Origin of the sequence: Qipengyuania sp. (assembly GCF_965277845.1) — a bacterium.
In the GTDB taxonomy this organism is placed as follows: domain Bacteria; phylum Pseudomonadota; class Alphaproteobacteria; order Sphingomonadales; family Sphingomonadaceae; genus Qipengyuania.
The window spans coordinates 2,075,835-2,130,520 of record NZ_OZ255844.1 but is presented as its reverse complement, the minus strand read 5'-3'; the positions used below and the strand labels follow the sequence as shown (position 1 = coordinate 2,130,520).

Here is a 54,686-nt window from a genome sequence, read left to right as displayed (position 1 = left end):
TCGGCACTGGTGAGGACGAAGCCAGCCTGCGCGCGTTGGCCAGGGAAGTCGGCGTCGCCGACCGCGTGCATTTCCTCGGCAGTCTCGCGCCGTCGATGCTGCCGCCGATCCTCACCGCGGCGGATGCCATGGTGCTGCCTTCTGCCAGCGAGGGGCTGGCCAATGCCTGGATCGAGGCGCTCGCCTGCGGCACGCCGATCGTCATCACCGATGCGGGCGGCGCGCGCGAAGTCGTCACCTCGCCCGAAGCCGGAGTGATCGTGGCGCGCAATTGCCGCGCGATCCGCGAAGGGATCGAACTGGTAGCCGACCGTAGCCGCTCACCCGAAATGGTGGCGGCGACGGTCGAAAACTTCAGCTGGGCAGCGAATGGCCGCGCATTGGCGGACCATTACGACAGCCTTGTATCCTGATCGGTTCAGACTAGCCCGCGCGCCTTCTTTTCCTGCTGGTCGGCGACCGTTTCGGTCGGCACGAAGCTGTCGCTGGTGACGCCCAGCCATACGAGGATCGGAGCGGCCGAGTAGACCGAGCTGTAGGTGCCCACGAACAGGCCCAGCGTAATGGCAGCTACCATGCCGAAAAGACTGGCCGGGCCGTAGAGCAGCAGCGGGAGCAGCGCCACGAACAGCGTCAGCGAGGTCATCACAGTACGGGCCAGCGTCTCGTTGACCGACAGGTCGAGCAGCGCGGGAAGCTCCATCTTGCGATACTTCTTCAGGTTCTCGCGGATACGGTCGTAGATGACGATCGTGTCGTTGAGCGAATAACCGATAATCGCCAGGATCGCCGCGATGATCTGAAGGCTGAATTCGAGCTGGAGCAGCGCGAACATGCCGAGCGTCAGGCTCACGTCGTGGAACAATGCGAACAGCGCGCCCACGCCGAACTGCCATTCGAAGCGAATCCAGATGTAGAGCGCGATCGCAGCCATGGCCGCGAGCAATGCATAAAGCGCGGTCTGGCGGAATTCGCCAGAGACCTTGCCCGAAACGTTGTCGTTACCATCGAGACGGAAATCGTCATACTCCGCCTGCAGCGTGCTTACGATGGCGTTCGCCGCCTCCTGCGCGGCCTCCTTGTCGGCCGACACCTCATCGGGCAGCCGGACACGGATCGAGACCTGGTTGTCCTCACCGAAACGCTGGACCACCGGGCTGCCATAGCCGAGCGCTTCCACGTCGTTGCGCAGCTCGGCTATCGGCGCCTGGGTGCTTTCGGTAAAGGTCGCCCGCACTTCGAGACCGCCGGCGAAGTCGACGCCGTAATTGAGGCCCTTGGTGGCAACCAGCGCCCAGCTTGCCGCGATCAGCAGGATGCTGACGGCGAAGAAGGGCACGCGCCATTTAAGGAATCTGATGTTGGTGTCGTCGGGGACGAGCTTGAGCAGTTTCATATCGTCGCCCTCCTTATAGCACGATGTCTTTGGGCTTAGCCTTGCGCAGATAGCCGGCGACCCACATGCGGGTCAGCGTAAGCGCGGTGAAGACGCTGGTGAACAGGCCGATGATCAGCACCACCGCGAAGCCACGCACCGGACCCGATCCAAACAGGAACAGCAGCACGCCCGCGATGAAGTTGGTGATGTTGGCATCGTAGATCGCGCGGCTGGCTTCGTTATAACCGTTTTCGACGGCTGCGATCACCCGTCGCCCACGTTTGCGTTCCTCGCGGATACGTTCGTTGATCAGCACGTTGGCATCGACCGCGGCACCGATGGTCAGTACGAAACCGGCGATGCCCGGCAGCGTCAGCGTAGTGTTGAGCGCTGCCATGATGCCGAGCAGCATGGCTATGTTGATCCCCAACGCGGCGGTCGCATAGACGCCGAAGCGGCCATAGGTCGCAATCATCAGGATCACCACCATCACCGAACCCACTGCCATGGCGAGCATGCCGCGGCGGATCGAGTCGGCGCCAAGATCGGGGCCGACCGTGCGCTCCTCGATCACCGCCAGGTCGACCGGAAGCGCGCCCGAGCGCAGCGAGATCGCCAGCTGATTGGCGGTTTCGACCGAGAAGCCGCCCGAAATTTGCGCCGATCCGCCGCGGATCGGCTCGTTGATATTGGGCGCCGACAGAACCTGGCCGTCGAGAATGATCGCGAAGGGCTTGCCGACATTGTCGGTGGTCAGCTTGGCAAAGCGGCGACCGCCGTCACTGTCGAACTGAATGTTGACGACCGGTTCGTTGGTCTGCGGATCGAAGCTCTGCTGTGCACCGGTCAGATTGTCGCCGCGGATACCGCCCAGGCGGCGCACGGCGAGCGAGCTTCCCGCGAAATCCGACGTTTCGGCATAGGGAAAGATTTCCGATCCGGGAGGCGCGAGGCCCTGCTGGACATCGGATGGCAAGGCATTCTGGTCGACCAGCTTGAATTCGAGCTTGGCTGTCTGGCCGAGCAGCGCCTTGAGCTGATCCGGATCCTGCAGGCCGGGAACCTGAACCACGATGCGCGTATCGCCCTGACGGATGATCGTCGGTTCACGCGTGCCGAGTTCGTCGATCCGCTTGCGCACCACTTCGGTGGCGCTTTCCATCGCATCGCTGACCGCCTGGTCGAGCCCATCGGAGGTGGGTGTGAGGATCATCCGGCTGCCGTCCTCGACGGCGAGGTCCCACTCGCGCACAAGGCCGGTGCCGTTGATCGAAGGCAGCAGCAATTCGCGCGCGCGATCGACTTCGCTCGGGTCGTCGAGCATGAAGCTCAGCCGCCCGTCGCGCGTCGATACGTCGCCGATGCGGATGCGCGGTTCGGCGCGGCGCATGATGTTGCGCACGTTCTCTTCCATATTCTCGAGCCGCTGCGATTCGACCTGCGCGGCATCCGCCTCCAGCAGGATGTGGCTACCGCCGGCTAGGTCGAGGCCGAGATTGACCATCGGTTGCGGCAGCACGTCGGGCCAGCGCACGCTGGTCGCCGACAGCAGCGATGGCAGCGCGGCACCCACGCACAAGGCGGTGATCAGCCACAGCCAAATCTTACGCCAGGTAGGGAAATCGAGCATGGAAGGATGCGCCCTCAGTCTTTGTCGTTCGCGGCCGGCTTGCTGCGCGAGGACAGCACTTCGCCGATCGTATTACGCACCGCCTTGACCGTCATCCCTTTGGCGAGCTCGACATGGACGAACTGCTCTTCGACCTTGGTAATCTTGCCGACGAGGCCGCCAGCGGTGACAACTTCGTCACCCTTGTTCAGCCCGGCCACGCGTTCGCGGTGCTGCTTCTGCTGGCGCATCTGCGGACGCAGGATGAGGAACCACAGGATCAGGAGCATGCCCAGGGGCAGAACCCAACCCGTCCATGCGGGCGGTTCGGCTGCGGCACTACCGGCGGCGGCAAGAAGGTCGATCATCGAAGGAATACCTGTCGGAAATTTGCGTTGTGTCGGACCCGCAATTGGGAGGTGCCGGGCGCCTGTTCAAGCGGCCCGTGCGCTCCCTCCTGCGAAAGTGCCGGGCGGTTAGCAGCATTGCGGGGCCGGGGCAACGAAATGCCTGCGAACTGTGCTTGCCATGCACAAAGACGCGCCCTATAGGGCCGCCTCCACTGGTTTCGGGATGTAGCGCAGCCTGGTAGCGCACCATACTGGGGGTGTGGGGGTCGCTGGTTCGAATCCAGTCATCCCGACCAGTGGACTTCCATTAAAACCGACATTTCCTGCCGCCAGGCACGCTCTTGGGGACTTGCCCGATGGCGATTGCGGCATGGCGCAAGCGGCCGTCCAGCGACCCGCACCTGCTGCCAGCGCGCGGCTGGGCAAGCTTGGGCCAAAACGCTTGCCGTCGGCAAAATGCTCGTCCAGATATGCCAAGCATATGGCGCGCTTCCCCTTTTCCGCGATCGTTGCTCAGGACGAGATGAAGCAGGCGCTGTTGGTCAGTGCCGTCGATCCGGCCATCGGCGGGGTCATGGTGTTCGGCGATCGCGGCACCGGGAAATCGACCGCGGCCCGAGCGCTTGCCGGGTTGTTGCCCCCGATTTCGGCGATCAAGGACTGTCCCTACGGCTGTTCCAAGGACGACCAGGCGCGCTATCCCGAGGTGTGCGGCAGCGGCCCGCTCCGGAAACGCGCTGTTCCCTTCGTCGACCTGCCGCTGGGCGCGACCGAGGACCGGGTGCTGGGCGCGCTCGATCTCGAACGTGCGCTGCGCAGCGGCGAGAAGGCGTTCGAACCCGGTCTGCTCGCCAAGGCGCATCGCGGCTTCCTCTATATCGACGAGATCAACCTGCTCGAGGATCATCTGGTCGACCTGCTGCTCGATGTCGCGGCCTCGGGCGAGAACGTCGTCGAGCGCGAGGGACTTTCGGTTCGCCACCCGGCGCGTTTCGTGCTGATCGGCAGCGGCAATCCGGAGGAAGGCGAATTGCGCCCGCAATTGCTCGACCGCTTCGGCTTGTCGGTCGAGGTGCGCACGCCGGCCGATGTGGCCGACCGGGTCGAGATCATGCGCCGCTGCGCCGCGCAGGAGCGCGATCCGCAAGGCTTCGCCGATGAATGGGCCGAGGAAGACGCGAAAATCCTGCGCAAGGTGGCTCGCGGCCGGAAGAAGATCGCGACGATGAAAGTGTCCGAGGCGGTGCTGGCCGATTGCGCCGAACTGTGCATCGCGGTCGGCGCCGACGGGCTGCGCGGAGAACTGACGCTGATGCGCGGGGCCAAGGCATTGGCCGCGCTGAACGGCGCGCGGGCGGTGCGGCGCGAACATGTCGTCGCGATCGCGCCATCGGCACTGCGCCATCGCCTGCGCCGCGACGTGCTCGACGAGACCGGCTCGACCGCGCGGATCGAACGCGCGATCGACGAATTGTTCGGATGACCGCGGCGCCGCCAGTCGATCCACTGGCGGATGCGCTGCTGGCGCTGCGACTGTTTCTCATTGCACCCGACAAGCTGGGTGGCCTGTGCCTTCGCGGCGGCGGCCCGGCGCGCGACCTGGTTATCGAGCGACTGCATGAACAGCACGGCCAGCTACGCCGCCTACCGCCGCATGTCGACGATGAGCGGCTGCTCGGCGGCGTGGACATCGCCGCGAGCCTTGCCGCTGGAAGCACGGTCCGCCAGCGCGGTATCCTCGAAAAGGCCGGCGGCACGATACTGATCGCAGCGATGGCCGAGCGCATGACCGACGCGCTCGCCGGGAGGCTGGCGCAGCAGATCGACACTGCCGAAACCGGGAACCGCTTCGGCCTCATACTCCTCGACGACGAAATTGCGGAGGACGAGGCGCCGGCCGCCTCTCTGCTCGAACGCGTCGCCTTCATCTGCGACCTGACGCGGGCTGCGGCCCTCGATGCGCCCATGCCAGATGCAAGCGCGATCCCGATCGATGCGGTCGCTCCGCTCGAAGACGACGCTCTGGAGGGACTTGCGGCGACGGCTGCCGCATTGGGCGTCGGCTCGATCCGGCCGCTGATCTTTGCTGCCGAAGCCGCGCGCGCCCATGCCGCGCTGCAGGGCCGAAAGCATCCTTCCACCGCCGACCTGCAAGCCTCCGCCCGGCTGGTTCTCGCCCCGCGTGCGACGCAATTGCCGCCGCTGGAAGACGAGGAAACGCCAGAACCCGATCGCGAGACCGGCAGCGATGGCGAGCGCGACCAGTCCGATCCCGGCGACAGGCCGCTCGAGGATGTCGTGCTCGAAGCCGCTGCCGCAGCGATCCCGCCCGACCTTCTGGCGCAGCTTTCGTCCGGGAAGTCCAAGCGGCGGGCGCAGGGCAGCGGCGGCGGGAGACGGCGCAAGTCGACAGTGCGCGGCAAGCCGCTCGGCGCGCGCCCCGGCATGCCGCGCGGCGGAGCACGGCTGGCGCTGATCGATTCCCTACGGGCGGCGGTGCCCTGGCAACCACTTCGCCGGCGCGAGGCCGGCCTTTCGGAGAGAGCCCGGCTGATCCTGCACAAGCAGGATTTGCGCGTCCGCCGGTTCGAGGAGCGCGCGGCCAAGGTCACGATCTTCTGCGTCGATGCCTCGGGCTCGGCTGCGGCCGCACGGCTGGCCGAGGCCAAGGGTGCGGTCGAGCTGATGCTGGCGCAGGCCTACACCACCCGCAGCGAAGTCGCACTGGTCGCCTTTCGCGGCACGGGCGCCGAGCTGCTCTTGCCGCCTACCCGCTCGCTCACCCGCGCCCGGCGCGCACTTGCCGAGCTTCCGGGCGGAGGCGGCACACCGCTCGCCGCAGGGCTGCAGGCGGCACGCGAAGTGGCCGAAGCGGTCGAGCTGCGCGGAAGGACGCCTTCGCTCGTCATCCTGACCGACGGACGCGCCAATATCGCGGCCGATGGCAGCGCCAGCCGCAGCCGCGCGGCCGACGATGCCGACGCGGCGGCCAAGGCTATCGCGGTGCGCGGCATCGAGGCGCTGGTGGTCGATATCTCTCCTCGCAGCACGCCCGACGCGGCGCGCCTCGCGCAGGCGATGCAGGCGCGCTTCCTTGCCCTGCCCCTGGCCGATGCGCGGAGGCTGCATGCCGCGGTCGGCGCGAGCACGCAGGCACGCGCGGCATGAGCCGGGCGCTGAACTGGGAGAGCGAGGGCAGCATCTGGCCGCACCGCGCATCGAGCCGTTTCATCGATTGCGGCACCGTTCGCTGGCATGTCCAGACGATGGGTGAAGGCCCGCCGCTTCTGCTGCTGCACGGCACCGGCGCATCCTGCCATTCCTGGCGCGATGTCATGCCCGCGCTGGCCGAGCACTATACCTGCATCGCGCCCGACCTTCCCGGTCACGCTTTCTCGCGCGCGTCCGGTCGGGCGATGACGCTGCCGAGGATGGCCAGAGAGCTATGGGCGCTGCTCGATCGCCTGGAGCTGTCGCCCGCTGCGATAGTGGGCCATTCCGCAGGCGCAGCGATTGCGCTGCAGATGCTGCGTGAGCGCGATACGGCGATCCCGGTAGTCGGATTCAACCCGGCGCTTGCACCCTTCCCCGGTATCGGGTCGCAGCTCTTCCCGCTGATGGCCAAGCTGTTGTTCGTCAATCCACTGGTTCCCCGCGTGTTTGCCGGCATCGCCAGTCTGAGCGGCGAGACCGCGCGGTTTCTGCGTCGTTCGACCAATTCGCGGATCGATGCCGCCGGTCTGCATTGTTACGAGGTGCTGCTGGGCAACGCCGGACATTGCAGAGCGGCGCTGGCGATGATGGCGAATTGGGATCTCGAACCGCTTCAGCGATATCTCGTCGACCTGCACGGGCCGGTGCTGCTCGTCCATTCGGAGCGCGACGAAGCCATCCCGCTGGCGTCGGTACGCAAGGCGGTCGAGCGCCTGCCCGATGCGCAGCTGGAGGTGCTGCCCGGGCTCGGCCACCTTGCGCATGAGGAACGTCCCGCCGAGGCGGCGGAGCATATTCGACGCTTTCTCGATGCCCGTGCTAAGGTCGCCTAACGAGGAGACAAAATGGCATGGAAGCCCTCAGCGAGAACTTCGGCTGGATCGAGATCGTCTTCACTGCGCTCGTCGCCTTCGGTTTCGGCGGCTACCAATTGTGGTCGGTCAATCGCGAGATCGAGCGCGACAAGCAGAAGAAGCGCGAGGCGGATTCATCTGTTGGTTCGGGGCATGCGATAGGGGAGCATGAACTGGACGATCGGTGAGGTGAAGCGCCGCATGTCGAGGCTTTCCTGCACCGCCACGACCTGCTCGCCGTAAAGCCGCGAAGACAGCGTCGACCGCGCGTAGAATGGCGCATCCTCCCACGTCTTGATCACGCCGGCATGGCCGCGATCGGCGCGCGTCTTGCGTTCCATCTGCCACAGCGTGTTGGGCAGCGGCGCGGTCAGCGGCAGCTCGGAGCGCTGCGGCAAGCCGTGCCGGTCGAAGCGGATCGCGCTCGCGAAGCGTGAGCCATCTCTCCGCTTGCCCTCGTAACAGACAACCGCGCCTTCCTGCATATGCGCGCGCGACCAGTGCCACACATCGAAGCCCTCCTCGAGCGACTCGGTCCCGCGATTGGAATCGAGATAGGCGCGCCCGCTCCATTTGAGACCAGGCTGGTCCATCTCCACCTCGATCCGCGCGCGCGGGGCGAGGCAGTGCCAGATATGGCGCGCCGCCGGATCGAGCGCGTAGCCGACCGGGTTGAGCGCTTCGGGATGCACGCGCACCGTGCCGCGCACGCGCCGCTGCCATGGAATCCCGACACGCTTGTCGCGTTCCTCGATGCGGATCTCCAGCGCCTCGCCGGTCCAGCGCACGCTACTCGGGCCGATGGCCAGCGTGTCGCGCTCCTGCACCACCGCATTGTGCGGGCGTTCGGTCATCGCCCAGCGGCTGCGCGGCCCGTACAGCGCGACGTTGAGCGCGCAATGGTCCAGCGGATCGCCCCGCCCGCTCGCCTTGTAATAGGGTGAAAATACGCTGCCGATGAAGGCGATGATCGTCAGGCCGTGGCGTCCGTCGTCGCTGATCGCATCGACGTACCACCAGCCATAGCCACCGGGCGCGACCGCCGCGTCGAAGCGCGGTCGGCCATCAGCGTGTGCGCCGCGATCTGCCCGGACAAGGCGGCCATCGGCACGCCCGCGCCCGGATGGGTGCTCCCCCCGGCGCAATAGAGCCCAGGGATCCGAGTCCGCGCGCCCTGGCGCAGGAAGGATGCCGCCCATCCGTGCGAGTCCCGTCCATAAAGGGCCCCACCCGTCGAGGGGAACAGAGCCTCGAAATCCGCCGGGGTCACCAGCGAGTGCGGCATCGGCGCCTCCAGTTGCAGCCCGCAGCGGCTGAGGCTGCGCGTCATGGCGTGCGTGCATCGGTCGAGTTCCTCCTGGGTGGGGTGAGTGGTGTCGCCGGTGGCGGCGGCATTGACGATGATCTGCAGGCGTTCGCGACCGCTCGGGCCGGCACCGCCATCCGCATCGCGATCCTGCGCGCAGATGTAGACGCTGGGATCGGCAATCGGTTCGCCCGTCGAGAGCGCACGAAACTCTGCTGGATAATCGGGTGAAAAGAACACGTTGTGGCGCGAGAGCGGGAAACCGCGGGTCTCGGCATGGGCGAGCCAGACATAGGCGGACAGCGAACGGCGGCGGGGTTTCGTCGCCCCGACGGCACGCTGCGCGTGTGTCCCGAACCGCCCGCTCGCCAGCGCGGCGGGGTCGGCATTGCAGACCACGGCATCCGCCGCGATCCGCTCGCCATCGGCCAGGATCACGCCGGTGACGCCCGCGCGGTCCGCTTCGATTTCGGCCACGCCCTCGCCCAGCCTGAAGCGCGCGCCCTGTCGCTGCGCGAGCCCCTTCAGCGCTTCGGCCAGAGCGCTCATCCCGCCGTCGATCAGCCACACGCCCTGCGCTTCGACATGCGCGATCAGCATCAGCGTGGCGGGCGCATCGAAAGGAGACGAGCCGCAATAGGTCGCATAGCGGCCGTACAATTGGCGCAACCGCGGATCGGCGAAGTGTTCGCCCAACACCTTCCACAGGCTCTCGTAAGGCCGGATCGCGATCAGATCGCCGACCCGCCACAATCCGATCCGCCACATCAGCGGTAGCGGCCAGTGGACCTTGGATCGCCGCAGCAGGCTGGCGTCGAGAATATCGTAGATCCGCTGCGCCTCGGCACGGAAGCTGCGATAGCCGCGCGCCGCATCGGCCCCGGCTAAATCGCCGATCGCTTCCTCGCTGCGCTGCGGATCGGCGTAAAGGTCGAGCCTCTCCTCCTCGCTCCAGGCATGCCGGGCGACGATCTCGGCGGGGCGCGTTGCAACCCAATCGTCGAGTGTGCTGCCGCAGGCATTGAAGACCTGTTCGAAAACATCGCGCAATGTGAAGACGGTCGGTCCAGCATCGATCGGCCGGCCATCGACCATCACCCGGCGCGCCTTGCCCCCGACATTCGGTTCCTTTTCGATGACGGTCACATCGCGGCCTGCGGCTGCGAGCAGCGCGGCGGACACCAGCCCGCCGATACCCGCTCCGATGATCACGATCCTGTCGCCCATTGGGTCCGACCTCCGCGCAATATCATTGACCTTTACATGCTGCCTGTCCACTCCATTGGACATATGCGCGAAGATTTGCATCCCGACCCGATACCGCCGCAGACAATCAGGACGCGCCTGATCGCCTGGCGCAACCGGCTGTTCGCAAGTCGCAGCTTCCAGCGCCATGCCGCGCGCAATCCCTTGCTTCGGCCCATCGCGCGGCGCCGGGCGCGCGCAGTCTTCGACCTCGTAGCGGGGTTCACCTACACGCAGACGACGCTGGCGGCGGTCGAGTCCGGCCTGCTCGATCGACTCGAACATGGCCCCGCCTCGCTTGCCGACGTCGAGGCGACGACCGGGCTGAACGGTGACGCCGCCGCGCGCCTCGCGCGCGCCGCGGCTGCAATCGGCCTCGCCGAAGAAGCAGAACCTGGCTGGTGGCTGCTCGGCCGGCACGGCGCGGCGCTGCAGGGCAATCCGGGTGCGATTGCCATGATTCGCCACCACCGCCTGCTCTACGCCGATCTCGTCGATCCGCTGGCCTTGCTGAAGGACGACCGACGCGACCCGACAAACCTCTCGAGCTTCTGGACCTACTCGGCCGAGCCACATGACGCATCGCATCCGACCGGCGCGGCGGGGGAATATTCACGACTCATGGCCGATTCGCAGGCGGCGGTCGCAGACGAAGTCATCGCAGCTTTCCGGTTCGACAATCATCGATCGCTGTTGGATGTCGGCGGGGGAAGCGGCACCTTCCTGCGCCGCGTGTCTGCCGCGCATCCCGACCTGCGCCTGGGCCTGTTCGACCTGCCCGATGTCGTCGCCCTGGCGCGCAAGCGCTTCGAACAGGATCACCATGGCACCCAACCCGAATTCCACGCGGGAAACTTCCTCACCGACTCGATTCCCCGAGGCTACGACCTGGTCTCGCTGGTCAGGATCCTCCACGATCACGACGATGCTCCGGCGCAGAAACTCCTGCAAGATATCCACAGGGCCATGCGACCGGGCGCGCAGCTTCTTGTCGCCGAACCCATGGCCGCGACACCCGGGGCCGAGGCGATGGGGGATGCCTATTTCGGCCTCTATCTGTGGGCGATGGGCTCCGGAAGACCCCGGCGCGCCGAAGAAATCCATGCGATGCTCGCCGAGGCGGGCTTTGCGCGTTCGCGCGCGATCACCACACACCAGCCGCTGATAACCTCCCTGATCGTTGCCACAGCCTGACACTCGAACTGTCATTCATATTTGACACATTGGGGCGTTAGGCGTAGCTGACATATTGCACATCGCTTTCCCGAGAAGCGGGTGCAGAGGGAGAGAGCGCACGGCAATGGATGCGATGGCGGTCACACTCGAGGCTCCGCGGCGCTTGGCGCTGAAGCGTCTCGCCCTGCGCCCCCTCGGGCCGTCGGACGTCGCCGTCGCCATCCGCTTCAGCGGCATTAGCAGCGGGACCGAGAAACTGCTCTGGTCGGGCGAAATGCCCAATTTCCCCGGCATGGGCTATCCGCTGGTGCCCGGTTACGAATCCGTCGGCCGCATCGTCGAAGCGGGCGAGGAGGCGAAAGAGCGGATCGGCGAATGGGTCTTCGTGCCCGGTGCGGATTGCTATGCCGATGCGCGCGGCCTGTTCGGGGGCACGGCGCAGCGCGTAATCGTCCCCTCTGCCCGCGCTTTGCCCGTCGAGGAGGACCTGGCCGAAAAAGGCGTGCTCTATGCGCTTGCCGCTACCGCGCTGCATGCGCTCAAGGGCGGCGAACCGCCCGAACTAATCGTCGGCCACGGCGTCCTAGGGCGGTTGCTCGCACGCATGACGATCGCCTCGGGCGCGCCGGCTCCCACGGTGTGGGACAACAAGCCGCATCGCCGGACGGGCGCCGTCGGCTATGACGTGATCGCACCCAAGGATGACGAGCGCCAAGACTATCGCACCATCATCGATGCGAGCGGCAGCAGCGACGTCTTCGACATTCTGATCAACCGGCTCGGACGCGGCGGCGAGATCGTGCTGGCGGGCTTTTATACCAGTCGGATCAGCTTCGCCTTTCCGCCAGCCTTCCAGTGCGAAGCGCGGCTGCGCGTGGCCGCCGAATGGCAGGCGGACGACCTCGCCTCGACCCGCGCAATGATCGAATCCGGCGAACTCGACCTGTCGGGTCTGATTTCCGACATCGCACCCGCCGCACAGGCCCAAGAAGCCTATCCGGCGGCCTTTCACGACCGGGACTGCCTCAAGATGGTCCTCGACTGGAGCGAATACGCATGACGATGCTCGAAACCCAAGCCCAGGCACTGCGTGAGGAAGCCGCGATCGAACCCGATCCGGTGCCCTCGAACGAGGTGACCAAGGAAACGCAGATCATCGCGATCTACGGCAAGGGAGGATCGGGCAAGAGCTTCGCACTCTCCAACCTCAGCTACATGATGGCGCAGCAGGGCAAGCGCGTGCTGCTGATCGGCTGCGATCCCAAGTCCGATACGACCAGCCTGCTGTTCGGCGGCAAGAACTGCCCGACGATCATCGAGACGTCATCGAAGAAGAAGCTCGCGGGCGAGGAAGTCACCATCGAGGATGTGTGCTTCCAGCGCGACGGCGTGTTCGCGATGGAACTCGGCGGGCCCGAAGTCGGGCGTGGCTGCGGTGGGCGCGGCATCATCCACGGCTTCGAGCTGATGGAGAAGCTGGGCTTCCACGAATGGGGCTTCGACTACGTCCTGCTCGACTTCCTCGGTGATGTGGTGTGCGGCGGGTTCGGCCTGCCGATCGCGCGCGACATGTGTCAGAAGGTGATCGTCGTCGGCTCGAACGATTTGCAATCGCTCTACGTCGCCAACAATGTCTGCAAAGCGGTCGAATATTTCCGCAAGATGGGCGGCAATGTCGGCGTCGCCGGCATGATCGTGAACAAGGACGACGGTACGGGGGAGGCCAAGGCCTTCGCCGATGCGGTCGACATCCCGGTATTGACGGCGATTCCCGCCGACGAGGATATCCGCCGCAAATCGGCCAATTACCAGATCATCGGCAAGCCCGGCGGCGAATGGGCCGGACTGTTCGAGGAACTTGCCGAGAATGTCGCCAAGGCGCCCCCGCAACAGCCCAAGCCTCTGGAACAGGACGGACTGCTGGACCTGTTCAGCGCCGACGAGACCGGCGGTGACGTCAAGCTCGTGCCCGCCACCCAGGCGGATATGCGCGGCGGTTCCTACGAACCCAAGCCATCGCTCGAGGTGGTTTATGACGAGGTGTAGCGGATGACCGATTTCGCCTCCGACGTGGCCGACGCGCGCGAACCCGACCGTCTGGATCTCGATCCGGACGGCGCCGGTGACAGCGGCTGCCACGGGGGTGCGGAACGGATGCAGGAAGCGGCGCGCAAGGCCGGCCAGAGCGAGCTGCTCGACCGCTATGCCGCCGACTATCCGAAAGGGCCGCACGACCAGCCGCAGAGCATGTGCCCCGCCTTCGGCTCGCTGCGCGTGGGACTGAGGATGCGGCGCACCGCGACCGTCCTCTCGGGCAGCGCCTGCTGCGTCTACGGCCTCACCTTCACTTCCCACTTCTACGGGGCACGGCGCACGGTCGGCTACGTTCCCTTCAGTTCCGAAACGCTGGTCACCGGCAAGCTGTTCGAGGACATCAAGGAAGCGGTCGAACAGCTCGCCGATCCGGACCAATACGACACCATCGTGGTCACCAATCTGTGCGTGCCCACAGCCAGCGGCGTGCCGCTGCGGCTGCTGCCGGACCAGATCAACGGCGTGCGGATCGTCGGCATCGACGTGCCCGGTTTCGGCGTGCCGACCCATGCCGAGGCGAAGGATGTGCTTGCGGGCGCCATGCTCGAATATGCCCGCAAGGAAGCCGAACTTGGCCCCGTGGCGGCCCCGAAAGAGCGTTCGGATCGTCCCACGGTAACCTTGCTGGGCGAAATGTTTCCCGCCGATCCGGTGGGCATCGGGATGATGCTGGAGCCCCTGGGGCTCGCAGCAGGCCCGGTCGTTCCCACGCGCGAATGGCGCGAGCTCTACGCCGCGCTCGATTGCGCCACCGTCGCCGCGATCCATCCCTTCTATACCGCCAGCATCCGCGAATTCGACAAGGCCGGCCGCAGCGTCGTTGGTTCGGCCCCGGTGGGCGCGGACGGCACCGCCGCCTGGCTCGAGGCGATCGGCAGCGCGTGCAACGTCGAACGCGCGAAAATCGACGCCGCGAAAGACGCGATGGTCGGCGCCATTCGCGGGGCCCTGGCCGCCATGCCCGTAAAGGGCCGGATCACCGTCTCGGGCTACGAGGGCTCCGAACTGCTGGTCGCGCGGCTGCTGATCGAAAGCGGCGCGGAGGTGCCCTATGTCGGCACCGCCTGCCCCAAGACCCCATGGTCCGATCCCGACCGCGACTGGCTCGAGGCCAAGGACGTGCGCGTCAATTACCGCGCCAGCCTCGAAGAGGATATCGCGGCGGTCGAGGAATTCGGCCCCGACCTGGCGATCGGCACCACGCCGGTCGTCCAGCATGCCAAGCAGAACGCGGTTCCCGCGCTCTATTTCACCAATCTGATCTCCGCCCGCCCTCTGATGGGCCCGGCGGGAGCCGGCAGTCTCGCGCAGGTGGTCAATGCCGCGCTCGCCAACAAAGCGCGGTTCGACCGCATGTCGGAATTTTTCGGCGATGCGGGCACGGGCGATGCGGCCGGAATCTGGGAAGACACGCCGGTCGACCGGCCCAAGTTCAAGAAGAAATTCGCGGCGCAAACGGCAGCGGCCATCAAGGCGGCCGGGGCGGTGGGCACGTGACCCTCGTCCTCGATCATGACCGGGCGGGCGGATACTGGGGCGCCGTCTATGTCTTCACCGCGGTGAAGGGGCTGCAGGTGGTGATCGACGGCCCCGTGGGGTGCGAGAACCTGCCGGTTACCTCGGTCCTACATTACACCGACGGGCTTCCGCCGCACGAATTGCCGATCGTCGTGACAGGCCTTGGCGAGGAAGAGCTCGGCAAGACCGGTACCGAGGGCGCGATGAAGCGCGCCTGGGAAACGCTCGATCCCGAATTGCCTTCGGTGGTGGTGACCGGCTCGATCGCCGAAATGATCGGCGGCGGGGTGACGCCCGAAGGCACCACGATCAAGCGCTTCCTGCCGCGCACGATCGACGAGGACCAGTGGCAGAGCGCCGACCGCGCGCTGAGCTGGCTGTGGACCGAGTTCGGGCCGAAGAAGATGCCCGCGCTCAAGCCCGTCAAGGAGGGCGCGAAGCCCAAGGTCAACATCATCGGCCCCGCCTACGGCATGTTCAACATGGCCAGCGACCTCGCCGAGATCCGGCGGCTCGTCGAAGGTATCGGCGCGGAGGTCAACATGTCCTTCCCGCTGGGCAGCCATCTCGCCGACGTCCGCCGGCTCGCCGATGCGCAGGCCAATGTCTGCATGTATCGCGAATACGGGCGCAATCTGTGCGAACTGCTCGAGCGGCCCTATTTCCAGGCCCCGGTGGGCCTCACCAGCACCACCAAGTTCCTGCGCGCGCTGGGCGAGGAGCTCGGGCTCGATCCCGAACCCTTCATCGCCCGCGAGAAGCACACCACGATCAAGCCGCTGTGGGACCTGTGGCGCTCGGTCACGCAGGACTTCTTCGGCACCGCCAACTTCGGCATCTGCGCCAACGAGACCTATGCCCGCGGCATCCGCGTCTTCCTCGAGGAGGACATGGGACTGCCGTGCAGCTTCGCTTTCGCCCGTTCGGCCGGCGTGAAGCCGCGCAACGAGGACGTGCGCGCAGCCATCCAAGCCAATCCTCCGCTGGTGGTCTTCGGCTCCTACAACGAGCGGATGTATCTCGCCGAAACGGCCGGGACGGGCCACGGGCCGTCGGGTCAGTTCATCGCGGCGAGCTTCCCCGGCGCGGCGATCCGCCGCCATACCGGCACGCCTTTCATGGGCTATGCCGGCGCGACCTATCTCGTGCAGGAAGTGTGCAATGCGCTGTTCGACGCGCTGTTCCACATCCTGCCGCTCGGCTCCGACCTCGACAAGGTCGAGCCGACCCTCGCCAAGGACCACGAGGAACTGCCCTGGGATGCCGATGCCAAGGCCAAGCTCGACGCGCTCGTCGAAGCGCAGCCGGTGCTGGTCCGCATTTCCGCCGCCAAGCGCCTGCGCGACGCCGCCGAACGCGTGGCCCGTCGCCAGGGGCATACCAGCGTTTCCGCCGACTGCCTCGCCGATGTCCTGCTCGAAGGATCGCTCGCATGAGCGCCGTCGCACCCGATCGCCCGCCAGCGGGCCTCACCATCCCCGCGGGTCCGCCCGCGCGGATACCGTCGGGGGCACGTCGTCCCCACCACCTCGCAACTGATTGGGAGATAAACCAATGAACGATCCGACACTCGGTGACGATCGCTTTGGCTTGCGGACCTACCTGACGCCCGAAGAGGCCAAGGAATTCCACAAGATTTTCATGAGCAGCTTCCTCGGCTTCACTGCGATTGCCGTCGTCGCTCACGTCCTCGTCTGGGTCTGGAGGCCGTGGCTCTGACCGCGCAATCCGCCTGAGCGAAGCGCCACCGACGGCCCATCCCCAGGCACTGCCCGACACATTGAAGGAGAAAAACAATGTGGAGAATTTGGCTCATTTTCGATCCGCGCAGGGCGCTCGTCGCACTGTTCGTATTCCTGTTCGTCCTCGCGCTGCTGATTCACTTCATCCTGCTCAGCACCAACCGCTACAACTGGCTGGACGGCGCAAGCGCCGCACCGGCGACGACGGCGGCCACTGAAAGCGTGACGCGAACGGGCTGAACGCCGGGTCGATCGAGCGCAGGCGGGATTCGCCTGCCTGCCTCCGGCCATCGAGTAGGTACCCGATGAGCCTGCCCGCCAAGGTAGGAAGGATAGAGCTATGGCGCTGCTGAGTTTCGAGCGGAAATACCGCGTGCGGGGTGGTACGCTGATAGGCGGCGACCTGTTCGACTTCTGGGTCGGTCCCTTTTATGTCGGCTTCTTCGGCGTGACGACGGCGATCAGCGCCCTTCTGGGTACTCTGCTGATCTTCGCCTCCGCGTCGCAGGGGCCGACATGGAACCCCTGGCTCATCTCGATCGAACCACCGCCCATCGAAGCGGGGCTAGCCGCAGCTCCGCTCAACGAAGGCGGATACTGGCAGATCATCACGGTCTGCGCGCTGGTCGCCTTCATTTCGTGGGCACTGAGACAGGTGGAAATCAGTCGCAAGCTGGGCATCGGCTACCACGTGCCGATCGCCTTCAGCTTCGCGATACTCGCCTATGCGACGCTGGTGGTCGTGCGGCCGCTGTGGATGGGGGCCTGGGGCCACGGCTTTCCCTACGGCATCTTCACCCATCTCGATTGGGTGTCGAATACCGGCTATATGTATGTGAATTTCCACTATAATCCGCTGCATATGGTGGCGGTGTCCTTCTTTTTCGTCACCTGCTTCGCGCTGGCGCTGCACGGATCGCTGATCCTTTCTGCCGTCAACGTGCCCAAGGGCGAGAAAGTGAAGACGCCCGAACACGAAGATACCTATTTTCGCGATTTCATCGGCTATTCGATCGGCACGCTGGGCATCCACCGCCTCGGCCTGTTGCTGGCGCTCAACGCCGGCTTCTGGAGCGCGGCCTGCATGATCCTTGCCGGTCCGCTCTACCAGGGCAGTTTCCCCGAATGGTGGGACTGGTGGAAGAGCATCCCGATCTGGTCCTGAGGAGGCCCTGAGCAATGGCACGCTATTACAATATCTTCACCCAGGTGCAGCTTCAGACCGCTCCCGAAATGGGCGTCCCGCTGCCGCCGGGCGATGAAGAGCGCTATCGGCTGACCGGCTACAACTACTGGTTCGGCAAATTCGGCCAGGCCCAGCTCGGACCGATCTATCTCGGTTGGCTGGGGCTTGCCTCGCTGCTGTTCGGTTTCCTCGCGATCTCGATCATCGGGTGGAACATGGCGGCGCAGGTCGATTACAGCCCGATCGCCTTCATGCGCGAATTCTTCTGGCTTTCGCTCGATCCGCCCGGGCCCGAATGGGGCTTCAGCCCGTTCGTCCCGCTGGCCGAGGGCGGCTGGTTCATTCTGACCGGCTTCTTCCTTACCCTCTCGATCCTGCTGTGGTGGGTGCGTTCCTATCGCCGGGCCGTATCGCTGGGCATGGGGCTGCATGTCTGCTGGGCCTTCGCCAGTGCGATCTGGCTGTTCCTGGTGCTGGGTTTCCTTCGCCCGATGTTGATGGGCAGCTGGTCGGAAGCGGTGCCCTACGGCATCTTCCCGCACCTCGACTGGACCAACAATTTCTCGCTGATCTACGGCAACCTGTTCTACAACCCGTTCCACGCGCTCTCGATCACCTTCCTTTACGGTTCGGCGCTGCTGTTCGCGATGCACGGGGCGACGATCCTCGCGGTCAGCCGCTATGGCGGCGAGCGCGAGATCGAACAGATCACCGATCGCGGTACGGCCTCCGAGCGTGCCGGACTGTTCTGGCGCTGGACGATGGGCTTCAACGCATCGATGGAATCGATCCATCGCTGGGCTTGGTGGTTTGCGGTGCTGACCACGCTGACCGGCGGGATCGGCATCCTTTTGACGGGAACGGTGGTGGACAATTGGTACCTGTGGGCACAGCAGCATAATTACGCGCCCGGCTGACCCGTCCACCATTGCCAAGCTTGGAACCCGGCTCCCACGGCCGGGTTCTTTTTTGCCGTGATGTCGGTGAACCTAGGCGCCGCCTCCGCTTCGCCGGCGCAGGTCGAGCAGGTGCAGCGGGAAAGCGAGCGCGACCGGCACCGAGATCCAGTACCATGGCGCCCCGACCAGCGCGGCGCGCAGGCCCAGCACCAGCAGCGCCGCGGGACCGAGCAAACCTGCCAGATCGCGCCAGGCGAAGCCGCGCATCCGGAGCCAGATCGCCTCGACCAGCAGCACCGCCAGCACGATGTCCGCCGCATGGCCGCTGCGAAATAGCGCCTCCATCAACCGAAGGGGCCGTTGAGCTCGATCACCTGCCAGTTGAGCGCGCCGGCGATCGTCACCCAGATCAGATAAGGCACCAGCGCAAAGCCGGCGAGCCTCGAATAGCGCCCGCAGAACAGGATCAGCGCGCCCACCGAGAGCCACAGCAGCAGCAGTTCGGCAAAGGCCCAGTCGGGCCGCTGGATGCGGAAGAAGATCAGGCTCCACAGGATGTTGAGGAAGCCATTGAGCGCGAACAGGCCGATCACCGTATCCGCCACGCGCGTGGTCGGCGCTGCGCGCCAGGTGCTTACGGCGGCAACCGCGGCCAGGGCGAAGATCAGCGTCCAGGCAATTCCGAAGACGGGATCGGGCGGTGCCCAGGCGGGTTTTTCGAGCGCCTGGTACCAGGGACCCAGATCGGTGATCGTAGCGCCAAGCATCGCCACGCCCAGCGCCGCGACACCTGCCACTATGATCGGCAGCAACCAACTTCGATTCATCAGGCGGCGGCCCTCAATCCCAGCAGATGGGCACAATCCTTGAGGAAAATTCGCGCATGGGCAAGCGGTTTGGCGCGTACCAGCCGTTTGTTCATATAGGCCTGCCAGGTCAGTTGCTGCACGTCCTTGTCGGCGCACATGGTCACAAAACGCTCGCGCCGCTTGTCGCTCGAATACCAGAAATACTGCATGATCCCGAGCACCCAGAAGACCTTGCCATGCTCGCGCATGAAGTTCTTACGCGCCATGCGCAGCGCCTTGGGATTGGCGGTGCGCAGGAATTCCTGCGCGGCTTGCGCCACATGGCGCCCACCGGTCATCGCGTAATAGATGCCCTCGCCCGATGCCGGAGCGACCACGCCCGCCGCATCGCCGGCGACGATAACGTCGCTGCCATTGTCCCAGCGCTTGAGCGGCTTGAGCGGGATCGGCGCGCCTTCCTTGCGGATCGTTTCGCAGGCATCGAGCCCCAGCTCGCCGCGCATCGTCGCCACCGTTTCGCGCAAGGGGAAGCCCTTGTTCGCGCTGCCCAGCCCGATGCTGGCAGTGCCGCCATGCGGGAAGACCCAGGCATAGAAATCGGGCGACAGCTTGCCCTGGTAGAACACGTCGCAACGCGATCCGTCGAAGGCCTCGGTCGTTTCTTCGGGCGAGCGGATGATTTCGTGATAGGCGAACACGCAGGGCATCTGGTCCGCCTTGGGGATATTCTGCCGCGCGACGGCCGAGCGCGCGCCATCGGCGCCGATCACCAGCCGGGTCCGGACGCGCTCGATCTCGCTGCCGCGCGACCGGCGATAGCAGACGGTCGTGCCCTCGCTCTCGCTGCGCTCGATATGCTCGAACGTGCCGGTGCGACGCTCCGCTCCGGCTTGTGCAGCCCGCTCGCGCAGCCATTCGTCGAACACGTCGCGATCGACCATGCCGACATAGCCGATTTCGCCCACCGGCATGTCGACCTTGCGGTTCGAAGGCGCGATCATGCGCGCCGAGCGTGCGCGCGCCACCAGCAGGCTCTGCGGCACGTCGAAATCCTGCAGCAGCCGCGGGGGAACAGCCCCGCCGCAAGGCTTGATGCGCCCCGCGCGGTCGAGCAGCAGGACCTTGCGCCCGGCAGTTGCCAGATCGGCCGCGGCGGTGGCCCCTGCAGGTCCGCCTCCGACCACCACTGCGTCGTAGATCGTCTCGGTCATACCGTTGCCACCTCCCTTGTGTCTGCGCGCCGGCGCCGCGTCGCGTGGAGTGCCAGCCCCGCCGCGATTACGAACAGGCACGCCTCGATTGCGAATATCAGCTGGAAGGCAGTGCCATCCTGCCCCTGCGCGCGGCGGGCGATATCGACGCCCAGCGCGCCGGCGAGTCCGCCCAGACCGAAGGCAATGGCCTGCGCCGCGCCCCACACGCCCATACGCACGCCTTCGCGAGTTTTCCGGCCCGCCCCGGCAAGCCCCATCATCGCCCCGATCGCGGCGACCGCGAACAGGCCATTACAAAGGCCGAGCACGAAGACGTTCGCGGTCAACGGCCAGCCGGGTCCGTAAAGCGCGCCCGCAGCGAGGCCGGCCAGCGCAAGTGCGGAACCGCTGCAGCCGGCGACGATCCAGAAGCGCAGATCGACCGGCAGGCGTCCGGCAAAGGCGCTGCCGCCGATCCCCGCGCAGATCATGCCAATCAGCACGCCGCCATGCTGGATCCCGGCGAGCTGGGTCGATTGGCCCGGTGTCATGCCGAAGACGAGGCCGGCAAAGGGCTCGAGAATGAGGTCCTGCATGCTGTAGGCGAGCATCGATACGAAGATGAATACGGTAAAGCGGCGCGCGGCGTTTTCATGGAGGATTTCGCGCAGCGCCTCGGGAAATCCGGGCACCTCGCCGCGTGGTTGCGTGTCGAAGCCGAAGGGAACCTCCGGCTCGAGCTTGCGCACGGCCAGCACGCTCACCACCAGCGCGGCGACTGCAACCCCGCTGGCTACCAGCGCGAGCCGTTGCGGCGAAAAGGGGTCGAGCAGCGCGCCGGCCACTCCTGCCGAGGCCACGATCCCGGCGACCATCATGATCCAGGTCGTCGCAGCAGCAGCCGCGCGGCGTTCGGGGGCGACACCCGAGGCGAGCAGAGCGAGCATCGATGTCCCGCTCGCCCCCACGCCCATGCCGATCAGAGTGAAGGCGGCGATTGCCAGGATCGCACCGACCACGGGGTTTGCGGCCATCAGGACGGTCGCGTTCACCGCCATGAGTGCGCCCAGCGCCAGCGCCGCCATGCCGCCCAGGATCCACGGCGTGCGTTTCCTTCCCCGGTCGGAACCATGGCCCCATAGCGGGCGGGTGAGCTGAACCGCGTAATGCCAGGCGACCAACCCCGCGGGGATCGCCGCGGCGAGCGCATATTCGACCACCATCACGCGGTTGAGCAGCGAGGTCGCCAGCATGACGATCGCGCCGATCGAGGCCTGCACGCAACCGAGACGGACAATCGCGAGCCAGCCGAATCCCCGGGTCGATCGCGTCGTCACAGATATCCTCCCAGACCAAGCGCGGACGCCAGCATGCCGAGGACGTAAAGTGTTACTCCGGTCGCATTGTACCAGGGAGCGAAACGCGCCGGGTCCTTCAGCAGGCGAGCCATCAGCAGCACTTGCCCGAGCAACAGGGCGCTCACGATCAGCGCGGACAGCGCGTGGCCCCAAATGGCGAGCAAGGCAATCACGATGACCTGTGCGGCGGCCATCACGAAGCAGGCGAGCAGGGCTGCGCGGCGGACGCCCAGCGTCACCGGCAGCGAGCGCAGGCCGGTGATCCGGTCGCCTTCGACCGCCTTGAAATCGTTGAGCACCATGATCCCGAACGCGCCCGCGCTGTAGAGCAGCAGGATCGCGATTACCGGCAGGCTCGGCAGCCCGCCCGCCATCACGCTGGCGCCGGTGAACCAGCTGAGCCCCTCATAGGTGAGCCCGACGGTCGCCGGCCCTGCCCAACCGCTCGCCTTGAGGCGGAAGGGCGGCGCGCTGTAGGCCCAGGCGAGCGCCAGACCCAATATGGCAGCGACGAAGACCCAAAACCCGAGCATTGCCGCAAGCCCCAGCGACAGCAGCGTCCCGGCTACCGCGATGCCGAGGCCCCAGCGCCCTGCGACCCTGCCGGATGGAATCGGCCGGTGGGGTTCGTTGATCGCATCGACATGCCGGTCGAACCAGTCGTTGACCGCCTGGCTGGTGCCGCAGACGAAGGGCCCGGCCAGCAGAATCCCGCCGACGACGAACAGCCAGCGTTCGTCGAATGCCGCGCCGGCGGATACCACGCCGCAGCCAAAGGCCCACATCGGGGGGAACCATGTTATCGGCTTGAGAAGTTCGACGACCGAAGATGCCGCCGGAATCGGCGCCGTCCGAGTCGAGGCCGCCGAACGAAGCATGGGGCAACGCTATGCCTGACGGGTGTGGGCGTCAATTCATTTTGACACTCATTGTGCAGGAAAACCCTATTCGGAGTCGGCGGGCAGGTTTCCGAGGCCGTAGCGGTGCAGCTTGGAGTAAAGGCTCTGACGGCTCAGGCCGAGAATTTCGGCGGCCGAAGCGCGGTTGTCCGAGGTATAAAGCAGTGCCGCTTCGATACACAGGCGCTCGATCAGGTCGGTGCTTTGGCGAACGATATCCTTGAGCGGCATGCGCCCGACCAGCTCGGTAAGCTGTTCGACCGAGCGTGGCATGTCGTCGGACCCGGGTGGCAGGTCGCGCAGGCGCCGCGCGATCGGCCGGATGACGAAACCGTAATGGCGCTCGTCCGCGCCGGTCGCGATCGCCGAGACTTCTATCGGCTCGTCGTCGCCGCCATTCACCGCGCGTAGAATGGTGGCGACGTTGCGCGCCTCGCCATCCTTGTCGACCTGGCTGGCGATGAGATCGAGATCGATCCCCGGCCTGCCGATGAAGGTCGACAGATGGGAGCCGCGTAGCTGGTCAATCCCGGCCGCCCGGGCAAGCTCGACGAAAGCCATATTGGTGGCAACGATGCCCATGCGCGCATCGGTAAGCACGAAAGCGTCGGGCATGTGTTCTATGACGTCGAGCACGGGTGCCACGTCGGGCTCGATCGATCGCTGTGCATCTTCGAAACGGACGAGCAGGTATTGCCGCCGGTCCTGGCTGAAGCCTGAGGCGGACAGCGTCACTTCTCGCCCGCCCTTGTCGAGCGTGACCGCCACGGGTGAGACTGCATTCGTAACCAGCGCCGAGCCCAGATGCGCGGTGACAGTCGAACCGCTCTTGCGCGAGAACAGGCCGAGCAGTTTCTTGTCGGCCAGCGAACCCGCCTTGGCACCGACCAGTGCATGGGCCGCGGGATTGGCTTCACGGATACGATAATCGGACGCCTCGACGATCATCACCGGCTCGCGCGAGCTTTCGAACAGCAGGCGATAGCGTGCCTCGACATGGCGCATGCGGATGTAATCGCGCTCAAGCGATTGCTGGACCTTGAGCAGGCGCTGCTGGACCTTGCCGATTTCGCGCAGATCGCGCCCGAAGGCGATCGCCCGTTCGCCGCCATTGATGCTGACGACAACATATTTGATCGGGACGTCGCCCTCGCGCGAAGGATGATTGACCTGGCGCCAGTGCTGCACCTCGCCCTTGCGTGCCGCGGCCAGCATTTCCATGATCTTGGGCCGACTCTCGGCGGTCACCGTGTCGAGCCAATTGTCGCCGATCCATTGTTCGAATTCGGGGAATGCGTTGGGGTCGAAAGAGCCGTCGAGAATGTTGCCGGTCTTGTCCAACACGAGCACGACATCGCCCGCCACCATCGCCAGCGTCTTGGCCGCGTCGCGATCGATGGCGTCGAACACCTCCCCGGAATCGGCGAAGGGCCGTTTCTCGTCCAAGCTGTGCTTCCTGGTCAGCATCCGGTTCTCGTGCCTACGATGCGTGCTAAGCGCTAAGTTTCACGTCCTCCACCAGGCGTGCGGCGAGTCTGAGCGCCGCTTCGGCATCGACGGCTGTTCCGTCGGCACCGACCTCGCCGACGAGGTCGGGATTGGAATTGACCGCTCGCCCTCCGATGAGGATCTGCGTTCGGGGGTTTACGGAAACACTGCGAATTGCACTAATCAATTGGGAGACGGGGCCGCTAGGACAATCGCATGAAATGGTCAATCCTACGAGGTCGAACGACTTTTCCGATATCAGCCGCAGCAATTCGCGCCGTTCGGGGTCGATGAGAGCCTCGCTGTCCCACCCGGCCCGCGCGAAGATTTCGTCTATGATCAGCGAACCGAACCCATGCTGGTCGCCCGGCATCGGTGAGAACAGAGCGGTACGCCCCGGACCCATCGCATGAACTGCCGGAGGCGAACGCGCGGCAATCTCGCGCATGACTTCCTGCAGGCGCCACAACCCCATAGTCACATCGACGAAGTCGCATTCGTCGGCCTCCCAAAGCTGGCCGAGCCACCGCGCAGAGGGCGCGAGGAGGTCGAGAAAAACGGCCTCAACGCTAACTCCGCGGTCCAGGAAGGATTCCACTTCCGCAAGCAACTGGTCCGCCTCGAGAGTCAGCGGAAGGGAAGCGAACTGCTCTGCCGCATCGGCTCCGATCACCGGCTTGTCGTCCGCCGGCGGATACGAAGCCCGCGCGGAAAACTTGAAAAGCAGGCGAGGGATGAAATCCCCCTCGATGATCGTCCCGAGCGTTTCGCCGGACGGATTGGTCGAAGTACCTGGCCGGGTTTCCTGCTGCCGTTTCAGACCGCTCAGCGGGTTTGAAATCGCCTTGAGCAGGGCAGCAGAGCCCGTACCGATTACCGATGCCATTTCAGACTCTCCCAGTCTGGTAGCGGCGCGGATCGCGTCAGTCCCGGCGTGTCAATGTTCGTATGCCGACTCCGTCCGAGAATCGGGAGCGTAGGCGTATTTGCCCAAGCTGGCAAATCCCTGAGTGTCTATTTTTATTGTCGTCCACTTTGATTGACACATGAGGGTGTCGAGGCGTAGTCTCCCGCTGGAGAGTGGAGGCAGTGCGAAGAAATGGAGAGGCTGGATCGCTCATTACCCACCGCAAACCCACGGGTAAGCGGGCGCGACCGAGACCGGATGCTCTACTCGCCGGAAGAGCGGCTACGCCGCGACGAGTCGCCCTGGACAGTGGTGCAGGGCATTCTCGCCCCCCTCCAGTTCCTTATCTTTCTCGTCAGTCTGGCGTTGGTCTTCCGCTATTTTTCCACCGGTGCGGGTGCGCTCGCGGCGGATATCTCGATCATCGCCAAGACGCTCGCGCTTTACGCAATCATGGTGACCGGCTCGATCTGGGAAAAGCAGGTCTTCGGCAAATGGCTGTTTGCCCGCCCGTTCTTCTGGGAAGATGTTTTCTCGATGGTCGTGATCGCGCTGCACACGGCCTATCTCGTGATGCTCGTGGGCGGTATCGGCACGCTCGATCAGCGGCTGTTCGTCGCGCTGGCAGCCTATGCCACCTATGTCGTGAATGCCGGGCAGTTCCTGCTCAAGCTGCGCGCCGCGCGGCTCGAAATGCCTGCGCGAACGGCGGTGGCGGGATGACCGGCGCGCTGCCCCTCCCCGAAGCAGGCGCCGATTGCGCCCCGGTGCTACGCGAACGAGGCCAGCGCGAGGTTTTCTGCGGCTTGACCGGCATCGTCTGGCTGCACCGCAAGATGCAGGACGCCTTTTTCCTCGTCGTCGGCTCACGCACCTGTGCGCACCTGCTGCAATCGGCAGCGGGGGTGATGATCTTCGCCGAGCCGCGTTTCGCCACGGCGATCATCGAGGAGCGCGACCTTGCAGGCATGGCCGACTGCCACGAGGAACTCGACCGCGTAGTCGACCGCCTGCTCGAGCGGCGGCCCGAGATCGCGACACTGTTCCTCGTCGGTTCCTGCCCTTCCGAAGTCATCAAGTTGGACCTTGCCAAAGCCGCCGAACGGTTGGGGGCGAAACACGCCGGCAGCACGCGCATCCTCAACTATTCGGGTAGCGGGATCGAGACCACCTTCACCGAGGGCGAGGATGCCTGCCTCGCCTCCTTGGTCCCCGCAATGCCTGCCGAGCCCGCCGATGCTGCGCCGTCGCTGCTGCTGGTCGGATCGCTGCCCGACATCGTCGAGGACCAGTTCTTGCGGCTGTTCGCGCAGCTCGGGATCGAAAGCGTCGGCTGCCTCCCCGCACGCGCCGCGACCGATCTGCCCGCGGTGGGACCCAACACGAGGGTGCTGCTCGCCCAGCCCTTCCTCGGCGAGACATTGCGCGCATTGCAGGATCGCGGCGCCACCCATTGCCGTGCCCCCTTCCCCTTCGGTGCGGAAGGCACCACTGCCTGGCTCAAGGCCGCAGCCGATGCCTTCGGTGTCGACGAGATGCATTTCAACCGCACCGTCGCGCCGGGCCGCGAACGCGCCAAGCGCGCGCTCGAGCATCAGCGCGAACGGCTCGCGGGCAAGCGCATTTCCTTCCTTCCCGATTCGCAGCTGGAAGTTCCCCTGGCGCGCTTCCTTGCCGCCGAATGCGGCATGGCGCCGGTGGAAGTGGGCACCCCCTACCTCCATCGCGCGATCCTCGCCGACGAACTGCCCCAACTGCCCACCAATACCCGGCTGAGCGAAGGCCAGGACGTCGACCGTCAGCTCGACCGGGTACGCGCCGACCGGCCCGACCTCACCGTGTGCGGCCTCGGCCTAGCAAATCCGCTCGAAGCCGAAGGTCTCTCGACCAAATGGGCGATCGAACTCGTCTTCTCGCCGATTCACGGCTTCGACCAGGCGGGCGACCTCGCCGAACTCTTTGCGCGACCGCTGCGGCGGCGCGATGTGCTGGAGGTGTAGCGGTGCAGCTGGCGGTCTGGACATATGAAGGCCCCCCGCATGTCGGCGCAATGCGCGTCGCGACCGCGATGGAAGGCGTCCACTACCTGCTCCACGCGCCGCAGGGCGATACCTATGCCGACCTGCTCTTCACCATGATCGAGCGCCGGAACAAGCGCCCGCCGGTCACCTACACGACCTTCCAGGCGCGCGATCTGGGCAAGGATACTGCGCAGCTGTTTCAGGATGCCGCGCGCGATGCGCTCGAGCGTTTCCGGCCGCAGGCGATGCTGGTCGGCGCCTCGTGTACCGCCGAGCTGATCCAGGACGATCCGGCGGGCCTGGCCGAGAACATGCAGCTGCCCTGCCCGGTCGTCCCGCTCGAACTGCCCAGTTACCAGCGCAAGGAGAACTGGGGCGCGGCCGAAACCTTTTACCAGATCGTGCGCCATCTTGCCGATAGCGAGGTGGAACCGCGCCAGGGCGATGTCGCTCTCGTAAACATTCTCGGCCCGACAGCGCTCGGCTTTCGCCATCGCGACGATGTGCGTGAAATCCGGGCGCTGCTCGACACGCTCGGTATCGAGGTCAATCTGGTTGCCCCGCTCGATGCATCCCCGGCGGATATCGCACGGATCGGCGCGGCGGATTTCAACATCGTGCTCTATCCCGAAACCGGCGAAGAGGCGGCGCGCTGGCTCGAGCGGACCTTCGGCCAGCCTGCTATCCGCACCGTGCCGATCGGCGTTGGGGCGACCCGCCAGTTCATCCACGAGGTCGCCGAACTGGCTGGGGTCGATCCCCAGCCGGCACTGGACAACGACACCTCGCGCATGCCGTGGTGGAGCCGCTCGGTCGATTCGACCTACCTCACCGGGAAACGCGTCTTCATCTTCGGCGACGCGACCCATGCGGTGGCCGCCGCGCGCGTCGCCAGCGAGGAGTTGGGCTTCGAAGTCTGCGGCCTCGGCTGCTACAACCGCGAATTCGCACGCGAGGTGCGCGCCGCAGCCACGGTCTACGGCGTCGAACCGCTCATCACCGACGACCATCTCGCAGTCGAGGAGGCGATCGCCGCAGCGCAGCCCGAATTGGTGCTGGGCACGCAAATGGAGCGCCATATCGCCAAGCGCCTCGGCCTGCCCTGCGCGGTAATCTCCTCCCCCGTGCATGTGCAGGACTTCCCCGCGCGCCACTCGCCGCAAATGGGGTTCGAGGGTGCGAACGTAATCTTCGATACCTGGGTGCATCCGCTGGTGATGGGCCTCGAAGAGCACCTGCTGACGATGTTCCGCGAAGATTTCGAATTCGCCGACGAGGCGGGGGCTTCGCATCTTCACGCGCATGCGCCGCAACATCGCGCCCCGGTCGTGTCGAGCGAAGTCGAGACCGGCGAGGATGCGTCAGGGCAAGGTCTCTCGACTACGCTCGAAACGAACGGCGGTGCGGGGTTGTGGACCGACGAGGCCGAGCGCGAGTTGAAGAAGATTCCCTTCTTCGTACGCGGCAAGGCGCGGCGGAACACCGAATTGTTCGCCGCCAACGAAGGTCGCGCGCGGATCGATCTCGACACGCTCTACGATGCGAAGGCGCATTATGCTCGGTAGCGCGCTCCCTCCGGTCCGCGTCGTCATCGTGACGCTGGACAACCACCTCCAGGGGGCGGTCGAACGCGCCGGAGAGAGCCTGGCGCACGAAAAGATCGACCTCGTGCTCCACGCCGCGTCCGACTGGGATCGCGATCCCGGTGCGCTGGCGCGGGCCGAGGCGGACGTCGCGCGCGCCGACATCGTCGTCGCCTCCATGCTGTTCCTCGACGATCACGTCCGCGCGATCCGTCCCGCACTGGAGGCGCGCCGCGAGCAGTGCGACGCGATGCTCGGGCTGATGTCGGCGGGCGAGATCGTCAAGCTGACGCGGATGGGCGGCTATCGCATGGATGCGCCCGCGAAGGGCCCGATGGCGCTGCTCAAGAAGCTGCGCGGCTCGAAGAAGCCGGGCACCAGTTCGGGCGCGAAGCAGATGCGCATGCTGCGCCGCCTGCCCAAGATCCTGCGTTTCATCCCCGGCACCGCACAGGATGTGCGCGCCTATTTCCTCACCCTGCAATACTGGCTGGCCGGATCGGACGAGAATGTCGTCCAGATGGTCCGCGCGCTGGTCGACCGCTATGCCGCGGGCGAGCGCGCCGAGCGGCGCGGTTCGACCCCGGCCGAGCCGCCGCAGGACTATCCCGAACTGGGCGTCTATCACCCCCGCGCGCGCCAGCGCATGTCGGAGAGCCTGCGCCTGTTGCCGCGCCGCGGCGGCGCCAATGGCACCGTGGGACTGATCCTGCTGCGATCCTACGTGCTGGGCCGCGATGCCGCGCATTACGATGGCGTGATCGCGGCGATGGAAGCGGCTGGCCTCAAGGTGATCCCCGCCTTTGCCAGCGGCCTCGATGCACGGCCGGCGATCGAGAAATTCTTCATGCGCGACGGCAAGCCGACGGTCGATGCGGTGGTCAACCTCACCGGCTTCTCGTTGGTCGGCGGCCCGGCCTACAACGACACCGAGGCGGCCGTGGAGGTGCTCGGCCAGCTCGACCTGCCCTATATCGCCGCGCATCCAATCGAGTTCCAGCCGCTCGAGCAGTGGCACGATGGCAAGCTCGGCCTGCTGCCGATCGAAGCGACGATGATGGTCGCCATCCCCGAACTCGACGGCGCGATCTGCCCGAGCGTCTTCGGCGGACGCAGCGAGAACGCGGAGGACGGCATCCGGGCGATGCGCTGCCATCCCGAACGCGCGCAGGCGCTGGCGACGAAGACCTCACGGCTGATCGCGCTGCGCAAGGCCCAGCGCGCGCAGCGTAAGCTCGCGATCGTACTGTTCAATTTCCCGCCCAATGCGGGTGCGACCGGCACCGCCGCGCATCTCGCGGTTTACGAGTCGCTCCACGCGACGCTCGCCCGGCTTGCTGCCGAAGGCTACGAGGTCGAAGTCCCCGACAGCGTCGAAGCGCTGCGCGAGGCGATCCTCGCCGGCAATGCCGAGCGTTTCGGCGCCGACGCCAATGTTGCCGCGCGGATACCGGCGGATGCGCATGTCCGCGCCGAACCGCACCTGGCGCAGATCGAAGCGCAATGGGGCCCCGCCCCCGGCCGCCAGCAATCCGACGGCAGCACGATCCACGTCTACGGCGCCCGGTTCGGCAATGTCTTCGTCGGCGTGCAACCCGCCTTCGGATACGAGGGCGATCCGATGCGGCTGCTGTTCGAGGGCGACTTCGCCCCGACCCACGCCTTTGCCGCCTTCTATCGCTGGATTCGGCAGGACTTCGGCGCCGATGCGGTGGTGCATTTCGGCACGCATGGCGCGCTCGAATTCATGCCCGGAAAGCAAGCCGGCCTGTCGGGCGAATGCTGGCCCGAGCGGCTGCTGGGCGACCTGCCCAATTTCAACCTCTATGCTGCCAACAACCCGTCCGAAGGCATCCTCGCCAAACGCCGGGCAAGCGCGACGCTGATCAGCTACCTCACCCCGACGCTCGCCGAAGCCGGGCTCTACAAGGGTTTCGCCGACCTGAAGGCACTGGTCGAGCGATGGCGCGGTACCCGCGGCGACGAAGGCGAGGCCGATGAACGCACCGCGCTAGAGACGATGATCGCCGAGCAATGCGACACGCTCGACATCGACATGGGCGACATCGGCGATCTTGCCGGGCGGCTCTACGAGCTCGAACGCGCACTTATCCCGCATGGCCTGCACGTGTTTGGCGCCGCGCCCGAAGGCGAGGAGCGCGAGGCCTTCCTCGATGCAATGGTCGAAGCCGATCCCGAGACAGACCGCGACAAGGTCGATGCCCTGCTCGCCGCCAATGACGAGCTGGGCGCGTTGATCCACGCGCTCGACGGACGTTACGTGAAACCCGCCCCCGGTGGCGACGTCCTGCGGAATCCGAAAGTCCTGCCGACGGGGCGCAATATCCACGGCTTCGACCCGTTCCGCATCCCGAGTGCGTTTGCTGTCGCAGAAGGCGCGCGGCAGGCGGAACAATTGCTCGCGCGCCACCGTGCGGGCGAGGAGGCGGATTATCCCGAAAGCCTCGCCATGGTGCTGTGGGGCACCGACAACATGAAGAGCGAAGGCGTCCAGCTCGCGCAGGCGCTGGCGCTGATCGGCGCGCGCCCGCGGCTCGACGGATACGGCCGTCTTGCCGGGGCCGAACTGATCCCGCTCGAGGAACTGGGCCGCCCGCGGATCGACGTGGTCGCCACATTGTCGGGCATATTCCGCGACCTGCTTCCGCTGCAGACGCGCATGCTGGCCGAAGCCGCCTGGCTCGCCACCAGCGCCGACGAGCCGGTGGAACAAAACTTCGTGCGCAAGCACAGCCTCGCGCATGCGCAGGCGCAGGGCTTCGATCTGGAAACCGCGTCCCTGCGCGTCTTCTCCAATGCGGAAGGGGCCTATGGCGCAAACGTCAACCAGCTGATCGATGGTGGCGTGTGGACCGACCCGGACGAGCTGGCCAATGCCTTCGAGACGCACAAGGGCTTCGCCTATGGCGTCAAGGGCGCGCCGGTGCAGCGCCGCGAACTGCTCGAAAGCGCGCTGGCGGGCGTCGATTTCGCCTATCAGAACCTCGAAAGCGTCGAGGTCGGGATTACCGATCTCGATCAGTATGTCGACGGGCTTGGCGGGATCAGCCGCTCGATCGCCCGGGCCAAGGGTGGCAAGGACGCCCCTGTCTATATCCTCGATGCGACGCAGGGTGCCGCCAAGGTCCGCACACTGGCCGAGCAGATCGATCTGGAGACGCGTACCCGCACGCTCAACCCCAAGTGGTTCGAGGGCATGCTCAAGCACGGTTTCGAAGGCGTGCGGCATATCGAAGGGCACGTGACCAACACGATGGGCTGGTCGGCCACCACCGGCCAGGTCGCCCCCTGGGTCTACCAGCAGATCAGCGAGACCTTCGTGCTCGACCCCGCAATGCGCGAGCGGCTTTCGCGCCTCAACCCCAAGAGTTCCGCCCGCGTCGCCAGCCGCCTGCTCGAAGCCTGCGACCGCGAGCTGTGGCAACCCGACGAAGACACACTGGCCGCGCTGCATGCCGCGAGCAACGATCTGGAAGATCGGCTCGAAGGCGTGGTGGCAGCCGAATGAGGAAGTGACATGAACCTGATCGACCCCAAGGCCAAATTCACTCCCCCCGACGGCGAGGGCAGCGTGCAGGTGCAACTCGACCCGCGCGACGCGATCAAGGGGGCCAAGGTCTTCGCCGTCTACGGCAAGGGTGGGATCGGCAAGTCGACCACATCCTCCAACCTTTCGGCGGCCTTCTCCAAGCTCGGCCACCGCGTGCTGCAGATCGGCTGCGATCCCAAGCACGACAGCACCTTCACCCTCACCAAGAAGCTGATGCCGACCGTCATCGACGTGCTCGAAACGGTCGAATTCCATTCGGAAGAACTGAGGCCCGAGGACTATATGTTCGAAGGCTTCAACGGCGTCATGTGCGTAGAGGCAGGCGGCCCGCCGGCGGGTACCGGCTGCGGCGGCTATGTCGTCGGCCAGACGGTGAAACTGCTCAAGCAGCACCATTTGCTCGAAGATACCGATGTGGTGATCTTCGACGTGCTGGGCGACGTAGTGTGCGGCGGGTTCGCCGCGCCACTCCAGCATGCCGAGCGCGCGCTGGTGGTCGCAGCCAACGATTTCGACAGCATTTTCGCAATGAATCGCATCGCCGCCGCCATCAATGCCAAGGCCAAGAATTACGACGTTCGGTTGGCGGGTGTGATCGCCAACCGCAGCCGCGAGACCGACGAAATCGACCGCTTCGCCAAGGCGACCGGCCTCGAACGGCTGGCCCATTTCCGCGATGTCGACGCGATTCGGCGCAGTCGGCTGAAGAAATGCACCCTCTTCGAAATGAATGCGGCCGAAGAGGGCGTGGCAGAGGCGCAGGCTGAATACCTGCGGTTGGCGCAGATGCTGTGGGACGGGGTCGATCCGCTGGAGGCCAGTCCGATGAAAGACCGCGATATCTTCGATTTCCTGGGGTTCGAATGATGGCTACCCATGCACCCACCCGTTACGACGCACAGCGCGAAAAGCTCGCCGCCTATTTCGACGGCACCGCACGCAAGGCGTGGATCGACCTCACCTCCGACGCCAAGGTCAGCGGTATCCGCGCCACGGTTCGTGCAGGACGCGACGCCATGCGCGCGCAATTGCTCGACTGGCTGCCCGACGACTTGCGGCGCCAGCGCGTGCTGGACGCGGGCTGCGGCACCGGCGCGCTGAGCGTGGAGACGGCCTGTCGCGGAGCGAAAGTGGTCGCGGTCGATATCGCTGGCGGCCTGGTCGACATCGCACGTGAGCGGGCTCCGAGTTTCCTCGGTCATGGCACGATCGACTGGCATGTCGGCGACATGCTCGATCCTGGCCTGGGCGAATTCGATCACATCGCCGCGATGGATTCGCTGATCCACTACCGCGCCGGCGACATTGTCGAAACGCTAGATGCGCTCGGGCGCCGCTGCCACGGATCGATGGTCTTCACCTTCGCGCCGCACTCGCCATTGCTCGGCGCGATGCATCTTGTCGGCAAGCTGTTCCCACGCGGCAATCGTTCGCCCGCGATTGTGCCGGTCAGGGAAGCGCAGCTGCGCCGCCGGCTAAGTGAGCTACGCGACTGGCGCATCGGCCGATGCGAGCGGATTTCGAGCGGATTTTACACTTCGCAAGCCATGGAGCTGGTGCGCCGATGACCGAACCGGTCCGCCTTGCCTCTCGCTGGACGAAGGTAGCCACGGCCTGGCTGCCCTTCGCCGACGCGGCGAGCGCGGATTTGCCGCTGGGCCGCCTGCTGCGGCTTGCGCTGTTCCAGGTCAGTGTGGGCATGGCGGCAGTGCTGCTCAACGGCACGCTCAACCGGGTGATGATCGTCGAACTTTCGATCCCCGCCTGGCTGGTTGCCCTGATGATTGCGATCCCGCTGCTGGTCGCGCCCTTCCGTGCCTTGATCGGCCATCGCTCGGACACACACCGCTCGGTGCTCGGCTGGCGCCGCGTGCCCTTCATCTGGTTCGGCACGCTGATGCAGTTCGGCGGTCTGGCGATCATGCCCTTCGCGCTGCTGCTGCTGGGGCGGCCCGAGGATGTCTCGCTCGGCGTGGTCGCAAGCATGCTCGCCTTCCTCCTGACCGGTGCAGGCATGCACATGACGCAGACCGCGGGCCTTGCGCTGGCGACCGACCTCGCGCCCGAGGACAAGCGCCCGCGCGCGGTCGCGCTGCTCTATGTGATGCTGCTCCTCGGTACGATGGTGGCCGCGCTCGCCATGGGCGCGCTGCTGGCCGATTTCTCGCCCACCCGGCTGGTGCAGGTGATCCAGGGCGCCGCCGTGCTGACCTTCGCGCTCAACCTCGTTGCGCTGTGGAAGCAGGAAGCGCGCGGGGCGGCGCTTCCCCCACCCTCCGACACTACCCCGCGCTTCGCCGAATTGTGGCGCGGCTTCGTGGCGCAGGGACGCACCGCACGGCTGCTCGCGGCGATCGGAATCGGCGCGGCGGGCTTTGCCATGCAGGATGCGCTGCTCGAGCCCTATGGCGGCGAGATCCTCGCGCTGTCGGTCGGTGCGACCACGGCGCTTACGGGTGCCTGGGCGGCGGGTGCGCTGGCCGGTTTCGCGCTGTCCGGACGTTCGCTCGCCCGCGGCGGCGATCCGCTTCGCCTTGCCGGGAACGGGCTGGTCGTGGGCGTTTCCGCCTTCCTCATGATCCTCTTTGCCGCGCCGTTCCAGTCGGTCGCGCTGCTCTTCGCGGGGGCCTGCGCCATCGGCCTCGGCCTCGGCCTGTTCTCGGTCGGCACGCTGATCGAGGCGATGGGCCTCGCCCGGGACGAAGGCGCTGGACTGGCGCTCGGCGCATGGGGCGCGGTCCAGGCGAGCTGCGCCGGGCTCGCCATCGCGCTAGGCGGCGCGCTGCGCGATCTGGTCTCCAGCCTCGCTGCCGGCGGCCTCTTCGGTGGCGCGCTGGGCAGCCCGGCGACCGGATATGCCGCAGTCTACGGCATCGAAATTCTCTTACTTCTCGCGGGCCTCGTCGCGCTCGGCCCGCTGGTGAACCAGAACCGCGAGCGCGCCTTTGTCGCCACCGGGCCCTTCGGCCTGCGCGAGTTCCCGACATGATTGCCTGCCAAGGAGAGTGTGATGGATGACGTCAAAATCGTAGGCACGCTGGACGTGACGCAGCTGGTTTTCTACGCGTTCGTCCTCTTCTTTATCGCCCTGGTGTTCTATCTGCGCCGCGAGGATCGGCGCGAGGGCTATCCCACCGAAACCGAAGACACCGGCATGCCCGACACGATGGGCGGGCCGCTGAGCCGCGCGGCCCCCAAGACCTTCGACCTGCCGCACGGCCAGGGCACGGTTTCGCCCGATGGCGAGCGGCGCGAACGGGTCGACCTGCCCGCGAAGCGCGCCTTCGGATCGAACGGGGCACCCTATGTGCCCACCGGCGATCCCTTCGCCGACGGGCTCGGCCCGGCCGCCTGGGCGGAGCGGATGCACACGCCCGACCTTACCGCCAGCGGCAAGCCGCGCATCGTGCCGCTGAGCAGCACGGATCACGTCAGCGTTTCGCCGCGCGATCCCAATCCGGTCGGCATGACGGTGATCGGCGCCGACGGCGAGACCGCCGGCACGGTGACCGAGGCGTGGGTCGACATGTCCGAGCACCACATCCGCTATCTCGAGATCGCGACCGATGGCGCCGGCCAGGTGCTTGCGCCGATGGCAATGGCGAAGATCCGCAGGGGCAAGGGCCTGATCGAAATCGATGCAATTACCGCGGCGCAGTTCGCCAACGTGCCCAAGCCGATCACCCCGGGGCAGATCACGCTGAACGAGGAGGAGCGCATCGTCGCCTATTTCGGCGGCGGCTACCTCTATGCCGATCCCCGGCGACAGGAGCCGATCATATGAGCAACCAGCATTCGATGTCGCAGATCCCCACGCTGGGGACACCGCAGAGCGACGAGAAAATCCTCTGGCAGGGCAAGCCCGACCTCGGGACGCTTGCACGCACAGCCTTTCACACGCGCGCCGTGGGGGCCTACTTCCTCGTCCTCATTGCCATCGCACTGGCCTTGGGCAGCATCGGCGGGGCGTTGCTCACCGGTCTCGCGGGCCTGGTGACCATGGGCCTGCTCTATAGCTTTACCTGGCTGGCCAGGCGCACTACGACCTACATCCTCACCGATCGCCGGTTGATCCTCAACATCGGCATGGCGATCGAGAAATCGGTCAACCTGCCTCTCAAGCGGATCGGGGCCGCGCACCTGACCGACCGCGGCGCGGGCTTCGGCGATATCGCGCTCGAGCCGACCGAGGGCCGGAGCCTGGGCTACGCCATGCTGTGGCCGCACGCGCGGCCGCTGCGTTTCGCACGCCCGCAGCCGATGCTGCGTGCGCTGCCCGAGGTCGCCGATGTCGCGCGCAAGCTCGCCGAAGCGACCGCCGCCCATCGCGACATCGCCCTTGCCGAACCGCGTGATCGCAAGTCTTCCGCACCGGCACCGACCGGCGGCAAGGAGGCGCTGGCATGAGCGGGCACGCCCATCTCGACGCGATCCCCAGGGAACCGCTGGTGATGATCGCCTTGCTCGTCCTGTTCACGGTCGCCCTCGCCTCGGCGGCCAGTTTCGGCTTCATCGCCAAGGACGCGGTGCCCAGCGAAGCGCGCGCGGCCGCCGGGGTCGAGGCGGTTGCCGAACGCAAACTGTATTTCCACGACGAACGCGACGGCGGTGTACGGATCGAGGATGCGGAAACCGGCGCACTCGTCTCGTCGATCGCACCCGGAACGGGCGGCTTCATCCGGACGACCTTGCGTAGCCTGGTGCATGTCCGGCGCAGCAAGGGCATCGGTGCGGAGACGCCCTTCGTACTCACCCAATGGGACAACGGGACGCTGTCTCTCAGCGACAGCGAAACCGGCAATAGCGTCGAACTGGGATCCTTCGGGCCCGACAATCGCGCGTCTTTTGCCGTCCTGCTCGAAAGGAACAGCGCATGATCGGCCGCACCAGATTCGATACCCCCTGCCACATCGCGATCGAGCAAAGCGACGAGCATTTCCATGCTCATGTCGAGCTCGAGGGCGACGTCGCGATCTATCCGGGAGACAGCGTGCATGTGCACGGCGCACCGATCCAGATCGCGTTCGGCGAGCGGGCCAGTTTCGACCGCATGGCCACTGTCACCCGCGCCGGCCCGCTGACACGCGCCTGGACCAGGATCGCCGCCTATTTCGATTTCGCCGAACTCTACGAAGTGAGTTTCAACCCCGGGAGCCTGAAATGAACGCCCATACTGCAATCGCAGCGAAGCCCGACACCATGGCGATGGCGCAGGAAGACACGGTGCTCAGCCCGCGTTTCTACACCACCGATTTCGCCAAGCTCGACGCGATCGACGTATCGCCGGTGCGCAGCGAATGGGACGCGCTGATCGCCGAGATGGTCAGCGACCCGAACAAGAAGCATTTCAAGCGCGATGCGAGCTTCGATGGGATCATCAATTCGCTCGAACCCGAACTGCGCGCCGAGTTCATCGATTTTCTCGTCAGCTCGCTGACGGCCGAATTCTCCGGCTGCGTGCTCTATGCCGAAATCGCCAAGCGTTCGAAGAATCCCGATGTAAAACAGCTGTTCAAGCTGCTCGCACGCGACGAGAGCCGCCATGCCGGCTTCATCAACGATACGCTGAAGGATGCGGGCATCGGGATCGATCTGGGTTTCCTCACGCGGACCAAGAAATACACGTTCTTCAAGCCGAAATTCATCTTTTACGCGGTCTACCTGTCGGAGAAGATCGGCTATTCGCGCTACATCACGATCTACCGCCAGCTCGAGCGGCGGCCCGACTTACGCTTCCACCCGATCTTCCAGTGGTTCAAGGAATGGTGCAACGACGAGTTCCGCCATGGCGAAGCCTTCGCCATGCTGATGCGGTCCGATCCCAAGCTGCTGACCGGCCTCAACAAGCTGTGGGTGCGGTTCTTCATCCTTTCCGTCTACGCGACCATGTATGTCCGCGATCATGCGCGACCCGCATTCCACAAGGCACTCGGGCTCGATCCGACCGAATACGACTACCAGGTGTTCTCGATCTGCTCGCAGATCAGCCGCCAGGTCTTTCCGGTCGAAATCGATACCGACGATCCGGCCTTCCGCGCCAAGATGGATCGCCTGCTCGCCGCCAGCCGCCGGATGGAAGCGGGCAAGCGGCGCGGCGGCGTTGCGGGGCTCGCGCAGCGCGTGAGCGGCGCGCTGGGCTGCGCCCGCGCCTTTGCCGGCATGTACTTCCACCGCGCGCGGAGCAACGACCTGCCCCAGAGTGTCAGGCTGCAACCCGCATGGTAAGCTGGTCCGGCCATGTCCTCCCGGTGATCGTCACCGTCGCGATCTGGTTCTTCGCCACCGGCCTCATCGCCTGGCTCGACAATCGCGACCGGGCGACCTTCCCGCGCAGCCTCGCGCTGGGCGGGCTGGCCGGGGTTGCCGGCCTCGTCGCCATTCTTGCCGCGGCGCAGTCGGTATCGGTCGGAGCGGTCTATCTGTCCTTCGTCGGAGCGCTGCTGGTCTGGTCGTGGCACGAACTGGCCTTCCTGACCGGCGCTGTCGCCGGGCCGCGCCGGACGCCCTGCCCTCCCGATGCTTCGGGACTGGGACGGTTCGCGCATGCCAGCGCCGCAGTGCTGCATCACGAGATCGCGCTGGCGCTCACCGCGCTGCTGCTGATCGCATTGACGTGGAGCGCGCCCAATCAGATCGGCGCTATCGTATTCGTGCTTCTGTTCGCGCTGAGGCTCAGCGCCAAGCTGAACATGTTCGTCGGCGTACCCAATGCCAGCACCGATATCCTGCCGCCCCACCTCGGCTATCTGACCAGCTATTTCGGTCCCAATCGCTTTACCCTGCTGCTGGCGGCGACGCTGGCGGCAAGCGTCGCGCTTGCGGCCTGGCTCGGCTGGCAGGCGATGGCGGCAGAAGCAGGCAGCGCGCAGATGGTGGGCGCAAGCCTGCTGTTCGCGCTCGCCGCCCTGGGCGTGATCGAACATCTGTTCTTCGCGCTTCCCCTGCGCGACGGCGCCCTGTGGGGCTGGGCGCTGCCGACCCGCAAATCTGCCGCCACCAGCGTGAACACCGCTATTGAAAACGGAGTGACCTGACCATGGATTTCGATGCCTTTTTCGAGCAGCAACTCGACGGCGTTCGCGAGGAAGGTCGCTACCGCGTCTTTACCGACATCAAGCGCCATCGCGGCTCTTTTCCCAAAGCCACCCGCTTTATCGGCCAGGAAACGCAGGCCGTCACAGTGTGGTGCTCGAACGACTATCTCGGCATGGGCCAGCACCCGGTGGTGCTCCAGGCGATGCACGAAACGCTCGACGAATGCGGCGCCGGGGCGGGCGGCACGCGCAATATCTCGGGCACCAACCACCACCACGTTCTGCTCGAACGCGAACTGGCCGATCTGCACGGCAAGGAAGCCGCGCTGCTGTTTACCTCGGGCTATGTCTCGAACTGGGCGGGTCTCGGCACTCTGGCGAACAAGATCCCCGGCTGCGTGGTGTTTTCCGATGCGCTCAACCATGCCTCGATGATCGAGGGCATTCGGCATTCACGCTGCGACTACAAGATCTGGACGCACAACGATCCCGAGGACCTCGACCGCAAGCTGTCCGATTTCGGACCCGATGTGCCCAAGCTGGTGGCGTTCGAAAGCGTCTATTCGATGGATGGCGACATCGCCCCGATCGCCGAGATCCTCGACGTGTGCGAGAAGCATGGCGCGATGAGCTATATCGACGAGGTCCACGCGGTCGGTCTTTACGGCCCGCGGGGCGGCGGTGTGGCCGAACGCGAAGGGCTGATGGACCGGATCACCGTAATCGAAGGCACGCTGGGCAAGGCGTTCGGCGTGATGGGCGGCTATATCGCCGCTTCGGCCGACCTGGTCGATTTCGTGCGGACCTTTGCCAGCGGGTTCATCTTCAGCACCGCCCTGCCCCCCGCAGTGGCGGCGGGTGCCTGCGCCAGTATCAGACACCTCAAGCACAGCGACGCCGAGCGCATGATGCAGCGCGACCGGGTAGCCACGGTGCGCCGGCGCCTGGATGCGATCGGCATCCCGCATCTCGACAATCCGAGCCACATCATCCCGGTGATGGTGGGCGATGCGCACAAGTGCAAACGGATCAGCGACTGGCTGATGGACAATCACGGCATCTATGTGCAGCCGATCAACTATCCGACTGTCCCGGTGGGCACCGAGCGACTGAGGCTGACCCCCTCACCCGTCCACGACGATGGCGACATCGACAGGCTGATAACCGCGCTCAGCGAAATCTGGTCGCAGTGCGAACTTGCCCGGATGGCAACCGCCGCCTGAGCACGCTTCGCGCCAGACCCGGGAACGGCATCCTTCGGCCGCCCGTTGTAAAAGCAGGCCGCAAGAGAATCTGCGACCGAAAGGAAAGATAGACCATGGATACAGGGGAACTGCTTCCCGGCCTCTCGCTGATGACTTTGATCATCGGCGCGGCAATATTGGCCATTCTCTTCGCGCTGTTCATGCGCAAGCGAAAGAACCGCCATCCGATGGACACACCCGAAGGCGAGGCGGCCGAAGAAATGCGGCGCCGGCAAGCCGAAGAAAAGCGCGGCGAGGACGATCGCAGCAAGCTTTGAAGGCCGCTTTCGCTCCCCTTACCGTGGGGGCAGGTCCGGCGGAAACGAGAAAGGCCCGGAGATGCCGATTGCGGCAAGTCCGGGCCCTTATCCATAAAATGGCGTTTGCGCGTTACTGCGAGAGCATTCCCTGCGCTTCCGCCTCGTCGAAAATCTCGCCGAATTCGCGGCCCGCAAGGCCGGGATGCGACACGGCACGCGCCGCTTCGAGATTATCGAGCTTGCCGTCACCCTCGACGATGATGAGGCCGATCATGCCCGCCGAATAATGCGGCACGCACTGATAGCCGTAGATGCCGGGCTTGGGCACAACATATTCGACCGGTTGGTTGATTTCGCCTTCCCAGCCACGCGTGCCTTCGGGGATCATCCCGGCAATCGATGACGACTGGTGCGTCGGGTCGGTGGGAACGAAGCGGATCGTGTCGCCGACCTGCGCCGTGATCAGGCGCGGCTTGAACACCTGCATGCCGCTACCGTCCGGATCGCGGGTCAGCATCTGGATTTCGATGACGTTACCGTTCGGCTCGACTTCCGGCTCCTGAGCGGGAGGAGGCGCGGCTTCGGTTTCGGCCGCGGCAGGTTCCGGAGCGGCAACCGGCTCGGCCGGTTCTTCGTCGGCGCGGCTACCGCAGCCAGCAGTTGCGACGAGACACGCAAGCGCGAAACCACCAGTAAGAACACGAGATTTTCTCATCCATTCCTCTCCTAAACCCAATTCCCCATTCGTCGACCGGAACATAGACGCATTGTCGGGCAAATCCCAGCCTAATCCTTGGAAGAACTCTTTGCGGCACCTTCGGTTTCCCCGATGACCCGTTTTCTGATCTGCCCGACCAGAAGATACATCGCCAGGACGACGATCGGCGTGGCGATCGCAAGCGCAAGATCGATCCTGTCACCGTCCGGGAATGCCGAAGCACCCTTGAGAACATAGGCTACGAGCCCAATGAAATAATAGCTTGCGGCGATGACCGACAGGGCCTCTACCAGGTTCTGCAAACGAAGCTGGAGGTTGAAGCTGCTTTCCATCGAACGCAGCAGATCCAGGTTCTGCGCTTTGATCCGCGTATCGATCCTGGTGTTGAGCAGGGCGATCGCATCCCCGCTGCGTTCTGACAGCCGCCGCAGCCTTTCGACAAAGCTCTCGCAAGTGCGCATGCCCGGAACGAGCCGTCTTTCGGTGAATTCGGTCAGGTCCTGATAGCCCTCGTGCGGGCGAACGCAGAGGCTTTCGAGCCGGTCCATCGCGATTTGGGCATAGGCTCCGCTGGCACTCAACCGATATCCGCTGGCCACGCGGATGCGCGCCAGCTCGGCGGAAAGCAACGACAGGTCGCTAAGCAGCTGGTCATCGCCCCTGTGATTGTCCTCGCCCAATTGCGCCGATTCCTCGGCAAGGCGCGCCTCCAGTTCGCTGAGTTCGGGCATCAGCCGTCGTACCTCGGGCAGTCCCAGCAAGGCGAGGTTCCGGTAATTGCCGAGTTCCTGCAAGCGCTGGATGATCCGCCCCAGTTCACCCGGCCTCGCATCTCCGGCAGTCAGTAGCAGCCGGCCAAAGCCGTCATCGCGAATCCGGAAATCCGACCAGATGGTGACCCCCGCATTGACTTCGCAGCACACCAGATCTTCGGATTCGAATTCCATTTCGGGCAGTAGTTTGCGGGCCCGCTTCGCGTCGCGCTCGACGAAAATCTTCGTCGCCCGCACGACCACACCGGGCCAGTCGAGTAGCCATTTCGAAGCTTCCTCGAAGGCGCTGCTTTGCCCTTCGTGCGAAATGACCGTCAGCGTGGTCGCCTCGGTATGCCGCTCCCACAGAAAGGTGAGATTTTCGTTCAGCGCGATCATGGCGTGTCGCGCTTCCGGATCGAACGTGCCACCATGGGTCCGGGCGAGCTCGGTGAGCCGGGTGGTTTCGGCTTCGCGGAGTTCCTCCTCGACGAGCGAAACCATCTGGACCAGACTGGCGGGCGCCGCGACCGGCGCGAACCGGCGCAGGTGCATTTCGCGCACCAGCTCGCGGCGCAGGGGATGCTCGAGGAACTCCACGGACCGTAGCGTTACATCATCGCGGGCCGCGGGGAAACACATAGGGATTCTGCCCACAGGCGATACGTGGCAACGATCCCGGGAACGGTCCTTGCGCCTAACTTTCTGTTTCGGGCCGGGGTTCACCTTCATCTGCGAATGGGCGGTAGGGCGGAACCATCCCGTGCCGCCTGCCGTTTAGGTTCTTCGGTCGCGTCGCATGCTCAGGGCAACCAGATGAACTCTATGCGCAAGCTAATCCAGCGGCGGCAGCCATCACGGCAGTCTAGGCTCCCGGTTTCGGCCTCCGCCCAATTCATCGACGCGCTGTCCTGAACGTGGCGCAGGCGCATCGCGTAACGGTGTGGTTCGATGGCGCCTGCCCGCTGTGCCGGCGCGAGATCGCAATCATGCGCCGCCTCGACCGCCGCGACAACATCGCCTTCGTCGATATTGCCGAAGGCGAGAATGCGATCTGCCCCGTCGACCGCGCAGAACTGCTTGCGCGGTTCCACGCCCGGGAGAACGGAAAGCTGCTCTCCGGAGCCGCCGCCTTCGCTGCGATGTGGCGCGCGATCCCAATGCTGCGACCGCTTGGCCTCGTAGCGAAGAACCGTATCGTCCTGCGCATGCTCGAGCGCATATACGGTGCATTCCTGCGCTACCGGCCGCGATTGCAGCGCTGGCTTGTACGAAGGTCCGCCTGACTACGCGAATACCTCTCGCTCTCAGCGGCACGCTAAAAATTTTCGTCACCGTCGGATTAAAGCCGGCGCATGGTCCGTTTCCCCTTCAAGCAGGCGATGGATACCGCCTGCGCCATGAAGGAGAAAAGCCATGAAGACGAAGACCATCCTCCCGCTGATCGCCCTCGGCATGGCCGGCGCCGCAAGCGCTGCAATCCCCATGCTCTACGAAGAGCAGGTCGCGCGGGCAGAGGAAGAGCTGATCCTCACCAGCCCCATAGCGGGTATCGAGAACAGCCTGTGGTTCGATTATCGCATCGACGTGGTCGAGGCCCAGAAAGAGCTGACCAGCGACCTGCGCCGCGCCAGCGATATCGAAGACCAGCGCGATGCCTGGTCGGAATATGCGCACGAACTCAAGCACGAGCGCGAGGACTATGTCCACGACATGGCCAAGCGCGGCTATCGCCAGGGCACCGTTCATATCGTGAACTGATTGCCCCAGTCCTCCCGGCGACCCGTCCCGTCCCTCCCCGGATGGTCGCCAAACGCGAAGGATCGGCGCTCCCTGGCGTCGGTCCTTCTTCTTGTCGGGTATGGCAGGGATTGCCGCACGAGGCAGCGCGGATCAGCGCCAGCCGCTGGCTCGCGCTTGTGCCTCGCCATCGGCATCGAGCGCCGGACCATCGGCCATCTGCTGGGCGCGCTCGAGAATGTCGCCCTCGCTCGCGCCGGCCATGCGATAGTCGGTTGCGGCACCTTCGGAGCCTTCGCCCAGCGCTTCGAGCTTCCAGCCCGTTGCATCCCGGCACGCAATCCCACTGCCCTCGCTGCCGCTGAAGGCGCGACAGAAATCGCCGTCGCCGTCGCGGAAGCTGAGCAGGATGCGCGTTTCGGCACCCGGCTGCTGTTCGGCCACGAGCTGGCTGTCGAGCACGCCTGCAAGCTGCGCATCGGCATAGCCTTCGGGTGCACCGCCGCGCGGCAGGAACACTGCCAGCGCCAGCGTGGCGGCGATCGCCGGTCCGGCAATCCAGCTCCAGCGCGGCAGCGTGCGCCGCGTCTGGCGCTTCTCGCGCGCCACCGCGAAATCGACGACCTCGGCCGGCTTGGGCGCCAGCTGTGCTGCCAGCGCCTCGGGTACCGGCTCTTCGGCAATCGGTGCGAAGTGCCCCGACAGCCTGGCCTTAAGCGCCCGATGGGCGTCGACCTGGCGCTGCAGTTCGGGATCGGCAGCGACCGCGGCGGCCACTTTGGCCTCCCGCTCGCTCGAAAGCTCGCCATCGACATAGGCGGCTATATCTTCGCGCGAGATGGTCATGCCTTCTCTCCCAGCATTTCGAGCAGCGCGTCGCGCCCGCGCACGAGCCGCGAATTGAGCGTGCCGACGGGGCAGCCGACGATCTCGGCCGCCTCCTTGTAGGCATAGCCCTCGACCATCACCAGCAGCACGGCTTCGCGCTGGTCGGGTGGCAATTGCTGCATTGCGCGGTCGACCATCGACAGTTCGACAGCCGATTCCTGCGCACCTTCGCCGCCGACGGACAAGCCTGCCTCCTCGGCCACGAATGTTTCGCGGCGGCGGGTGGTCGCCCGGCCTTCGTCGATCCAGAGATTGCGCATGATCCGATACATCCAACTGTCGAGCCGCGTGCCATCCTGCCACTTGTCGCGATTGGCGAGCGCGCGCTCGATACTCATCTGGCAGAGATCGTCACCGTCGGCCGGATTGCCGCACAGGCCGACTGCGAAACGTCGCAGCCGGGGCAGCATTGCCAGCAAGTCCTGCTCGAACGATGGGTTCAGCGTCTTCTGCCTTCCGTGGATTAAACGGATGACCCCACCCGTTTCATCCATGCTTAATGCGAATTGGGACAAAGAACGCAACCGATGCTCAGAATTTCCCTGATTTCCTTGGTTTTGGCGGCACTGGCCGCTCCGCTTGCCGCGCAAGTCGCACTCCCCAGCGTGCAGGCTCCGCGCGTGGGCGACGTGTTGGGACAGGTCGGCGAGTTCGCCGACGAGACGCTCGACCGCACCAGCCGGACCGCACGCGAACTGGCACGCGACCGCTTGCGCAACATCGACCGGCTGGTTCGCCGCCATCGCGATTCGATCGCGCTCGATGCCCGCGGCGAGCCCGCGCGACGCGGCGAACTGCTGTTGCTCGATGCCGAAGCGGGCCAATTGGCGCAAGCCGGTGCGGCTGGATTCGCCGTGCTGGAAACCGTTTCGGTGCCCGAGCTCGGCATGTCCGTCACGCGGCTGCGTGTACCCTCGGGACTGAACCTGGGCGAGGCCGAGCGGGCCCTATCACTGGCGCTGCCTTCGGCGACGATCGCGCCGGACAATCTCCACTTCCAGTCAGGTGACACGGGCTCCGTACCGCTTGCCTTTGCAGCCGCGGGCAGTGGCACACGCGGTGCGGCAGTGGGCATGATCGATGGCGCACCGGGCAGAGCGGTGCCGGTCGCCGCCACGCGCGGTTTTGCGCAAGGTGCACCCTATCCAAGCAATCACGGCAGCGCGGTCGCCTCGCTGCTCGCCTCGCAGCATTCGGGGCCGATCCGCGTGGCCGATGTCTATGGCACCGACAAGGCGGGCGGCAACGCGCTCGCAATTGCTCGCGGGCTCGGCTGGCTGGTGGGCGAAGGCAGCCGCGTCGTGACGATCAGCCTCGTGGGCCCGAAAAACCCGGTGCTCGAGCGCGCGATTGCAGGGGCGCGCAAGCGCGGCGTTGTGGTGGTCGCGGCGGTCGGCAACGATGGTCCCGCCGCCCCGCCAGCCTATCCGGCGAGCTATAACGGCGTGGTGGCAGTGACCGCGGTCGACGGCAAGCGCCGGGCGCTGCTCGAGGCGGGTCGCGCGCTGCATCTCGACTATGCCGCGCCCGGGGCCGACATTCGTGGGCTCAACGCGAAGGGCAAGCGGATCAAGCTGCGCGGAACGTCCTTCGCGACCCCGCTGGTCGCCGCGCGGCTGGCGCGGGCGATCGGCGCGGGGCGGAATTGGCGCACGGCTCTCGATGGCGAAGCCGAGGATCTGGGCAAGAAAGGCGCGGATCCCGTTTATGGGCGCGGACTTGTCTGTGGCTTCTGCAAGGGTCGCTGAAAAAATTCACCGAATTGCGGATTAAGCCGCGCAGCCCATCCGTTTTCCTTTCGAAGCAGGCACAACACTTCCGTCCAGGTGCCTGCAAGAGGAAAGGAAAACGCCATGAACAAGCTTCTTCTCTCTGCCGCAGCCATTACGGCCATCGCCGCAGCACCTGCCGCCCATGCCCAGCTGCTTTCGGGCTCGGGCTTCGGCCAGGTTACCGGCAGTATCGGCCCGATCACGCAGAGCGCGACCGGAACGCTGCGCTCGACCACCCGCGGTACGCTGCGCGGCGAAGCCAGCACGCGTGGCAGCCAGAATGTCGATCGCCGCTCGGGCGAGGTATCGCTCGATCGTTCGCTCGACACGGGCGTCACGGCGACCGCCGACCAGGTGCTCGGCACCCCGCTCGGCTCTGCCAACGGCTCTGCATCGGGTAGCGGAAATGCCTCGGGCTCGGGCAGTGCCAATGCGCAGCTGGTCGGCACCGATGCCGTACGCGACCTCGCGGGACAGGGTGTCGGCCGGGCGCGTGACGGCGTCTCGACCGTTCGCAACCTCGCGACGCCCGCCGTCGGCGCTGCGCGAGAGCGTGCCGGTAATGTCGTGTCACAAGCCGGTCGCCTCTCAGCCTCGGGCAATGGCAGCGGATCGGCCGAGGGGAATGGTTCAGCCGGCCTGGCCAACGGCATGCTCGCTGCCGCCGGAAGCGGTGCCGCTTCGGGCGATGGCGCCTTCGCCGTTACCCCGGGCATGCCGGTGATCTCGCCGCAAGGCGCGCCTGTGGGCAAGGTCCGGCAGCTCGTCAGCGACTCGCGCGGCCGTGTCGAACAGGTGATTGTCGAAGCCAAGGGTCGGCAGTTTGCAGTCCCGGCGGCGAACCTCGCCGCCAGCGGCAACGCCCTCGTTATGGGCGAAGGCTCGGCCACGGGCTCGACCTCGCAACCGCCTGCGGATTCTACCACCGAGTAAGCGAGAAAGCACCGGGTGACCGGTGCGACGGGGCGGTCGGGAACGCAGGCCCGGCCGCCCTTTTTCATGCGTGGCGGCAGGGGAGAAACGGATTTCCTACATGAACCATTTTGGTTACCTGATTCGCGCCTTCCAACCGGAGACGCCCCATGCCTCTACTCGAATCGCTTATCGGCCCAATCGCCTCGATCATCGACAAGGTGATCCCAGACAAGGAAGCGCGCGCCAAGGCCAAGCTCGAACTGCTCGCGCTCGAGGGCACGCAGGAGCTCAAGCAGATCGAGGCGCGGCTGTCGGCCATAGTCGCCGAGGCGCAGAGCCGCGACCCGTGGACCAGCCGTGCACGGCCGAGCTTCCTCTACGTCATGTATGCGCTGATCCTTTTCAGCGTGCCGATGGGCGTGATCGCCGCCTTCGATCCCGGCGCCGCCCGCGCCATAGGCGAAGGCATGACCGGCTATCTGGCCGCCCTGCCCGAAGCGCTCTACGCTCTCTTCGGCACCGGCTACCTCGGCTACACCGCGGCGCGCCAATGGGGCAAGGTGAAAGGCGTGGATCAGTAGGCGAGATACAGGCTCGCGCTTTCCGTGACGGCAGCCCTGTCTATTTCTTGCGAAACACCATGATCGCCCAGTTCAAATGGCCCGAGGCCGCACCTTCCACCCAGTGTCCCAATCCTATTCTCATCCGGTCCACGAACGCATCGGTAAGCCCGGCCTCGTCCTGTCGTTCGAGCATGACTTCGCGAACCCTGGCGTAATGTCGACCGAGGTCGTGCGGCAATTCTTCCACTTCGACTTCTTCGAAATCGCGCTCGCGCAGCTTGGCACGATAGAAGGCAACCGACGCGAGATCGGGAAGATGGATACGGTCGTAAATCGGCTGGAGAAGCCGGGCATCGTCGAGCCCATCGGCCTGCATCGGATCGGTGAATGCGAACAGGCCTCCCGGCTTCAGAACGCGCGCTACCTCGTCGAGGACCTTTTCCCGGTCGGGGGCATGCAGGATCGCATCCTGACTCCATGCCACGTCGAAAATCCCCTCTTCGAACGGCATGTCGTCGAAGGAACCGTCGAGAATAGAAATTCGGTCGGACAAGCCCGCCGCTTCGGTCAACTCGCGATTGCGCGCATTCTCCTTGGTCGACAGGTTTATGCATGTCACCCGGGCGCCGTATTCCGACGCGAGCACTCTGGCTGCGCCGCCATAGCCGGACCCGAGGTCGACGATGTGCTTGCCGTCCAATGGGCCGAGCTTTTGGGCAATCCGCTCGATCGTCTTCCGGCTTGCGGTTCTGATGTCCGACGTCGTTTCGTAAAGTCCGACATGGATATCCTCGCCGCCCCAAATCTGGCGGTAGAAATCATCGGCGTCGGGGCTGTCATAGTAATCGCGCGCGATCGCAATGCCATCGTCCACTGTCTGCTCACTCATTGCAGAACTCCTTCTCGACGACATGGATGAAGAAGTCCGGATCCTTCTCCTCGCCTTCCTCCTGAAAGTCGCCGTAGGAATGGATTTTCTGGAAACCGGCGTCGCGAAGCAGGCCGCGCATATAGCTCTTGCGCAGCGGGAACATGTTCAGATTGTGCTTCGATCCGTCCGGAAAGCTGTATTCGAACCGCGCCAGGCCATCATCGACATAGACCGGTTTTGCGCTGACCTGATTGCCGCAGTAATAGTATTTGTGTTTGCTCGAAAATCCGTGATCTAGGATCGTATCGTAATTGCGCTGGTCGATGATCAGAATGCCATCGTGTTTCAGCGCAGCATAGAATTCCGCCAGGGCCCGGCGTCGATCGTCTTCGTCGTGCAGATGGGTGAAGCTGTTGCCCAGGCAGATGATCGCATCATACTTCCCATGGATGTCCTTGTTGAGCCAGCGCCAGTCGGCATGGACCGTTTTTAGGACCACCTCGTGCGCGACACCGTTCTCGAAGGCTTTCGCAAGCATCTCTGCCGAGCCGTCCGCCGACGACACATCGAAGCCCGCCTTGAGAAGCTGGACGGAATGGAATCCCGTGCCGGTCGCGACATCGAGCACGGACTGTTTCTGGCGGGCCTTCAAAACATCGATGAAAAATCGGCCCTCACTATTCGCTCGCTCCTCCCAGTCGATCAGTTCATCCCATTTTTCGACGAAACCTCGAACGTATTCGGTGGTGTACTTATCGCTCTCCCGTATCGAATTGGGGTCTGCTCCGTAGGATTGTTTCTTCTGCGGTGCAAAACTCATAGCACTCCTTCGCTGCAGCGCGCAGCAACCTGCCCAGAGACAGGCGCCGCGACATGATCGGCTTCGGTGTTCGGGCACCGTATCAGGACAATGATCGCTTGGCCAACCGCCGAAGCTGCCGCACCGGTCCACGCCCGCAATCGGCGCATCAACGATGCTCTCACTTCCGCGCCCCCTCAATTCACGCTAATCGGCCGGGATGTCTCCCACCGTATTTGTCCTTAACGGCCCCAACCTCAACCTGCTCGGCACGCGTGAGCCGGAGATTTACGGGTCGGACACGCTCGCCGATATCGAAGCCATGCTGGAGGAGAAAGCGAAGTCGCTCGGCATCGCCATCGACTTCCGCCAGACCAATCACGAGGGCGTGTTGGTCGACTGGCTGCACGAGGCGCGCGTAACCGGCGCCAAGGCCGTACTCCTCAACGCCGGAGCCTATACCCACACCTCCGTCGCGCTGCTCGACGCGATCCGGGCGATCGAGGTGCCGGTGATCGAAGTCCACCTGTCCGATCCTGCCAAGCGCGAGGAATTCCGCCACATTTCCTATGTCGGCATGGGCGCGGTGGACGAGGTGAAAGGTCTCGGCGCGCGCGGCTATGCCGTAGCGTTGGAGAAGGTCGCGCGCCTGTAAATCCCCTTCTCGCCCCTTGCCCTCCGCCTCCGCGCGGAGCATAGGCGGGCCAAACAACACATAAGGGGTTCCATGGCCGATCGTAAGGGCACCGCCGGCAAGTCCGGCATGAATGTCGATACCGCACTCGTGCGGGAGCTCGCCGAGATGCTGGGCGACACTGGACTTACCGAAATCGAGGTGGAGGATGGCGAGCGCAAGATCCGCGTCTCGCGCGGCGGCGGCATCGCCATGGCCGCAGCGCCTGCTCCGATGGCCGCTCCGGCCCCCGCTCCTGCCGCACCGGCTCCGACGGCTCCTACTCCCGAAAACAGCGGCGCTTCCGAGGCCGACACTGCCGGCGCGATCAAGTCGCCCATGGTCGGCACCGTCTATCTCGCCCCCGAACCCGGGGCGGACGATTTCGTGAAGGTCGGCGACAGCGTCAAGGAAGGCCAGACGCTGCTGATCGTAGAGGCGATGAAGGTCATGAACCCGATCACCGCCGACAAGTCCGGGACGGTGAAATCGATCCTCGTCGAGAACGCCCAGCCGGTCGAATTCGACCAGCCGCTCGTCGTCGTCGGCTGAGGTCGGCCGTGAGTATCTCCCGCATTTTGATCGCCAACCGCGGCGAAATCGCGCTGCGCATCCACCGCGCGGCACATGAAATGGGTATCGAGACGGTGGCGGTGCATTCCACCGCGGATGCCGATGCCATGCATGTCCGCTTGGCCGACCACGCCGTATGCATCGGCCCGCCAAGCGCGACGGACAGCTATCTCAACATCGCCAACATCATCTCGGCGGCCGAGGTGGCCCATGCCGATGCGATCCACCCGGGCTACGGCTTCCTGTCGGAAAACGCCAAGTTCGCCGAGATCGTCGAGGCGCACGATATCGCCTGGATCGGGCCGAAGCCCGAGCACATCCGCACCATGGGCGACAAGGTCGAGGCCAAGAAAACCGCAGGCGCGCTGGGTCTGCCGCTGGTTCCCGGCTCGGATGGGGCGGTGAACACGGTCGAGGAAGCGCACGTGATCGCCGCCGAGATCGGCTATCCGGTCATCATCAAGGCCGCCAGCGGCGGCGGCGGCCGCGGCATGAAGGTCTGCGAAAGCGAAGATCAGCTGGAAAGCCTGATGAAACAGGCCGGCAGCGAAGCCAAGGCCGCCTTTGGCGACGCGACCGTCTATATCGAGAAATATCTCGGCGACCCGCGTCATATCGAATTTCAGGTCTTCGGCGATGGCCGTGGCAATGCCATCCATCTGGGCGAACGCGACTGTTCGCTCCAGCGCCGCCACCAAAAGGTGCTCGAGGAAGCCCCCTCCCCCGTGCTCGGCGAGGAAGACCGCATGCGCATGGGCGAAGTCTGCGCCAAGGCAATGCGCGACATGGGCTATCGCGGCGCGGGCACGATCGAATTCCTGTGGGAAAACGGCGAGTTCTACTTCATCGAGATGAACACCCGCCTGCAGGTCGAGCACCCCGTGACCGAAGCAATCACGGGCGTCGACCTGGTGCGCGAGCAGATCCGCATCGCAGCGGGCGAAGATCTCTCGGTCAAACAGGACGAGATCGAGTTCAAGGGCCACGCAATAGAATGCCGCATCAATGCGGAAGACCCGTGGACCTTCGCGCCAAGCCCAGGCGAAGTGACCTATTACCACGCCGCCGGGGGCATGCATGTGCGCGTCGATAGCGGGCTTTACGCCGGCTATCGCATCCCGCCCTATTACGATAGCATGATCGCCAAGCTGATCGTCTATGGCCGCACCCGCGAAGGCTGCATGATGCGCCTGAAGCGCGCGCTCGAGGAAATGGTCGTCGAAGGCGTGAAGACCTCGATCCCGCTGCATCAGGAACTGTTGCAGCAGGACGATGTGAAGAGCGGCCAGTACTCGATCAAATGGCTGGAAGAGTGGCTTAAGACCCGCGAGAGCTGACGAAGGCTAACAGCCTCTCGTCAGCCGCCTGGGGAAACGAACAGCTCGAGGAACTTGGCGGCGAGCGGCGATTTTTCGATCTCCGCGACCTGCAAGCGGTTGCCCCAATGCAGCCCATCGGTGTTGCCGAGCGCAACCAGCGTCAGCCCCTGATCGGGAACCTTCAGCAGCATTCCCGCATAGGCGTCGGGCCACCAGCCGCCGTGCCAGACCAGCGGTGTTCCTTCCCAGTCCTGCGTCCACCAGCCATAGGCATAGCTGGCGCTGGTTCCGTCGGCATCGACCGGCGGGGTCCACATACGCGCGCGCACCACGGGGTCTAGAATCCGACCCTCGTCTAGAGCGATCGAGTATTCGGCCAGCGACCGCGCGCTGGCGATAATTCCGCTCGACCCGTTCATCTCGGGATTCGGCAAGGCCGACGGGTCGAGATTGTCTTCCTGTTCGGGAGCATGGCGAAATGGCGGTGCCAGCATGCGCAGCGCATCTCCGCCATGGGGATCGCGCCAGCCTGCGGCGATATCGCGCAAACCGGCCTTGTCGATCACGTACTTGCGCACCCACACCTCGAACGTCGTGCCGGTCTGCTCCTCGACCCAGTTCGACAGCCGCCCGAAGACGATCGGGTTGTAGAGGAAATTGGTGCCCGGCTCGCCGAGCACGCGCATCTGCAGGACATTGCGCAAGGTCAACTCTGCCGAACAATCGATCCGAGGCGGGACGTAGCCATCGTCGAGCGGCTTGCCGCCGCCGAAGATATTACCGCTCGAAGAGAGCCAGTCACAGCGCCCGTCCCAGTCGCTCAATTGCGTAAACGGGGCATCGAGATCGATAACCCCGTCCGCCTCCATCGCGAGCAGCGTCGCGCCGGTAAATGTCTTGGTGATCGAGGCGACGAGATAGCTCGTATCCGCCGTGGTTCGCTCTTCCGCGTCATGGTCCTGCCAGCCGATCCCTTCCGCGGCGATGATCTCGCCATCCTTCACGATCGCATAGGACATGCTGAGAACGGTGTTCTCTATCCGATATTGGCGCGCGAAAGCGTCGAATTCGGCGAGCTTCTCTTCGATCGATTGCGGTTCGGCAGTTTCGGCCTGGGCCATTCCGCTGCCAAGGCTCCATAGTGTGAGCGGCAGCAGAGCCATTTTGAGTGAGCGCATGCGGCGAGCTTCCCTTCCCTGCAATCTGATTTCGATCGCACGGCTAAGGTATCGGGACGCGCGAGACCACCTGCTTATCCACATGACGCACGGAATTGCGGCCAGGGACGGTAACCCGTCGGCGCGCCCGCAAACTAGTCGAAAGTGAACCCGGCGGCCTTTGCCTCCGCGATCACCTCTTCGCCGGTCTGGCGCGGATGGTTGCCTTCGACGCGGCTCCACTCGGCACGCTCATCGACGAATATCTCTTTCTCGATCGTGTGCTTCGCTGCCGCGTCGAACAGCCCTGCGGAAAAACTCCGCCCGCCGGTCGGCAGGAAGCGATACCAGAGATTGCTGCCGCACTTGGAGCAGAAGGCGCGTTCCGCCCACTCGCTCGATCGATAGGCTGTGATCGCGTCCTCGCCCGAGACCCGGGCGTTCTCGCCGGTCTGCGCGCTATAGAACGCGCCGGCCCAGCGGCGACACATGTCGCACTGGCAGATCTCGATTTCGGTCTTCGGGCTATCGAGCGCAATCGTGACCGCACCGCACAGGCAGTGCCCCTCGATCCGCTCCGCCCCGCTCATAGCGGGACTCCCGGCTCGTGCTTGCTGGTACGAATGGTGAGCGAAGTCTTCACGCTATCCACATTGGGTGCGGGCGTCAGCTTGCTGGTCAGGAATTCCTGGAAGCTTTGCAAATCCTTGCTGACGATCTTGATGATGAAGTCGATTTCGCCGTTTAGCATGTGCACTTCGCGCACCTCGGGAAGATCATGCATCGCCTGCTCGAATTCGCGCAGCGAATCCTCCGCCTGGCTCTTCAGGCTAACCATGGCGAACACGGTGATCGAAAAGCCCAGCTTCGAGGGATTGAGATCCGCGTGATAGCCCTTGATCACCCCGTCTTCCTCGAGCGCACGCACGCGGCGCAGGCACGGCGGAGCCGTCAGTCCGACGCGATGCGCAAGTTCGACATTGGTGATTCGTCCTTCGGACTGCAGTTC

General features: G+C 65.2%; 58 protein-coding genes and 1 tRNA gene (2 of these 59 cut by a window edge). 38 read left to right on the top strand and 21 right to left on the bottom strand.

Going from position 1 to position 54,686, the window contains the following annotated elements:
- Positions 1-413, top strand: the end of a protein-coding gene (locus tag ACQY4G_RS10475) for a glycosyltransferase (RefSeq protein WP_421990775.1). It extends 781 nt beyond the left edge of the window; 413 of the gene's 1,194 nt are visible here — the last part of the coding sequence; the start codon falls outside the window, past its left edge; it ends in the stop codon at positions 411-413.
- A 5-nt stretch (positions 414-418) separates the two neighbouring features.
- Here the strand turns inward: ACQY4G_RS10475 and secF are convergent, their stop codons facing one another.
- The 3 genes from secF to yajC are packed head-to-tail and all read right to left on the bottom strand — an operon-like array spanning position 419 to position 3,355.
- Positions 419-1,396, bottom strand: coding sequence for a protein translocase subunit SecF (secF, locus tag ACQY4G_RS10470; protein ID WP_291178880.1), 978 nt, complete (start codon positions 1,394-1,396; stop codon positions 419-421).
- Positions 1,397-1,409: 13 nt separating this feature from the next.
- A complete protein-coding gene (gene secD, locus ACQY4G_RS10465; RefSeq protein ID WP_291170738.1) occupies positions 1,410-3,008 on the bottom strand; it encodes a protein translocase subunit SecD in 1,599 nt (532 codons plus the stop codon).
- Between the two features lie 14 nt (positions 3,009-3,022).
- A complete protein-coding gene (gene yajC / locus ACQY4G_RS10460; RefSeq protein ID WP_291170736.1) occupies positions 3,023-3,355 on the bottom strand; it encodes a preprotein translocase subunit YajC in 333 nt (110 codons plus the stop codon).
- A gap of 201 nt (positions 3,356-3,556) precedes the next feature.
- Here yajC and ACQY4G_RS10455 point away from each other — a divergent pair.
- From ACQY4G_RS10455 to ACQY4G_RS10435, 5 genes are all read left to right on the top strand, one after another.
- Positions 3,557-3,633 (top strand) — tRNA-Pro (locus ACQY4G_RS10455).
- Between the two features lie 185 nt (positions 3,634-3,818).
- Positions 3,819-4,820, top strand: a complete 1,002-nt coding sequence (bchI, locus tag ACQY4G_RS10450) for a magnesium chelatase ATPase subunit I (protein ID WP_421993622.1) — start codon at positions 3,819-3,821, stop codon at positions 4,818-4,820.
- The gene (locus ACQY4G_RS10445; RefSeq protein WP_421990773.1) at positions 4,817-6,505 is read left to right on the top strand and encodes a magnesium chelatase subunit D; all 1,689 of its coding nucleotides are present in this window, start codon (positions 4,817-4,819) and stop codon (positions 6,503-6,505) included. Before bchI ends, ACQY4G_RS10445 begins: the two co-directional genes overlap by 4 nt.
- A complete protein-coding gene (bchO, locus tag ACQY4G_RS10440) occupies positions 6,502-7,383 on the top strand; it encodes an alpha/beta fold hydrolase BchO (protein ID WP_421990771.1) in 882 nt (293 codons plus the stop codon). Before ACQY4G_RS10445 ends, bchO begins: the two co-directional genes overlap by 4 nt.
- Before the next feature lie 17 nt (positions 7,384-7,400).
- Positions 7,401-7,592, top strand: coding sequence for a hypothetical protein (locus ACQY4G_RS10435; RefSeq protein ID WP_421990769.1), 192 nt, complete (start codon positions 7,401-7,403; stop codon positions 7,590-7,592).
- On the opposite strand, the gene ACQY4G_RS10430 is transcribed toward ACQY4G_RS10435, so the two are convergent.
- Positions 7,539-8,312 (bottom strand): hydroxyneurosporene dehydrogenase, encoded by a 774-nt coding sequence (locus tag ACQY4G_RS10430; protein ID WP_421993620.1) that lies wholly within the window; start codon positions 8,310-8,312, stop codon positions 7,539-7,541. The genes ACQY4G_RS10435 and ACQY4G_RS10430 overlap by 54 nt on opposite strands.
- A 65-nt stretch (positions 8,313-8,377) precedes the next feature.
- Positions 8,378-9,937, bottom strand: a complete 1,560-nt coding sequence (gene crtD, locus ACQY4G_RS10425) for a 1-hydroxycarotenoid 3,4-desaturase CrtD (protein WP_421990767.1) — start codon at positions 9,935-9,937, stop codon at positions 8,378-8,380.
- A gap of 63 nt (positions 9,938-10,000) precedes the next feature.
- Here crtD and ACQY4G_RS10420 point away from each other — a divergent pair, with 63 nt between their 5' ends.
- From ACQY4G_RS10420 to pufM, 9 genes are all read left to right on the top strand, one after another.
- A complete protein-coding gene (locus tag ACQY4G_RS10420; RefSeq protein WP_421990765.1) occupies positions 10,001-11,149 on the top strand; it encodes a methyltransferase in 1,149 nt (382 codons plus the stop codon).
- Between the two features lie 106 nt (positions 11,150-11,255).
- Positions 11,256-12,191 (top strand): chlorophyll synthesis pathway protein BchC, encoded by a 936-nt coding sequence (bchC, locus tag ACQY4G_RS10415; RefSeq protein ID WP_421990763.1) that lies wholly within the window; start codon positions 11,256-11,258, stop codon positions 12,189-12,191.
- Positions 12,188-13,177, top strand: a complete 990-nt coding sequence (locus ACQY4G_RS10410; protein WP_291178857.1) for a chlorophyllide a reductase iron protein subunit X — start codon at positions 12,188-12,190, stop codon at positions 13,175-13,177. Before bchC ends, ACQY4G_RS10410 begins: the two co-directional genes overlap by 4 nt.
- Positions 13,178-13,180: 3 nt before the next feature.
- Positions 13,181-14,722 carry a chlorophyllide a reductase subunit Y gene (gene bchY, locus ACQY4G_RS10405; RefSeq protein ID WP_421990761.1) on the top strand — a complete coding sequence of 514 codons (1,542 nt, stop codon included), beginning with the start codon at positions 13,181-13,183 and terminating at the stop codon, positions 14,720-14,722.
- The gene (gene bchZ / locus ACQY4G_RS10400) at positions 14,719-16,179 is read left to right on the top strand and encodes a chlorophyllide a reductase subunit Z (protein ID WP_421990759.1); all 1,461 of its coding nucleotides are present in this window, start codon (positions 14,719-14,721) and stop codon (positions 16,177-16,179) included. Before bchY ends, bchZ begins: the two co-directional genes overlap by 4 nt.
- Positions 16,180-16,297: 118 nt before the next feature.
- A complete protein-coding gene (pufB, locus tag ACQY4G_RS10395; RefSeq protein ID WP_421990757.1) occupies positions 16,298-16,462 on the top strand; it encodes a light-harvesting antenna LH1, beta subunit in 165 nt (54 codons plus the stop codon).
- Between the two features lie 77 nt (positions 16,463-16,539).
- Positions 16,540-16,725 (top strand): light-harvesting antenna LH1, alpha subunit, encoded by a 186-nt coding sequence (pufA, locus tag ACQY4G_RS10390; protein ID WP_067695126.1) that lies wholly within the window; start codon positions 16,540-16,542, stop codon positions 16,723-16,725.
- A 100-nt stretch (positions 16,726-16,825) separates the two neighbouring features.
- Positions 16,826-17,650, top strand: coding sequence for a photosynthetic reaction center subunit L (gene pufL, locus ACQY4G_RS10385; protein ID WP_067695124.1), 825 nt, complete (start codon positions 16,826-16,828; stop codon positions 17,648-17,650).
- 14 nt (positions 17,651-17,664) lie between these two features.
- Positions 17,665-18,588, top strand: coding sequence for a photosynthetic reaction center subunit M (gene pufM, locus ACQY4G_RS10380; protein ID WP_067695121.1), 924 nt, complete (start codon positions 17,665-17,667; stop codon positions 18,586-18,588).
- Positions 18,589-18,660: 72 nt separating this feature from the next.
- Here the strand turns inward: pufM and ACQY4G_RS10375 are convergent, their stop codons facing one another.
- The 7 genes from ACQY4G_RS10375 to ACQY4G_RS10345 all read right to left on the bottom strand — a co-directional run bounded on the left by ACQY4G_RS10375 (position 18,661) and on the right by ACQY4G_RS10345 (position 25,203).
- Positions 18,661-18,915 carry a hypothetical protein gene (locus tag ACQY4G_RS10375; protein WP_421990755.1) on the bottom strand — a complete coding sequence of 85 codons (255 nt, stop codon included), beginning with the start codon at positions 18,913-18,915 and terminating at the stop codon, positions 18,661-18,663.
- The gene (locus ACQY4G_RS10370; protein WP_198147711.1) at positions 18,915-19,397 is read right to left on the bottom strand and encodes a TspO/MBR family protein; all 483 of its coding nucleotides are present in this window, start codon (positions 19,395-19,397) and stop codon (positions 18,915-18,917) included. Before ACQY4G_RS10370 ends, ACQY4G_RS10375 begins: the two co-directional genes overlap by 1 nt.
- Positions 19,397-20,590 carry a geranylgeranyl diphosphate reductase gene (locus ACQY4G_RS10365; RefSeq protein WP_421990753.1) on the bottom strand — a complete coding sequence of 398 codons (1,194 nt, stop codon included), beginning with the start codon at positions 20,588-20,590 and terminating at the stop codon, positions 19,397-19,399. The genes ACQY4G_RS10370 and ACQY4G_RS10365 overlap by 1 nt, the downstream gene beginning before the upstream one ends.
- A complete protein-coding gene (locus tag ACQY4G_RS10360; RefSeq protein WP_421990751.1) occupies positions 20,587-21,909 on the bottom strand; it encodes a BCD family MFS transporter in 1,323 nt (440 codons plus the stop codon). The genes ACQY4G_RS10365 and ACQY4G_RS10360 overlap by 4 nt, the downstream gene beginning before the upstream one ends.
- Complete coding sequence (gene chlG / locus ACQY4G_RS10355) at positions 21,906-22,808, bottom strand: chlorophyll synthase ChlG (protein ID WP_421990749.1); 903 nt, start codon at positions 22,806-22,808, stop codon at positions 21,906-21,908. Before chlG ends, ACQY4G_RS10360 begins: the two co-directional genes overlap by 4 nt.
- A gap of 66 nt (positions 22,809-22,874) precedes the next feature.
- Entirely contained in the window at positions 22,875-24,275 is a 1,401-nt protein-coding gene (gene ppsR / locus ACQY4G_RS10350) for a transcriptional regulator PpsR (protein ID WP_428483065.1), read from the bottom strand.
- Between the two features lie 46 nt (positions 24,276-24,321).
- Positions 24,322-25,203 (bottom strand): cobalamin B12-binding domain-containing protein, encoded by an 882-nt coding sequence (locus ACQY4G_RS10345; RefSeq protein ID WP_234002397.1) that lies wholly within the window; start codon positions 25,201-25,203, stop codon positions 24,322-24,324.
- 279 nt (positions 25,204-25,482) lie between these two features.
- Between ACQY4G_RS10345 and bchF the strand changes: the two genes are divergently transcribed.
- From bchF to ACQY4G_RS10270, 15 genes are all read left to right on the top strand, one after another.
- Positions 25,483-25,947, top strand: coding sequence for a 2-vinyl bacteriochlorophyllide hydratase (gene bchF, locus ACQY4G_RS10340; RefSeq protein ID WP_067695111.1), 465 nt, complete (start codon positions 25,483-25,485; stop codon positions 25,945-25,947).
- Positions 25,944-27,224, top strand: coding sequence for a ferredoxin:protochlorophyllide reductase (ATP-dependent) subunit N (locus ACQY4G_RS10335; protein WP_421990745.1), 1,281 nt, complete (start codon positions 25,944-25,946; stop codon positions 27,222-27,224). The genes bchF and ACQY4G_RS10335 overlap by 4 nt, the downstream gene beginning before the upstream one ends.
- A gap of 2 nt (positions 27,225-27,226) precedes the next feature.
- Positions 27,227-28,810 carry a ferredoxin:protochlorophyllide reductase (ATP-dependent) subunit B gene (gene bchB, locus ACQY4G_RS10330; RefSeq protein WP_421990743.1) on the top strand — a complete coding sequence of 528 codons (1,584 nt, stop codon included), beginning with the start codon at positions 27,227-27,229 and terminating at the stop codon, positions 28,808-28,810.
- Positions 28,800-32,357 carry a magnesium chelatase subunit H gene (locus ACQY4G_RS10325; RefSeq protein WP_421990741.1) on the top strand — a complete coding sequence of 1,186 codons (3,558 nt, stop codon included), beginning with the start codon at positions 28,800-28,802 and terminating at the stop codon, positions 32,355-32,357. The genes bchB and ACQY4G_RS10325 overlap by 11 nt, the downstream gene beginning before the upstream one ends.
- 9 nt (positions 32,358-32,366) lie before the next feature.
- Positions 32,367-33,266: a ferredoxin:protochlorophyllide reductase (ATP-dependent) iron-sulfur ATP-binding protein gene (bchL, locus tag ACQY4G_RS10320; protein WP_421990739.1), complete on the top strand. Its 900-nt coding sequence runs from the start codon at positions 32,367-32,369 to the stop codon at positions 33,264-33,266.
- Positions 33,266-33,967 carry a magnesium protoporphyrin IX methyltransferase gene (gene bchM / locus ACQY4G_RS10315; RefSeq protein WP_421993618.1) on the top strand — a complete coding sequence of 234 codons (702 nt, stop codon included), beginning with the start codon at positions 33,266-33,268 and terminating at the stop codon, positions 33,965-33,967. Before bchL ends, bchM begins: the two co-directional genes overlap by 1 nt.
- Positions 33,964-35,388: a BCD family MFS transporter gene (locus ACQY4G_RS10310; RefSeq protein ID WP_421990737.1), complete on the top strand. Its 1,425-nt coding sequence runs from the start codon at positions 33,964-33,966 to the stop codon at positions 35,386-35,388. Before bchM ends, ACQY4G_RS10310 begins: the two co-directional genes overlap by 4 nt.
- A gap of 21 nt (positions 35,389-35,409) precedes the next feature.
- Positions 35,410-36,183 (top strand): photosynthetic reaction center subunit H, encoded by a 774-nt coding sequence (gene puhA, locus ACQY4G_RS10305; protein WP_421990735.1) that lies wholly within the window; start codon positions 35,410-35,412, stop codon positions 36,181-36,183.
- Positions 36,180-36,806, top strand: coding sequence for a photosynthetic complex putative assembly protein PuhB (gene puhB / locus ACQY4G_RS10300; protein WP_421990733.1), 627 nt, complete (start codon positions 36,180-36,182; stop codon positions 36,804-36,806). Before puhA ends, puhB begins: the two co-directional genes overlap by 4 nt.
- Positions 36,803-37,276, top strand: coding sequence for a photosynthetic complex assembly protein PuhC (puhC, locus tag ACQY4G_RS10295; RefSeq protein WP_421990731.1), 474 nt, complete (start codon positions 36,803-36,805; stop codon positions 37,274-37,276). The genes puhB and puhC overlap by 4 nt, the downstream gene beginning before the upstream one ends.
- Positions 37,273-37,563, top strand: a complete 291-nt coding sequence (locus ACQY4G_RS10290) for a hypothetical protein (RefSeq protein ID WP_067695083.1) — start codon at positions 37,273-37,275, stop codon at positions 37,561-37,563. Before puhC ends, ACQY4G_RS10290 begins: the two co-directional genes overlap by 4 nt.
- A complete protein-coding gene (acsF, locus tag ACQY4G_RS10285; RefSeq protein ID WP_421990729.1) occupies positions 37,560-38,624 on the top strand; it encodes a magnesium-protoporphyrin IX monomethyl ester (oxidative) cyclase in 1,065 nt (354 codons plus the stop codon). Before ACQY4G_RS10290 ends, acsF begins: the two co-directional genes overlap by 4 nt.
- Positions 38,618-39,433 carry a putative photosynthetic complex assembly protein PuhE gene (gene puhE, locus ACQY4G_RS10280; protein ID WP_291178808.1) on the top strand — a complete coding sequence of 272 codons (816 nt, stop codon included), beginning with the start codon at positions 38,618-38,620 and terminating at the stop codon, positions 39,431-39,433. The genes acsF and puhE overlap by 7 nt, the downstream gene beginning before the upstream one ends.
- Positions 39,434-39,435: 2 nt before the next feature.
- Entirely contained in the window at positions 39,436-40,656 is a 1,221-nt protein-coding gene (gene hemA, locus ACQY4G_RS10275) for a 5-aminolevulinate synthase (RefSeq protein WP_291170672.1), read from the top strand.
- A gap of 95 nt (positions 40,657-40,751) precedes the next feature.
- The gene (locus tag ACQY4G_RS10270; RefSeq protein WP_067695068.1) at positions 40,752-40,955 is read left to right on the top strand and encodes a hypothetical protein; all 204 of its coding nucleotides are present in this window, start codon (positions 40,752-40,754) and stop codon (positions 40,953-40,955) included.
- A 112-nt stretch (positions 40,956-41,067) separates the two neighbouring features.
- Here the strand turns inward: ACQY4G_RS10270 and ACQY4G_RS10265 are convergent, their stop codons facing one another.
- Entirely contained in the window at positions 41,068-41,652 is a 585-nt protein-coding gene (locus ACQY4G_RS10265) for a pseudoazurin (RefSeq protein WP_421990727.1), read from the bottom strand.
- A gap of 71 nt (positions 41,653-41,723) precedes the next feature.
- Positions 41,724-43,007 (bottom strand): DUF3422 family protein, encoded by a 1,284-nt coding sequence (locus ACQY4G_RS10260; RefSeq protein ID WP_421990725.1) that lies wholly within the window; start codon positions 43,005-43,007, stop codon positions 41,724-41,726.
- Positions 43,008-43,396: 389 nt separating this feature from the next.
- On the opposite strand from ACQY4G_RS10260, the gene ACQY4G_RS10255 reads away from it, so the two are divergent.
- Together ACQY4G_RS10255 and ACQY4G_RS10250 are read left to right on the top strand one after the other, a co-directional pair.
- Positions 43,397-43,693, top strand: a complete 297-nt coding sequence (locus ACQY4G_RS10255) for a DCC1-like thiol-disulfide oxidoreductase family protein (RefSeq protein ID WP_421993616.1) — start codon at positions 43,397-43,399, stop codon at positions 43,691-43,693.
- 130 nt (positions 43,694-43,823) lie between these two features.
- A complete protein-coding gene (locus ACQY4G_RS10250; protein ID WP_291170663.1) occupies positions 43,824-44,168 on the top strand; it encodes a hypothetical protein in 345 nt (114 codons plus the stop codon).
- A 132-nt stretch (positions 44,169-44,300) separates the two neighbouring features.
- On the opposite strand, the gene ACQY4G_RS10245 is transcribed toward ACQY4G_RS10250, so the two are convergent.
- Together ACQY4G_RS10245 and ACQY4G_RS10240 are read right to left on the bottom strand one after the other, a co-directional pair.
- On the bottom strand, positions 44,301-44,993 hold the full coding sequence (locus tag ACQY4G_RS10245; RefSeq protein ID WP_421990723.1) for an anti-sigma factor family protein: 693 nt from the start codon (positions 44,991-44,993) through the stop codon (positions 44,301-44,303).
- Positions 44,990-45,529 carry a sigma-70 family RNA polymerase sigma factor gene (locus tag ACQY4G_RS10240; protein ID WP_425061746.1) on the bottom strand — a complete coding sequence of 180 codons (540 nt, stop codon included), beginning with the start codon at positions 45,527-45,529 and terminating at the stop codon, positions 44,990-44,992. The genes ACQY4G_RS10245 and ACQY4G_RS10240 overlap by 4 nt, the downstream gene beginning before the upstream one ends.
- Before the next feature lie 33 nt (positions 45,530-45,562).
- On the opposite strand from ACQY4G_RS10240, the gene ACQY4G_RS10235 reads away from it, so the two are divergent.
- The 3 genes from ACQY4G_RS10235 to ACQY4G_RS10225 all read left to right on the top strand — a co-directional run bounded on the left by ACQY4G_RS10235 (position 45,563) and on the right by ACQY4G_RS10225 (position 48,303).
- Positions 45,563-46,783 carry a S8 family serine peptidase gene (locus ACQY4G_RS10235; RefSeq protein WP_421990719.1) on the top strand — a complete coding sequence of 407 codons (1,221 nt, stop codon included), beginning with the start codon at positions 45,563-45,565 and terminating at the stop codon, positions 46,781-46,783.
- A 105-nt stretch (positions 46,784-46,888) separates the two neighbouring features.
- Positions 46,889-47,740, top strand: coding sequence for a hypothetical protein (locus ACQY4G_RS10230; RefSeq protein WP_421990717.1), 852 nt, complete (start codon positions 46,889-46,891; stop codon positions 47,738-47,740).
- Positions 47,741-47,889: 149 nt separating this feature from the next.
- Positions 47,890-48,303: a holin family protein gene (locus ACQY4G_RS10225; protein WP_421990715.1), complete on the top strand. Its 414-nt coding sequence runs from the start codon at positions 47,890-47,892 to the stop codon at positions 48,301-48,303.
- Positions 48,304-48,343: 40 nt separating this feature from the next.
- On the opposite strand, the gene ACQY4G_RS10220 is transcribed toward ACQY4G_RS10225, so the two are convergent.
- Together ACQY4G_RS10220 and ACQY4G_RS10215 are read right to left on the bottom strand one after the other, a co-directional pair.
- Positions 48,344-49,174, bottom strand: coding sequence for a methyltransferase domain-containing protein (locus ACQY4G_RS10220; RefSeq protein ID WP_421990713.1), 831 nt, complete (start codon positions 49,172-49,174; stop codon positions 48,344-48,346).
- A complete protein-coding gene (locus tag ACQY4G_RS10215) occupies positions 49,167-49,976 on the bottom strand; it encodes a class I SAM-dependent methyltransferase (RefSeq protein WP_421990711.1) in 810 nt (269 codons plus the stop codon). The genes ACQY4G_RS10220 and ACQY4G_RS10215 overlap by 8 nt, the downstream gene beginning before the upstream one ends.
- Positions 49,977-50,175: 199 nt before the next feature.
- On the opposite strand from ACQY4G_RS10215, the gene ACQY4G_RS10210 reads away from it, so the two are divergent.
- The 3 genes from ACQY4G_RS10210 to accC all read left to right on the top strand — a co-directional run bounded on the left by ACQY4G_RS10210 (position 50,176) and on the right by accC (position 52,538).
- Positions 50,176-50,610: a type II 3-dehydroquinate dehydratase gene (locus ACQY4G_RS10210; RefSeq protein ID WP_421990709.1), complete on the top strand. Its 435-nt coding sequence runs from the start codon at positions 50,176-50,178 to the stop codon at positions 50,608-50,610.
- 72 nt (positions 50,611-50,682) lie between these two features.
- The gene (gene accB / locus ACQY4G_RS10205) at positions 50,683-51,180 is read left to right on the top strand and encodes an acetyl-CoA carboxylase biotin carboxyl carrier protein (RefSeq protein WP_421990707.1); all 498 of its coding nucleotides are present in this window, start codon (positions 50,683-50,685) and stop codon (positions 51,178-51,180) included.
- An 8-nt stretch (positions 51,181-51,188) separates the two neighbouring features.
- Positions 51,189-52,538 carry an acetyl-CoA carboxylase biotin carboxylase subunit gene (accC, locus tag ACQY4G_RS10200; RefSeq protein ID WP_067695039.1) on the top strand — a complete coding sequence of 450 codons (1,350 nt, stop codon included), beginning with the start codon at positions 51,189-51,191 and terminating at the stop codon, positions 52,536-52,538.
- 20 nt (positions 52,539-52,558) lie between these two features.
- Here the strand turns inward: accC and ACQY4G_RS10195 are convergent, their stop codons facing one another.
- The 3 genes from ACQY4G_RS10195 to ACQY4G_RS10185 form a co-directional block, all read right to left on the bottom strand.
- Entirely contained in the window at positions 52,559-53,698 is a 1,140-nt protein-coding gene (locus tag ACQY4G_RS10195) for a serine hydrolase domain-containing protein (RefSeq protein ID WP_421990705.1), read from the bottom strand.
- Between the two features lie 134 nt (positions 53,699-53,832).
- Positions 53,833-54,267, bottom strand: coding sequence for a GFA family protein (locus tag ACQY4G_RS10190; protein ID WP_421990703.1), 435 nt, complete (start codon positions 54,265-54,267; stop codon positions 53,833-53,835).
- Positions 54,264-54,686: the 3' portion of an Lrp/AsnC family transcriptional regulator gene (locus tag ACQY4G_RS10185; RefSeq protein WP_067695022.1), read on the bottom strand. Its footprint extends 39 nt past the window's final position; only the last 423 of its 462 coding nucleotides appear in the window; its start codon lies beyond the right edge, outside the window; the stop codon is at positions 54,264-54,266. The genes ACQY4G_RS10190 and ACQY4G_RS10185 overlap by 4 nt, the downstream gene beginning before the upstream one ends.

What these genes read in the sequence shown, in the direction of transcription:
- bchY (WP_421990761.1), top strand. Translation starts at nt 13,181, where the DNA reads ATGACCGATTTCGCCTCCGACGTGGCCGACGCGCGCGAACCCGACCGT.
- accB (WP_421990707.1), top strand. Translation starts at nt 50,683, where the DNA reads ATGGCCGATCGTAAGGGCACCGCCGGCAAGTCCGGCATGAATGTCGAT.
- ACQY4G_RS10240 (WP_425061746.1), bottom strand. Translation starts at nt 45,529, where the DNA reads ATGGATGAAACGGGTGGGGTCATCCGTTTAATCCACGGAAGGCAGAAG.
- ACQY4G_RS10220 (WP_421990713.1), bottom strand. Translation starts at nt 49,174, where the DNA reads ATGAGTGAGCAGACAGTGGACGATGGCATTGCGATCGCGCGCGATTAC.
- ACQY4G_RS10410 (WP_291178857.1), top strand. Translation starts at nt 12,188, where the DNA reads ATGACGATGCTCGAAACCCAAGCCCAGGCACTGCGTGAGGAAGCCGCG.
- ACQY4G_RS10235 (WP_421990719.1), top strand. Translation starts at nt 45,563, where the DNA reads ATGCTCAGAATTTCCCTGATTTCCTTGGTTTTGGCGGCACTGGCCGCT.
- secD (WP_291170738.1), bottom strand. Translation starts at nt 3,008, where the DNA reads ATGCTCGATTTCCCTACCTGGCGTAAGATTTGGCTGTGGCTGATCACC.
- bchF (WP_067695111.1), top strand. Translation starts at nt 25,483, where the DNA reads ATGCTCTACTCGCCGGAAGAGCGGCTACGCCGCGACGAGTCGCCCTGG.
- ACQY4G_RS10370 (WP_198147711.1), bottom strand. Translation starts at nt 19,397, where the DNA reads ATGAATCGAAGTTGGTTGCTGCCGATCATAGTGGCAGGTGTCGCGGCG.
- secF (WP_291178880.1), bottom strand. Translation starts at nt 1,396, where the DNA reads ATGAAACTGCTCAAGCTCGTCCCCGACGACACCAACATCAGATTCCTT.
- ACQY4G_RS10375 (WP_421990755.1), bottom strand. Translation starts at nt 18,915, where the DNA reads ATGGAGGCGCTATTTCGCAGCGGCCATGCGGCGGACATCGTGCTGGCG.
- bchO (WP_421990771.1), top strand. Translation starts at nt 6,502, where the DNA reads ATGAGCCGGGCGCTGAACTGGGAGAGCGAGGGCAGCATCTGGCCGCAC.
- ACQY4G_RS10435 (WP_421990769.1), top strand. Translation starts at nt 7,401, where the DNA reads ATGGAAGCCCTCAGCGAGAACTTCGGCTGGATCGAGATCGTCTTCACT.
- crtD (WP_421990767.1), bottom strand. Translation starts at nt 9,937, where the DNA reads ATGGGCGACAGGATCGTGATCATCGGAGCGGGTATCGGCGGGCTGGTG.
- ACQY4G_RS10325 (WP_421990741.1), top strand. Translation starts at nt 28,800, where the DNA reads ATGCTCGGTAGCGCGCTCCCTCCGGTCCGCGTCGTCATCGTGACGCTG.
- pufM (WP_067695121.1), top strand. Translation starts at nt 17,665, where the DNA reads ATGGCACGCTATTACAATATCTTCACCCAGGTGCAGCTTCAGACCGCT.
- puhA (WP_421990735.1), top strand. Translation starts at nt 35,410, where the DNA reads ATGGATGACGTCAAAATCGTAGGCACGCTGGACGTGACGCAGCTGGTT.
- pufL (WP_067695124.1), top strand. Translation starts at nt 16,826, where the DNA reads ATGGCGCTGCTGAGTTTCGAGCGGAAATACCGCGTGCGGGGTGGTACG.
- ACQY4G_RS10265 (WP_421990727.1), bottom strand. Translation starts at nt 41,652, where the DNA reads ATGAGAAAATCTCGTGTTCTTACTGGTGGTTTCGCGCTTGCGTGTCTC.
- ACQY4G_RS10190 (WP_421990703.1), bottom strand. Translation starts at nt 54,267, where the DNA reads ATGAGCGGGGCGGAGCGGATCGAGGGGCACTGCCTGTGCGGTGCGGTC.
- puhB (WP_421990733.1), top strand. Translation starts at nt 36,180, where the DNA reads ATGAGCAACCAGCATTCGATGTCGCAGATCCCCACGCTGGGGACACCG.
- yajC (WP_291170736.1), bottom strand. Translation starts at nt 3,355, where the DNA reads ATGATCGACCTTCTTGCCGCCGCCGGTAGTGCCGCAGCCGAACCGCCC.
- ACQY4G_RS10255 (WP_421993616.1), top strand. Translation starts at nt 43,397, where the DNA reads ATGCGCCGCCTCGACCGCCGCGACAACATCGCCTTCGTCGATATTGCC.
- ACQY4G_RS10420 (WP_421990765.1), top strand. Translation starts at nt 10,001, where the DNA reads ATGCGCGAAGATTTGCATCCCGACCCGATACCGCCGCAGACAATCAGG.
- ACQY4G_RS10195 (WP_421990705.1), bottom strand. Translation starts at nt 53,698, where the DNA reads ATGCGCTCACTCAAAATGGCTCTGCTGCCGCTCACACTATGGAGCCTT.
- bchC (WP_421990763.1), top strand. Translation starts at nt 11,256, where the DNA reads ATGGATGCGATGGCGGTCACACTCGAGGCTCCGCGGCGCTTGGCGCTG.
- bchM (WP_421993618.1), top strand. Translation starts at nt 33,266, where the DNA reads ATGGCTACCCATGCACCCACCCGTTACGACGCACAGCGCGAAAAGCTC.
- ACQY4G_RS10210 (WP_421990709.1), top strand. Translation starts at nt 50,176, where the DNA reads ATGTCTCCCACCGTATTTGTCCTTAACGGCCCCAACCTCAACCTGCTC.
- ACQY4G_RS10345 (WP_234002397.1), bottom strand. Translation starts at nt 25,203, where the DNA reads ATGGCATCGGTAATCGGTACGGGCTCTGCTGCCCTGCTCAAGGCGATT.
- puhE (WP_291178808.1), top strand. Translation starts at nt 38,618, where the DNA reads ATGGTAAGCTGGTCCGGCCATGTCCTCCCGGTGATCGTCACCGTCGCG.
- ACQY4G_RS10250 (WP_291170663.1), top strand. Translation starts at nt 43,824, where the DNA reads ATGAAGACGAAGACCATCCTCCCGCTGATCGCCCTCGGCATGGCCGGC.
- acsF (WP_421990729.1), top strand. Translation starts at nt 37,560, where the DNA reads ATGAACGCCCATACTGCAATCGCAGCGAAGCCCGACACCATGGCGATG.
- ACQY4G_RS10230 (WP_421990717.1), top strand. Translation starts at nt 46,889, where the DNA reads ATGAACAAGCTTCTTCTCTCTGCCGCAGCCATTACGGCCATCGCCGCA.
- ACQY4G_RS10310 (WP_421990737.1), top strand. Translation starts at nt 33,964, where the DNA reads ATGACCGAACCGGTCCGCCTTGCCTCTCGCTGGACGAAGGTAGCCACG.
- bchL (WP_421990739.1), top strand. Translation starts at nt 32,367, where the DNA reads ATGAACCTGATCGACCCCAAGGCCAAATTCACTCCCCCCGACGGCGAG.
- ACQY4G_RS10290 (WP_067695083.1), top strand. Translation starts at nt 37,273, where the DNA reads ATGATCGGCCGCACCAGATTCGATACCCCCTGCCACATCGCGATCGAG.
- bchI (WP_421993622.1), top strand. Translation starts at nt 3,819, where the DNA reads ATGGCGCGCTTCCCCTTTTCCGCGATCGTTGCTCAGGACGAGATGAAG.
- pufB (WP_421990757.1), top strand. Translation starts at nt 16,298, where the DNA reads ATGAACGATCCGACACTCGGTGACGATCGCTTTGGCTTGCGGACCTAC.
- ACQY4G_RS10225 (WP_421990715.1), top strand. Translation starts at nt 47,890, where the DNA reads ATGCCTCTACTCGAATCGCTTATCGGCCCAATCGCCTCGATCATCGAC.
- pufA (WP_067695126.1), top strand. Translation starts at nt 16,540, where the DNA reads ATGTGGAGAATTTGGCTCATTTTCGATCCGCGCAGGGCGCTCGTCGCA.
- puhC (WP_421990731.1), top strand. Translation starts at nt 36,803, where the DNA reads ATGAGCGGGCACGCCCATCTCGACGCGATCCCCAGGGAACCGCTGGTG.
- hemA (WP_291170672.1), top strand. Translation starts at nt 39,436, where the DNA reads ATGGATTTCGATGCCTTTTTCGAGCAGCAACTCGACGGCGTTCGCGAG.
- ACQY4G_RS10270 (WP_067695068.1), top strand. Translation starts at nt 40,752, where the DNA reads ATGGATACAGGGGAACTGCTTCCCGGCCTCTCGCTGATGACTTTGATC.
- ACQY4G_RS10335 (WP_421990745.1), top strand. Translation starts at nt 25,944, where the DNA reads ATGACCGGCGCGCTGCCCCTCCCCGAAGCAGGCGCCGATTGCGCCCCG.
- ACQY4G_RS10445 (WP_421990773.1), top strand. Translation starts at nt 4,817, where the DNA reads ATGACCGCGGCGCCGCCAGTCGATCCACTGGCGGATGCGCTGCTGGCG.
- chlG (WP_421990749.1), bottom strand. Translation starts at nt 22,808, where the DNA reads ATGCTTCGTTCGGCGGCCTCGACTCGGACGGCGCCGATTCCGGCGGCA.
- ACQY4G_RS10365 (WP_421990753.1), bottom strand. Translation starts at nt 20,590, where the DNA reads ATGACCGAGACGATCTACGACGCAGTGGTGGTCGGAGGCGGACCTGCA.
- ACQY4G_RS10245 (WP_421990723.1), bottom strand. Translation starts at nt 44,993, where the DNA reads ATGACCATCTCGCGCGAAGATATAGCCGCCTATGTCGATGGCGAGCTT.
- ACQY4G_RS10215 (WP_421990711.1), bottom strand. Translation starts at nt 49,976, where the DNA reads ATGAGTTTTGCACCGCAGAAGAAACAATCCTACGGAGCAGACCCCAAT.